Origin of the sequence: Fluctibacter halophilus, from assembly GCF_020687825.1 — a bacterium.
Classification (GTDB): Bacteria; Pseudomonadota; Gammaproteobacteria; order Enterobacterales; family Alteromonadaceae; genus Fluctibacter; species Fluctibacter halophilus.
Genome location: NZ_JAJEWP010000003.1, coordinates 1 through 57,538, shown reverse-complemented (window position 1 = coordinate 57,538; position 57,538 = coordinate 1). Strand labels below are relative to the sequence as shown.

Genomic DNA, 57,538 nt, shown 5'->3' with positions numbered 1-57,538 from the left:
CGATACCAACACCGATCATCGCGATGGCGTCGATCAGACCGGCTACGATGAACATTTTAACTTGCAGTTGAGGTGCCAGTTCAGGTTGACGAGCAGCTGATTCCAGGAACTTACCACCCAGCAGACCAAAACCGATAGCAGTACCCAGGGCACCCAGACCGATCAACAGAGCTGCAGCAATATAAATGTATTCCATTTAAGTCTCCAAATTTACGTTAAGTTTAAAAGTTAAAAGTTAAAAGTAATGTTTAAAAAACTCGGTTCATTTCCGGCCACACCGCATTGGCATGGCCCGGTAAATTAGTGATCTTCGCTAGCCAGACTCAGATAAACGATGGTCAGCATCATGAAGATGAACGCCTGCAACGGCAGTACCAGAATGTGGAACACTGCCCACGGGAAGTGCAACGGCAACTGCCAGATTCCCAAGGTGGCGATAAGGATAAAGATCAATTCACTGGCATACAGGTTACCGAACAAACGCAGCGCCAACGACAATGGGCGAGCCAACAAGGTAACGGTTTCCAGGATGAAGTTGACCGGAATAAACAGGGGGTGACCGAAAGGCTGCATGGTCAGCTCTTTCATAAAGCCGCCAATGCCTTTCATCTTAATCGAGTAATAGATGATCAGACCGAACACGCCAATCGCCAGCGCGAAGGTCAGGTTCAGGTCAGTAGTGGGTACAGCCTTCATGTAAACGTCATGAGGATCCATACCAAAACCGTGTTGTCCGATCAGACCAGCAATGGATGGCAGTACATCGACCGGTACCAAATCCATCAGGTTCATCACCAGTACCCAGACAAAGATGGTCAGGGCCAACGGCGCAATCAATTTGCTGCGACCGTGGTAAGTGCTGACAACGTTATCGTTAACGAAGTCGACCACCAGCTCAACAAAGGCTTGCGTTTTGGTCGGTATGCCCGAGTTGGCTTTCTTTGCCACTGAGCGGAAAAACCACATTACCAATAAACCCAGTCCGATTGACCACGCCAGTGTGTCAATGTGCCATGTCCAGAAACCGGCATCAGCACAGGCTTTATTGAACGCGATGCCATTGTCCGTGGAGCACATGGAGGCATTGGTCAAATGGTGCTTGATGTATTCTGAGGTTGTATATTCAGATGCCATTAGTTAACCCAAATTGTTTAAAGTGAAAAAAACCGTTCCTGGCATCGCCCCTAGTCAGGCGTTGAACTGTTTGCCAGCATCGCTCCCCATTGGGCGATGAGCGTTGCGGCATAACCGGCCAATACGGGCAACGGTTGAGCGTTCAAAACGGCAAATGCCACAACGAATAAAATCATACTTGTCAGTAGTTTGAGCTTGGCGCCTTGGCTGAAACTGCGCACAACTTTCTGGTTGCTGCGACCGCCGGCGTATCGAAACGCGAATCGCGCAAAAAGGACAAACGGGAGGATGCCAATAAGCCCCCCATAAAAAACCGATAACCCAGTCGTCGCTTCCATCATCAGCGTCGTAACCAGTGCGCAGGCAACGACAACGCCGCTCTGAACCCACACCACTTTCCTGACCAGCTTTCGACCATTTTCGGTCAAGCTTGTTATCACTTGTGTCCTTTGTATGTTTAAACCCAAACAAAAAGCGCCAAAAGTATACTGATTTACCGCAAATTTTCAACCACTAACCGCGTTTTGTACGGTGTTTTGAAAAATTTCAGATTTGGCTTCAAAGTACTGATAAATCAAGGCACTTAATTGCCCAAAGTATCATCAAATTGGCGTAGAAGTGTACTTTTAACGCAATAAATTCTGTTTAGCTGACATAAATCTGACATTTGACTTTCCAACAGCTACCCTTAGTTCTACGTACTCTTACCTTGGTCGTGATCACCTTGCTATCGCGTTTTTCAAGATTGCATGGATGCTGTTTACTGTTGTTGATGTTGCTGTCCTACCCCAGCTGGGCAGCGTCTGATGGTTCCCCAGTACGGATAGTGACTGAGCACCTTCCCCCCTATCAAATAGCGCATCAAGGGCGTCTGGTCGACGGTCTTTCTTATCAAATGATGTACGACGTCTTACTTGAAGCCGGTATTGAAGCCACTTTTGAAGTGATGCCCTGGGCACGCGCATTCGAAGAAGCGCAGCACGCACCGAACGTGTTAATTTTTTCCATTATCCGCAGCCCCGAAAGGGAGCCGCTGTTTGAATGGATCGATGTGCTTTTTACTGAGCGCTATCACATCTATGCCAACCAGCCACCAGACGCTCTAGCACTGAATTCGCTGGATCAGGCGAAGGGTTTGATCGCAGCGGCTACCCGTGGGAGCTACGAAGAAGAAGCGCTGTTAAAACTTGGATTTAGGCCCGGAAAAAATCTGATACTGGCAGTGGATCATGATGATGTTTGGGGATTATTGCAGCGCAATCGTGCGCAATTGGCCTATGCGTCGGAACAGATATTTAACCGCTATAGCAAGCGCCACCCGACAATGGCAAATAAACTCTATCCGCTGGGTGTCATTCAGGACGTCAAACAGCTGTGGTTAGCAGCCAGTCTGGACACGAGACCTGAAACCATTGCCTTGATCCGGACTGTCCTGAAGTCGGTCAAACAACGACCGCAATATGCTCACCTGACGTTGCCCGACCCTTTCTAGGATTATTTGATACGAGCAAGAATGCCGTCGAGCTGCTCCAGACTGGAAAAATTAATCACCATTTTACCTTTGCCTTTTGCATTGTGGGCAATCGACACCGGCGCACCGAGATTTTCTGACAATCGAGACTCGAGGCGCTCTACGTCAGGGTCTGGCTTGTTGGGAGCTTTTTCTTTGGGCGGCTCAAGTAACCTGCGCACCAGGTTTTCAGTGTCGCGCACCGTCATCCCCTTGCCGGATACGATTTGTGCCGCTTCCGTTTGCTGATCGCCGGTCAAGGCCAGTAATGCTCGGGCATGGCCCATCTCAATATCGCCATGCTCGAGCAGCAGCTTCACATCGTCATTGAGGTGGTTCAAACGCAACAGGTTCGTCACGGTAGTGCGGGATTTACCGACCGCTTCAGCCACTTCCTGATGGGTTAATTCAAATTCGACCATCAGGCGATCCAGAGCCTGGGCCTCTTCCATCGCATTGAGATCTTCACGTTGAATGTTTTCGATCAGCGCGATAGCAACGGCGGCTTCATCCGGCACATCCTTGATCAGACAAGGTACTACATCAAGCTGTGCTAACTGGGAAGCGCGCCAGCGCCGCTCTCCGGCGATGATTTCAAACCGTTGCTCGTCGAGTTTACGCACTACAATCGGCTGGATAATGCCCTGGGATCGAATCGATGACGCCAGTTCTTCCAGCGCTTCGGGAGACATGTCTTTGCGAGGCTGATACTTGCCAGGCTGTAAAAATTCGATCGGAATTTTCTGCAGTTCGCCTTTGGTGGCTGCGTTGGATTCACGTTCTTCGTTGGCATGACTGGTGGCCAACAGGGCATCCAGTCCTCGGCCCAATCCTCGTTTTTTCGCCGACATGGAGTCTCTTTTTACCTCTCTGCCCTTGAAGTCCAAGCGCTAGCTGGCTTGTTTCAGGTGTTTGTCTCGACGGCGCAAAATTTCTCCGGCCAGGGCCAGATATGCTTTTGCACCGGTGGAAGATTTATCATAGTACATTGCCGGCGCACCAAAACTTGGGGCTTCGGCTAACCGCACATTGCGCGGGATCACAGTGCGATATACCTGCTCACCGAAGTGACGCTTCAATTGCTCTGAAACATCATTGGCAAGACGATTGCGGGGATCATACATGGTGCGCAGCACACCCTCAATTTTTAAATCGGGATTCACCACTGAAGCGAGCTTTTTGATGGTATCCATCAAAGCGGTCAGGCCTTCCAGCGCATAGTACTCACATTGCATCGGCACCAGCACAGAATCTGCAGCAGCCATCGCATTGACTGTCAATTGACTGAGCGATGGCGGACAATCTATGAACACATAATCGTAATAGTCACGCACCGGGTCCAGCGCTTTACGCAAACGCACTTCCCGGGCAAACAATTCCATCAGCTTGATTTCAGCAGCGGTTACGTCGCTGTTGCCAGGGATCAGATGGTACTTACCGGTGGTTTCCGTAACGATCACTTCATTGATCGGCTTGTCTTCAATCAGCAATTCGTAGCTGGTCGCGTCAACGTCATATTTGTCGATACCGCTGCCCATTGTTGCGTTACCCTGTGGATCGAGGTCAATCAACAACACTTTGCGCTTGGTCGCCGCCATGGACGCCGCCACGTTGACAGCAGTCGTGGTTTTACCCACACCACCTTTCTGATTTGCAATTGCAATGACTTTGGCCAAAATTCCCATCCACACAGTGATTGAACAGGGCGCTGCGCTGCTCCCCGGTACGAAACTTAACGATGACTGGTTTTGCCCAATACTAGCAGATGCCGTTGCCCTTCGAGACGCGGTACCTGCAATTCGATGGTATCGTGCAGAACAAACGGTTCAGGCAAGGTCTCAACTTCCTGCGTCGGAAACTGACCTTTCAACGCCATGAACGTTCCCTGAGAATCTACCAGATGCGCACACCAGTGCAACATATCTTTTAGCGACGCAAACGCACGACTGAGTACAGCGTCGAATGGAATTTCCGGATGATAGTCCTCGACACGGCTTTGCACCGGGGTAATGTTATGCAACCCCAATTCAAACCCAACTTGCTTCATAAAACGTACCCGTTTACCCAGACTGTCGAGCAAAACGAAGTGTTTGTCCGGGTTGAGAATTGCCAGTGGGATCCCCGGTAAGCCGGGGCCCGTTCCAACATCGATGAAACGGCTGCCGTGTAAATGGGGCGACACCACAATGGAATCCAAAATGTGCTTGATCAGCATGTCCTGTGGATCGCGCACCGATGTCAGGTTATACGCCTTATTCCATTTGTGCATAAGCAGAATGTAGTCCACCAGCAAGTGCTGTTGTTGCTCACTGACATCCAGTGCCATCATGCCTTGCAACGCTTCACACAACTGTGCGCGCAGGCTGGCCTTGAGTGCTTCCATCAGGCAGATACCTTGTCAGCTTTGCGCAGCAAACCCTGTTTTTTGAGGTGTACCAACAACAATGAAATGGCTGCAGGTGTAATGCCGGAGATACGCGAGGCTTTGCCGATTGTCTCAGGTCGTGCATCTGTCAGCTTGGCAATCACTTCATTGGACAGTCCGGAAATGCTGCTGTAATCGAAATCCATCGGCAACAACGTGTTTTCATGCCGCTGTGTTTTGGCAATTTCGTCTTTTTGCCGTTCGATGTAACCGGCATATTTGATTTGGATCTCTACCTGTTCAGCGGCGCGAGGATCGTCAATACCGGGGCCAAAGGCCTCAAGGGCCATCAACTGCGCATAGGTCATCTCAGGTCGACGGATCAGATCTTCGAGACTGTGTTCCCGGGTTACCGGATTTTTCAAAACATTGTTAAGGGTTTCCACCGCTTCATGTCGTGGATGGATCCAGGTGCTCTGCAGCCGCTGTTTTTCCAGTTCAATGGCGTCCATTTTTGCATTGAACGCCGCCCAGCGCTGATCGTCGACCAAACCGATCTCACGTCCTTTCGGGGTCAGGCGAACATCCGCGTTATCTTCGCGCAATAACAACCGGTATTCAGCACGGCTGGTGAACATACGATACGGTTCTTTGGTTCCCATGGTGGACAGATCATCAACCAATACGCCGGCATACGCTTCATCACGACGCAAAATAAATGGCTCTTTTTCAGCGACCTGCAATGCGGCATTGGCACCGGCCAGAAGTCCCTGAGCGCCAGCTTCTTCATAACCCGTTGTGCCATTGATCTGGCCGGCAAAAAACAGTCCGTCGATAAACTTGGTTTCCAGAGTTTGTTTCAGATCCCGCGGATCAAAAAAGTCATATTCAATGGCGTAGCCAGGACGAATGATGTGGGCTTGTTCAAACCCTTTGATCGAACGGATCATCGCCAATTGAACGTCAAACGGCAAACTGGTGGAAATACCGTTTGGATACACTTCAATGCTGTTAAGCCCTTCGGGTTCAACAAAGATCTGATGGGTATCTTTGTCAGCAAAACGCATGATTTTGTCTTCAATCGAAGGACAATAGCGTGGACCAATGCCTTCAATCACCCCGGTGTACATGGGTGAGCGATCTAATCCAGACCGAATGATGTCATGGGTATTACTGTTGGTATGGGTGATGTAACAAGGGATCTGGCGAGGGTGCTGCTCAACGCTGCCCATGAAGGAGAATACGGGTGTTGGTGTATCGCCGGGTTGTTCCTGCATGACACTGTAATCCAGTGTTCTGGCATCCAATCTTGCCGGCGTACCGGTTTTTAATCGGTCGACCCTGAATGGCAGCGCTCGTAAACGTTCAGCTAAGGCTATTGACGGAGGATCGCCTGCACGGCCACCACGGAAGTTTTCCAACCCAATGTGGATGGTTCCCCCTAGAAACGTACCTACAGTCAGTACAACGGCGTTAGCGGCGAATTTAAGCCCCATTTGTGTAACAACCCCGACAACGCGATCGTTTTCGACGATCAGATCGTCACAAGACTGTTGAAACAATGTCAGGTTAGGTTGATTTTCCAGGGTTGCCCGAATCGCATTTTTATACAGGGTTCTGTCAGCTTGCGCCCGGGTAGCACGCACAGCCGGGCCTTTACTCGAATTCAATGTGCGAAATTGAATACCACCTTTATCGATGGCAGTCGCCATTGCACCACCCAGGGCATCGATCTCTTTTACCAAATGACCTTTACCAATACCACCGATGGCTGGGTTACATGACATTTGGCCCAGGGTTTCAATGTTGTGTGTCAGCAGCAATGTAGACGCACCCATACGCGCAGCGGCAAGAGCAGCTTCTGTACCGGCATGCCCTCCACCCACAACGATTACGTCAAATTTTTCAGAATAAAACATTGCCGTACCTCACGAATCAACCATTAAGACCCTTGTTCGATCTGAACAGGGATCGCTGATCAGATCGTTACATCGCTTGATCTCTCGATCGGCGAAAAAAAGGGCGCATATTCTAGCCGTATTTTAGTACAAAGGAAATCCTTAAAACACTCGCTGGTATGGGACATTAACGGTAATGATGAATGGAGGGAAGAACTAGGATCGTCAAGAAGATCCCGATCCTAATCTTTATGATCTTTTTAGATCTTTTGTTTATTAGATCTATTATTAAGGCCGACAAGATCTGTGTGTATCTGCTTTTTATTAATATAAATCAATTAGTTAAAGAAGGATCTAGGGTGTGGATAACGAGTGATCGTTCGGGTATAAGCTGGGATCAGATCGCTGTTTTATCCACAGTCGTTTTTTGACGTGATCTTATTAAGTGAATAAACAGAGCCTTTTAAAGGCTTATACATAGTTTTATGCACAAATGTGCGGATCAGGTGATCTACCTGTGGAAAAGTTGTGATCCCCGATCCGCCGGATCTGATCGTCGGATCAGTGTTCTTTCAGCGATACGCTGCCACCGCTGGTGTGCAATTTAAGGCGAGGTCCACCGCCATTGATAGTGCCGCGGATGGCTTGCTTCTTCACCCGACCATCAACATCAAAATCACTGCGTACGCGACCACCACTGGTAGTGGCATTAACATCCAGTTGCACATCGCTAGGTAAGTACGCTGTGATCGAGCCGCCGGAGGTATGCAATTCGGCATCTTGTGTTGGTTGGCTGGCGAAGGTTACCGTGATGCTGCCTCCGGACGTGTGTGCATCAATTTGCCCATCCACTTTGTCAGTGCGTATGGAGCCACCTGAGGTGTGCACATTGACGTTCCCCTGGACACTGCCTATCGAGATACTGCCACCGGATGTGTGAGCCTGGATATTGCCGCGTAAATCAGCAATATCGATGCCGCCACCTGCGGTTTTCAGATCAAGGTCGTAATGGTGTGGTACGCGCAACGTATAGCGTACTTTTAGCTGTTGACGCCAACGGTGACCATGGGTGACTTCGCCTCGAATCCAAACATCGTTGCCTTGTTGTTTGGCATCAACGGCAAAATCATCAGCATCTTTGCCCTCTATCAGAACCTCTATCTCGACGCTGTCATCCCCATGGGTGTCGACATCCAATGCACCAACATCTGTTTTTAAGTGCAATGTGCCCCCCTGGGCGACATCGAAGGTATATTGCTGATCGGCATGAGCAACCAGGCAGGTGGAGCTGAAGAGCAGTGCGGCTGCACAAAGCAGCGGTTTTTTTACCGATTGTGTGTTCATTGGATCGTATTCCTTTCAGGTGTAATTACCGTTAAGTCGCATTCGATCCAACGAAGGTTTAAATGACTTACCTCAGGGGCGATTGCGACCATAGTGGTCGTGACTCGATACCCATTCATCTGCCACGATCGCGGCAGCCAGCGACAATTCTCCGCACAACACCGTTGCTGCGACGATTTCGGCAAACTTGAGTGCCTTGCCCTGACCGTAGCAATCAAGCGCGCCCAGGCATTCTCGTGCGGTAGCCAGACCTGTTCCTCCGCCGTAGGTAGCAACGATTAACGAAGGAATGGTGACAGAGAAGTAGTAGTCACCATTGGGTTTTATTTCACTGTAGGTGAAGCCGGAGGCCGATTCTGCGACATTGGCAACGTCCTGACCGCAGGCGATAAACAATGCGGTAATACCGTTGGCAAAGTGCGCACCATTGCTGACCGCACCGGAAACGATTGCACCCATGTTGGAATACTGGCGTTGTTCAAACAACGCCTGTGGACTGATATGCAGGGTATGTTTGAGCATCTCGGCCGGAATTGTTGCTTCCGCCACCACCCGTTTGCCACGGCTGTGCAGCGTGTTCAGATGTGAATGTTTTTTGTCCGTGTCCAGGTTGGCAGCCAGGGCAAAATGTTCCAGACCATCAATATTGTTAGACAGTATCCATTGACAGGCTTCCCGGGTGGCTTTGGTGACCATGTTCTGACCAGCAGCATCGCCAGTGCTAAAATTAAACCGTAACCAACGCAGTTTGGCGACCGCGTATTGCTCGATATTGCGCAGTTTTCCCACTGAGGTTGTTGATTCTGCGGCCCGTTTGATGTCCTCAAAGTGTGTTTCAACCCAGCGCCCAAACGCCTGGGCTTTGCGCGCATCGGCAAAGCGAAACACCGGTGCCCGTTGCATTGCATCATCCAGCACTGTCGTGGTAATGCCCCCTGCTTCGCGGGTCAGTCGCATACCGCGACTGTAGCTGGCCACCAACGTGCCCTCAGAGGTGGCCATAGGGACATAGAACTGACCACTGGCGTGTTCACCATGGAGGGTTAATGGGCCTGCAAAGCCAATCGGAATTTGCGCAACGCCAGTAAAGTTTTCGACATTGCCGGGCAATTCTTCTATGGGTTGTGAGTAGTGCCCGACATGCTGAAGAGACTGACCGGTTTGTTGCTGGATAAAAAGACGTCTGCGCTGGGCTGACGCTTCGGTGTAGTCATTTGCGGGGTCTCTTGGAATAGACGACATGCAAGGCTCCAGTAGTGAATGCTGTGACTAATAGTAGAAACAGCATTCCCGAAGTTACAATTGAACCTTTCAATAGATTGCATCATCGTCATGAATGCACGGTGATAGGGATTAGCGCACCTGATTGGGTTTGTAGCCGGCTACCCGGGTTGGTTCCGGCGCACTGGGTACAACGGCTTTGCGTCGACTGGGTCCACTGAACCGCACCTTATAGGTGTCATATTCTTTGATCGATTCAAAGCAATAGGCGCCCAATGCTTGTTCCAATTCAGCCAGATTGTGGTTGGTGATCAGAATACAATTCTTATTGTTAACCAATCGTTGTCGCAGCAAATTGCCCAACCAGCTTTGGGCATTCTTTTTCAGTATGGTTTCGTTGACGCACACTTCGTCGAGGATGAGCAAATCGACGTCTTGCAGCTCCTGCTGCATTTCACGGAATTTTTCGCCAATGTTGTCCTGTGCACTGTAGTCATACGAGAAGAAACGCATTTCCAGCAATGTTGATAACTGGCGGTACAGGACAGTAATTTCATACTGATCGATCAACTGGTGGGCAATCGCGCCGGCAATGTGTGATTTACCGCGCCCGTAATCGCCGTAAAAAATCATCATGTGTGAACCGGATTGTCGCCAGGAAGGATCATCATGGGCTGCGATAAAGGAATGGGCGATACTAACGGCCTCAACCACATCCTCGCTGTCTTCGACCAGATTGGCAAAGGTCCACTTCGGATTCAGCTCTGAGCGTCCGTGCAGTTGTTCAATACGTTGGCGTTTGGATTCCTGTTGTAGCTTTGCCACGTCTTGATTGGCTTGTGTTTCGTAATCTTTGCGCAATGTGTGGTAGTCAGTGTAACTATCACTGATCACTTTTTTGCCCAGTGATTTGGCCAATGCGTCTATTCGTGCCTTGATACTGTCCACGGCTTAGTTCTCTTTTTTACGGTACTTTTCCATTAACTGTCGGGCATTGTCATCCACTTCAATGCCAGCTTGGGTGGTGACGGTTTGCAACCCGACTTGTTGTCTCGGTGCGCCATACGCGAGGCGCTTCTGGCGCAATTGAAAGACAAATTTCTGGGTCCATTGGAACGGACTGAACTGCATTTGTGGGCGACCCAGCCAGTAGGCAATAAACTCACCCAATTCATGCTCACTGTACGCCTTATCGATGAGTCCAACAAGAGTGGCAAGGTCCTCAAATACGCTGTCTTCAGGTTGCCACTCCCGGTGCATCGCATGCCAGTTGCCGTGGGTTTGCTGGAATGCATCCTTTGGTGATTGCGCCAATGGCAGCATGACCTGTTGACCGTTAAGGCTTTGTTCCAGCGACTGACTTTCATTCAGAGCAACCAGTCCTGCAGTGATCAATTCACCCAACAATTCATTAATGTCACGGCCCAACTTAACCTGAAAATGGGCATCATTGACCAGAGTAAGCAGCGTTTTATAGTGGATCGGAGCCGAGTATCCACTGCTGGGATCGTGGTCCGGACGTAACCCCAACAGATACAAGGTTCTTGCAGCGTTTGAAATAGGCTGTTGCAATGCCTCGCGTTCGTCACCGGTCATCACTCACCCCAGTTTGTCCAGCTGGTGGCTGAGCCATTTCACAGCTACGTCTTCAGGAATGGGGTGGTTCAGTACATCAATGTGCAAGGGAGCATGGAGCATTTCTGCACCTGCGTCCCGTAACGCCTGTTCAATTTTTATCGCCCCATGACAGTAGGTGTCGTAACTGCTGTCACCCAAGCCGATAAGCATGACCGGTTGAGCGGTCAAATCGGTTGATTTGAGTTGCTCGAACCAAGGTTGTATGTTGTCCGGCAAATCACCTGCACCATGGGTAGAGCTGCAAACCAGCCAGATTGCATCTCTGCGTAGCGTTGGCATATCCGGTGTCAGGTGAATGTTGCAGTGATGTCCGTGCTGCTGCAAAACCTCACTCAGAGCATCTGCAACATATTCACTCGCGCCCAATACACTGCCGACAATGATTTCGATATGTGCCACATTGGCTCCTATTTGCCGATACAAAATGAGGAAAAAATACGCCCAAGCAGATCATCGGAACTGAATTCACCGGTGATTTCATTCAGGTGTTGTTGGCAAAGCCGCAATTCTTCCGCCAATAACTCGCCAGCCTGATGATCCAACAATTGCCGCTGACCATTGTCAAGGTGTTCGGCTGCCCGTTGAATGGCATCGAGGTGACGACGTCGGGCGATAAACTGTCCCTCTCCACCAGCACGAAAGCCCATGCAGTCTTTCAGGTGTTGTTTCAGGTTGTCCAGACCTTCCCCGGTGCTGGCTGAGACCGTATAAATCGGGTACTGGCCTTGATTGTCAACGCCAATACTTTCTCCGGACAGGTCAGCTTTATTGCGTATGACTGTCATACCCATTCCGACCGGCAGTCGGTCGACAAATTCTGGCCAGATGTGTTGTGGGTCATTGGCATCCGAGGCGCTGGAATCTACCATCAGCAATACTCGGTCGGCGCTGTTAATTTCTTTCCAGGCGCGGTCAATTCCGATTTGCTCCACTGGATCATCGCTGTCTCTCAGGCCTGCTGTATCAATAACATGCAGGGGCATGCCATCCAGGTGAATATGTTCTTTTAGGACATCCCGGGTCGTGCCCGCGATGTCAGTCACGATTGCAGCTTCCCGTCCGGCCAGAGCATTGAGTAAACTGGATTTGCCGGCGTTGGGTTTGCCGGCAATCACCACTTGCATGCCTTCTCGCAACAGACTGCCTTGCTGTGCCTGCGTCTGGACCTCACTGACTTGCGTAATGATATGCTGTAGGTCGTTAAGGACTTTGCCATCGCTGAGAAAGTCGATTTCTTCGTCAGGAAAATCGATAGCCGCTTCAACGTACATACGCAGATGGATCACTTGTTCGACCAGGCTGGACACGTGGTTTGAAAACTCACCTTGCAGAGAGCGCAATGCGCTACGAGCCGCCTGTTCTGAGCTGGCATCAATCAAATCGGCGATCGCTTCCGCCTGGGCAAGGTCGAGTTTGTCGTTCAGAAAAGCCTGTTCGCTGAATTCGCCGGGGCGTGCCAGACGGACACCTTTCACCTGGGTGACTGTGCTCAACAGCATGTCCATCACAACGGGGCCACCGTGACCCTGTAGCTCAAGGACATCCTCGCCCGTAAAAGAATGGGGGCCTGCAAAATACAATGCGATGCCTTGATCGATCTGTTGCCCGTTGGCATCTAAAAAATCACCGTAATAGGCGCGCCGTGGTTCAGGGCAATTGCCAAGTACTGACTTGGCCACCCTGGCGGCTAACGGACCGGATACACGCACAATGCCAACGCCCCCCCGGCCTGCCGGAGTGGCTTGAGCAGCAATGGTTTCATGCGTGCTGATGGACATTGTTAATCCCGGAAATTATTGAATTGAAAGGGTTGGCCAAGATCTGCCTGTTTGACCTGTGCCATGACTTGTTGAAGGTCATCGCGCTTTTTACCCGTCACCCGCAGTTGTTCACCCTGTATCGCGGTCTGAACTTTGATTTTGCTGTCTTTAATCAGCTTTACCAGCTTTTTGGCGGTGGCTTGATCGATGCCCTGCTGGAATTTGACCACTTTGCGATGATTTTTGCCGCTGATCTGATTGTCCTGGGGATCCATCACGTTGGTATCAACATTCCGCTTAGCCAGCGCATTGCGCAACATATCCATCATTTGTTTGATCTGAAAATCACCCTCAGCCGCCAGGGTTACGGCATCATCCTGTAGGGTAAAAGTGGCTTCTACACCGCGAAAATCAAAGCGTGTACTCAATTCTCGGTTGGCGTTATCTACGGCATTTTTTACTTCAACCATGTCTACTTCAGACACAATATCAAACGAAGGCATAGCGGTTCCTTTTTGATCGTTGAGCGTTCATTAGGGTGAAAAGCCCGCTGTTGCGGGCTTTTATGCGTTTAGCGTTATGCTTAGCTGGTTTTCAGTCCGCGTTTTTCCATCGAGCTGTATATTATTTTAGCCTGTACCAGCGTAATGACGTTGCTGATCAACCAGTACAACACCAGACCGGCTGGGAATATGAAGAAGAACAGACTCATGGCAACGGGCATCCATTGCATGATTTTCTGTTGCATCGGATCCTGAATGGTCATTGGTTGTAGCTTTTGCAGCAACCACATGCTGACACCGGTCAGAATTGGCAATACAAAATACGGGTCTTTAACCGACAGATCGGTAATCCACAATGCAAAGTCTGCGTGACGCAATTCAACACTTTCCAGCAGTACCCAGTACAACGCCAGGAAAATCGGCATTTGCAGCAACAACGGGAAGCAGCCACCCATTGGGTTAACCTTTTCCTTACGGTACATTTCCATCATCGCCTGAGACATTTTCTGTCGATCGTCGCCATAGCGCTCTTTGAGCTGCTGCATTTTCGGCGCCAGGTTACGCATTTTAGCCATCGACTCATACTGTTTCTTGGTCAATGGGTACATGGCACCTTTCACGATGATGGTAATGATAATGATTGCCACACCCCAGTTGTTGACCAGTTCGTGGATCCATTGCAGCAATTTGAATAACGGTTGTGAAATGAACCACAGGAATCCGTAGTCAACGGTCAGGTCAAGACCGCGGGCAAGTTGTGCCAGCTTGTCTTGATCTTTGGGACCCATGTACAAGGTGCTCTTCAGCGTGCCTTGCTGACCGGGGGCAATGGTTTTGCTTGTGGTGGTGTAGCCAATCACCGCAAATTGATCAGACAGTATGCGACTGTTCAGTTTATTGGTTTCTTCCTGCGGGGGGATCCAGGCAGACACAAAGTAGTGTTCCAGCATTCCGACCCATCCACCGACAGTGGATTTGTTCAGACGCTCGTCCTCAATGTCATCAAATGAATACTTTTCGTAGCGCTCATCCGCGGTTGAATAAGCAGCACCCCGGTAAGTCGGCATGAACATACTGCCTTCGGGCAGGTTGATGGTCTGCTTGAGTTGGGCAAATTGTTGAACCTGTTTGTTGCTGTCACTGGTATTGGTGATTTCATAGGTCACATCAACATAATGCTCACCACGATAGAAGGTGAATACCTTTTGCACCGTCATGTCTTGTGATTGCCAGGTGAGTGGCACACGCAACGTATCGCCTTGCATCGAATAACTGTCCTGGGCTGCCTGATAGTTAGCGCGACCGCTGGCAGTATCAATGCCGTCAGGTCCAATCAGACCACTCTGGGCAACGTACAGCGTTGCATTGTCCGGACGCAGCAGGCTGTAAGCATCGTCAGCGCCCTGGGTAACCGGAAAGTCGACCAGGTTAGCGGCAATAACGTCACCACCACGGGTATCAATAGACACATCCAGTGTATCTGTCTTCACAGTAACAACGCGACTGCTGTTGGCCACCGCAGTGGAAGGAAGATCGTGTGAGCCTAAATCGGTGGTTGCGGGAATGTCTGCTGAATCAGAACCTTCGACGGACAAATTCTGTGAATTCGGGGCGGTTGTTACCGGCGCTACGGGTTTAGGGCCGTAATCCAGTTGCCATTGTTGCCATAACAGGAAACTGACCATCAACAGGCCAATCACCACGAGTGTGCGTTGGGATTCCATAGAGTTCTCTTTATTGTACCGCTGTATCACGACCAACTGACTGGGCTACAGGCATGTGTCGGTCTAGTTTTTGTCGTGTTCCTGGTGTGCGGTATGGTCAGACGAAGGAGCGTGACAACAGGTTGTTGATGACGCTTTGTCTGGAACCGGATCGACACCGCCAGGATGTAAAGGGTGGCATTTTAATATGCGTTTAACGGTTAACCAACCACCAATTGCGAATCCGTGCCGATTTATTGCCTCAACAGCATAATGTGAGCATGTAGGATGGAACCGGCAATGGGGTCCGAGCAGTGGTGATATCCAACGCTGATAGACGTGGATCAGGCCGATGCTCAGGCGTCGCAGCGCTTGGCTAATTTTTTCCATAACTTGCTTAGCTGATGTCGGATTTCGTCGTTGCTCAGTGTATCAAGGTTGGACTTTCCGATCACAATGATGTCAATGCTGGGTAGTTGGTGCTGTTGATGACGGAAACTTTCGCGAATGAGGCGTTTGATGCGGTTGCGTTGACAGGCTTTGCGTACGCGTTTTTTGGACAGCGTTATGCCCAGTCTGGGATGTTCCAGTTGGTTAGCTGTACCGAGTAAAGTGAGGGTAGGAGATACCGCCGGGGTGGCGTTTGTAAAAACAGATTCAAAGTGGGAGGGAGTTAAGAGCCTCAACTCCCGGGAAAACGAATTTTCGCCCACTTTGGATATTAAGCTGACAAGCGCGCACGGCCTTTAGCACGACGACTAGCTAGAACCTTGCGGCCATTCTTTGTCGCCATACGGGCACGGAAACCGTGTGAACGCTTACGCTTTAAGTTACTGGGTTGAAATGTTCTTTTCATGACCAAGTCCCGCTACATAAGGTTAAAAGGTTAATGAACACCGGGGTGCTCAAAAAGGACGCTGAATTCTAGAGATCAATTGCACAGTTGTCAATCAAAGATCGCAACGATCTGTAAATATTTGATGGCCTTTTTAGCCGCAGGTGTTAGTAAGTAAAATAAAAGTGCACAACATATCCACAGGAACTTAAAGGGGTGGCCCTAATTGGTTATTTTGTCGGCACGTTTTTATCCAACGACAACAACGGTTACTAACAAATAAATTTCAATAATAAAAAATAATAAGAATAATAAAATTTATTATAAACAATGGTTTATGTGTCTTTTTTGTCCAAAGCATAAATAAGCGAAAGATCAACGTTGAACTTTACCGTGGGATGCTGCGATAATTCACAGCCCGCTTCAGAGGTGGGTACAATAACGCAAAAAAACCAGGTTCCCCTTTACCGTTCGGGGCACACCGATTATCGCCGCTTTTTCGCAAAAATTGCCCTTATTACGCGGCGCGGAGCTAGTTTTCTTCATGTCTTTATGGAATAAGTGCCTAGATAGGCTACAACAAGAATTGCCAACACAACAGTTCAGTATGTGGATAAGACCGTTGCAGGCGTTGGAAGACCCGCAATCTCTGACGCTGTTTGCGCCCAACCGTTTTGTCCTCGACTGGGTGCGAGACAAGTACCATGCAAAGATCACTGAGTTGTTTTCCGAATTTTGCGGCGCTGATGCGCCCACATTGCGGCTGGATGTAGGGCAGGGAGACAAAGTACCTGCACAACATTCGCCAGTGCAAACGGTGAATGGTAGTGCCAACGTTGATCCTGCCACGCCGGCGACACCATCGACAGTAGTGCCACAACCGATTGTTGCTGCCAGCAGCGGGACTTCCGGTCTGGTTGAGGTGGAGCACAAAAGTAACATCAATACCAATTACAAATTCGATAACTTCGTCGAGGGTAAATCGAATCAGCTCGCTCGGGCTGCTGCGTCGCAGGTAGCGGATAATCCTGGCGGCGCCTATAATCCGCTGTTCATCTACGGCGGTACCGGTTTGGGTAAAACACACCTGTTGCATGCCGTAGGAAATGGCATCATGGCACGTAAGAAAAATGCCACGGTTGTGTACATGCATTCTGAGCGTTTTGTGCAAGACATGGTGAAAGCATTGCAAAACAATGCGATCGAAGAATTTAAGCGTTATTATCGGTCTGTTGATGCGCTTTTGATCGATGACATTCAGTTTTTTGCCAATAAAGAACGCTCTCAAGAAGAATTCTTCCATACTTTCAACGCCCTGTTGGAAGGTAATCAACAAATTATCCTCACTTCCGACCGCTACCCCAAAGAAATTGATGGTGTTGAAGATCGCCTGAAGTCTCGTTTTGGCTGGGGTCTGACAATTGCCATCGAACCACCCGAGTTAGAAACGCGGGTGGCGATTTTGATGCGTAAAGCGATGGAGAACAAAATTCATCTACCTGATGAAGTGGCTTTTTTCATCGCCAAGCGACTGCGCTCAAACGTGCGTGAGTTGGAAGGTGCATTGAACCGTGTCATTGCCAACGCTAATTTTACCGGACGCCCCATTACCATTGACTTTGTTCGCGAGGCATTGCGTGATCTGTTAGCGTTGCAGGAAAAACTTGTCACCATTGATAATATTCAGAAAACGGTGGCCGAGTATTACAAAATTAAAATTGCAGATATTCTGTCCAAACGACGCAGTCGCAGTGTAGCAAGGCCTCGCCAGATGGCGATGGCGTTGGCCAAAGAACTGACCAACCACAGTTTGCCGGAAATCGGCGATGCGTTTGGCGGTAGAGACCACACCACGGTACTGCACGCGTGTCGAAAAATAGTGCAGCTTAGGGAAGAAAGTCATGATATAAAAGAAGACTATCAGAACCTTATTCGCACACTATCCTCATAAGTATCAAAACACGAGCGAAACGATGAAATTTACGATTAGCAGGGAAAACTTTCTTCAGCCACTCCAATTGGTCTCCGGTGCAGTTGAGCGTCGTCATACATTACCAATTCTTTCCAATGTGCTGATAAAAGTGAGCGACAGCGCATTGTGGTTGACCGGCACGGATCTGGAAGTAGAGCTGATCGCGAATGTTACCCTGACAGGGGATTGTGAAGACGGTGAAATCACCGTCCCGGCTAAGAAATTGTTTGATATCGTCAGAGGATTGGCAGATCAGAGCGAGGTGAGCTTTCACCTTGACGGCAACAAAGCCGTACTGCGTTCTGGGCGCAGTAAGTACACGCTATCTACCTTGTCTGCTAACGATTATCCCAATTTGGAAGATTGGGAGGGCGAGGTTGAGTTTGAGATTTCTCAAGCGGATCTTAAGCACCTTATCGACAGCACTCACTTTTCAATGGCGCAGCAAGATGTGCGTTATTATTTAAATGGCATGTCACTGGAGACGGAAGAGAATCTTATCCGCACCGTGGCAACAGATGGTCATCGCCTGGCACTGTGCCGTATGCCTTACGAAGCCGCAACGCTACCGACCCGCCAGGTTATTATTCCTCGCAAGGGTGTGCTCGAGATTTCCCGCCTCATCGAGGCGGATGACAAGTTGATTAAAGTGCAGATTGGTGCCAACCATATCCGGATGTTTTCTAACGACTTTATTTTTACCAGCAAGCTGGTCGACGGCCGTTTCCCTGACTATCGCAGGGTACTGCCCAAAGATGGTGACAAAATCATCGAAGCCAGTAAGGACCTCCTGAAACACGCGTTTGCTCGCGCTGCTATCCTTTCCAATGAAAAGTTTCGTGGCGTCAGGCTCAATTTGTCCAATGGTGAGTTGAAGATCACGGCGAACAACCCAGAACAGGAAGAAGCCGAAGAGATCGTTGATATTGATTATCAAGGCGGCGAACTGGAAATCGGCTTCAATGTGGCTTACTTGCTCGATGTGTTTAATGCATTGAATTCAGAGAATGTGAAGGTCTCGTTGTCTGACTCAAACAGTAGCGCACTGATTGAAGATGCCAGTGATGATTCAGCACTGTACGTCATAATGCCAATGAGGCTGTAGAATCACAGCCGTGGGCAGGTTTTTTCCATTATGAAACTGGATTTGGTCCGGCTTCAGGATTTTCGCAATTTAACGTCGGTCAGCCTTACTCCATCGCCCAGTGTCAATTTGGTGGTTGGACAGAACGGTAGCGGCAAATCGTCATTGTTGGAAGGATTACATTTTCTCGGCTTTGGCCGGTCTTTTCGCACCAATAAGCATCGAAATGTTATTCAACACGATAAGAAGGCCTTCCACGTTTTTGGGCAAGGGCTTGACGGTCAAGGCCGCCTCAGGAAATTGGGGGTAAGCCGAGGGAATGATGACAGTATTACCGTTAACATCGATGGAGAACACTCTCACCGAGTAGCGGCCCTGGTAAGTCAAATCCCGATGCAGATTTTTACGCCGCAAAGTTCCGACATTATCATCGGTTCTCCCTCGTTAAGAAGAAAGCACCTTGATTGGGGAGTGTTCCACGTGGAACATGGTTTCGCGATGGCAAGTGGTCACTATCGTCGTTGCTTGAGTCATAAAAACGCATTGTTGAAATCGGGAAGTAAAGGTTCAGGTTGGCAGCAACAAGACAACTACTGGACCGAACAACTGATATCTTCAGGCAAAACAATAACTGACTATAGAATCCAGTTTCTTAACGCCATTCAGCCCTATCTATCGCAAAATCTATCGCAATTTCTACCTGAGTTTTGCGTCGAAATTTCGTATCATAGGGGCTGGGATAAAGAAGCTTCGCTGGAAGAATCAATACAACAAAAAGCTGAGAAGGATCAGCGTTTTGGTTTTCTTAGCGTTGGTCCGCACAAAGCTGACCTTAAAATTAAAGCGGATGGGCATGATGCTGCTGAGCGTTTATCGCGAGGTCAAATGCGTATGCTCATCGCAGCGTTGCAACTGGCACAAGCCCAGTACCTGAACAGTAAACATCAAAAGGATTGTGTCTTTTTGCTGGATGATGTTGGGGCGGAGTTAGATGCTGGTAAGCGCGAAGTGTTTGTAGATGAGTTACTCGCCTGTTCTGCGCAAGTGTTCGTCACTGCGATTGAGCAACAGCAAGTGCCATTCATAAAGAAGTATAACGATTATAAGTTGTTTCACGTGGAACATGGTCACGTGGAAGAGGAGAATGACCCCAATGGCTGATGAACAAAATTACGACTCGTCCAGTATTAAGGTACTAAAAGGCCTCGATGCAGTACGTAAGCGTCCAGGGATGTATATTGGCGATACCGATGATGGCACCGGCTTGCATCACATGGTATTCGAGGTTGTCGATAACTCAATTGATGAGGCGCTAGCAGGTCATTGTTCTGAGATAAATGTTCAAATTCATAACGACGGCTCGGTTTCGGTTACTGATGATGGACGAGGTATTCCTACTTCTATTCACGAAGAAGAGGGTGTTTCAGCCGCGGAAGTTATTATGACGGTCCTCCACGCAGGTGGTAAATTTGATGATAACTCCTATAAGGTTTCCGGCGGCTTGCACGGTGTTGGTGTGTCGGTTGTTAATGCGTTGTCGAAGAAGTTACGCTTGCGTATTCGCCGAGATGGAAAAGTTCATGAGCAAGAATATGTGCATGGTGTCCCTTCTGCGCCACTAGAAGCCGTGGGCGAATCCGAAACAACGGGTACCAGCATCCGATTCTGGCCCAGTGAAGACACCTTTTCAAACGTGGAATTTCACTACGACATTCTGGCCAAACGCTTACGGGAATTGAGCTTCTTGAACTCTGGCGTCTCCATCGTATTGACCGACGAACGTGACGGTAAAAAAGACCACTTCAAATACGAAGGTGGTATCCAAGCGTTTGTTGAATACCTTAATCAAAATAAAACGCCGATCCACCAGAAAGTCTTTCATTTCCAAACAGAGCGTGAAGACGGTATCTCTGTTGAAGTTTCAATGCAGTGGAATGACTCATTCCAGGAAAACATTTTCTGTTTTACCAACAACATTCCTCAACGAGATGGTGGTACACACCTTGCCGGGTTCCGTGGTGCGTTAACCCGTACACTGAACAACTACATGGAAGCGGAAGGCCTTAACAAGAAAGCCAAGACCAATGCTAGCGGTGATGATGCCCGAGAAGGGTTAACAGCGGTTATTTCGGTAAAGGTCCCTGATCCTAAATTCTCTTCCCAGACCAAAGACAAGCTGGTTTCTTCAGAAGTGAAACCTGCGGTTGAAACAACAATGGGTGAAAAGCTGCAGGAGTTCCTGCTAGAGAATCCTACTGAAAGCAAAATCATTGCAGGTAAGATCATTGATGCAGCTCGCGCCCGTGAAGCTGCCCGTAAGGCCCGTGAGATGACACGCAGAAAGGGTGCATTGGATTTGGCTGGATTGCCAGGCAAGTTGGCTGACTGTCAGGAAAAAGATCCTTCACTATCAGAACTGTATATTGTGGAGGGTGACTCAGCCGGCGGATCGGCTAAGCAGGGACGTAATCGTAAGAACCAGGCTATTTTGCCCTTGAAGGGTAAAATTCTGAACGTAGAAAAAGCGCGATTTGACAAAATGCTGTCTTCACAGGAAGTTGCAACGCTGATCACTGCATTGGGATGTGGTATCGGCCGTGATGAATATGATCCTGAAAAGTTGCGTTATCACAGCATCATTATCATGACCGATGCGGACGTTGATGGTTCCCACATTCGTACCTTGTTGCTGACATTCTTCTATCGTCAGATGCCTGAAATCATCGAAAAAGGCTATATCTATATTGCCCAACCACCTTTGTACAAGGTCAAGAAAGGTAAGCAGGAGCAGTACCTGAAAGACGATGATGCGTTGACAAAATACTTAACCAGTATCGCGTTGGATGGTGCGTCTCTGCACGTTAATGACAATGCTCCCGGGATTTCCGGTAGCGGCCTTGAGACGTTGGTTAACCAGTATCAAAGCACGGTCAAAATGATTGATCGTATCAGTCGCTTAATGCCTAAGGTTCTACTTAATCATCTGATTTACAGCCCGACACTGACAGTGGATGCTCTGAACGACAAGTCAGCGTTGGAATCATTTGCCAACACGTTCGTGGATGCGTTGACCGAAGCAGAGTCAGATGGCAAGACGTATCGCTTTGAGATCAGAGAAGATAAAGAACGTAACTCTTGGTACATCGCCATTATTTTGCGTCAACATGGCATTGATAACGAGTATCGTCTGGATCATGACTTCATTGATTCTACCGAATATGGCCGCCTCTCAGCCCTGGGTGAGTCAATCAGAGACATGATGGAAGAAGGTGCCTACATCAAACGTGGTGAAAAGGTGAAGCCAGTAGAGAGCTTCGTAGAGGCTCTGGAGTGGCTGATGGCAGAATCCAAACGTGGTCAATACATTCAGCGCTACAAAGGGCTGGGTGAAATGAACCCCGAGCAATTGTGGGAAACCACCATGGATCCAAATTCACGCCGTATGCTACAGGTCACGGTCGAAGATGCCATCGCTGCCGATCAGTTATTCACTACGTTGATGGGTGACCAGGTAGAGCCTCGTCGGGCCTTCATTGAAGACAACGCACTGCAGGTGGTTAACCTAGACGTTTAACCTATCAACGGATGCCGGACTGTTTCGGTTCATCTGTAATCTGCAAACGTTCATTGTCAAAGGCTGTTCCGATTGGAATGGCCTTTTGTCTTTGTGACAGTCAAAAGCCATCACTTGATTTTGACTAGTGCTGTGGTGCGGTCAGGGGAAGGGCTGTGGTATCCTTTATCTTCGATAACGCCATCGTACTCTTCACCTCTGCAACACCTTCTATTTGAGAAATGCGCTGGAAAAACAGCTGCTCGTAATCGTAGACATCCTTAACCGCAACCTTCATAAAGAAGTCCTGGTCACCCATCAGGCAATAGCACTCGAGTACTTGTTCGATGTCGCGGATACTGTCTGCAAATTTATCAAGATTGGCACGTCCATGGGCTGAAAGCTTTACATGGGCGAGCACTATCGTGCCCAATCCTACTTTTTGCGGATCCAGTAGTGCTACGGTTTTACGAATGTAGCCTTCTTTTTCGAGTCGTTGAATACGGCGCCAACAAGGTGCTTGAGACAAGCCAACACTGTTTGCGATATCGCTACTGCTCTGTCGCGCGTCTTGTTGCAGAAGACGAAGAATTTCTCGGTCTGTCTTATCTAGCATATATATTTCTCTATTCTTGTGTTTGGCGAATTAATATTAATTAATTCAGGCTTAAAGGTGATTAAATGGTCGAGTTAATGCGTCAAATTGCTGGTATTTTATTCATATACAATAACCAGGGTTATGTCAATGAATGGCCAAATGGATACAAATTACTATTCCGTCGACTTCAGCACAGTTTCTGACCTCAATGTGGTTCAGCGATTGTTGGACTTGTTAGCAGCGATCAATCAGCAACCATTGAGTTGTCATTGGCGTTCAATTGAAAGTGAACAGAATCATTTAGTGGGAAATTTACTCATATGCTTGCCTGAAGATTGTCTGACGCGCTTCGTTGACCAGGCAGGCGCGACTGTTGGCGTGTTGGGGTGTGCCGCCAGCAGACTCGCAGATACCCAATTGGAGAGGCTTAAGGAGGCTTCCTGACGATGTGCGTAGATGATTCATTGTCTGAACGCCCTGTAACGGGTGCTGACGAGTTGCTACGGGTATTGGCATCACTTGGTGTGGATACCGTGTTTGGCTATCCAGGCGGCGCGGTACTGCCGCTCTACGACGCGATATTCCGACAAAGTGCCATTCAACACGTGTTGGTGCGACACGAACAGGCTGCGGTACATGCGGCACAGGGATACGCGAGAGCTACGGGGAAAACCGGCGTTTGCATCGTCACGTCGGGGCCTGGTGCAACCAACACGTTAACGGGGATGGTTGATGCGCTCATGGATTCAACGCCGGTCTTGTGTATCAGCGGGCAGGTGAACAGTGCGCTATTAGGTACTCAGGCTTTCCAGGAAGCCAACATGGTGTCACTGTACAGAGCAGCAACAAAATACAATGGCTTGGTTACCCAGCTCGATACGCTGCCTGAACGCCTGGCACAGAGTCTTGCACTTACCCGGGAAGGGCGACCTGGTCCAGTGAGTCTGGATATCAGCAAAGATGTACAAGGCGCCGAATACCGGCAGACCACTTCCTATGACACGTTGAACGCCTGGTTCGTGCGTAGACCTTATGAGACACAGTTGACGCCGGTTTACGACAAAATCATTGCCCTTTGCGAAAAAGCGCAGCGTCCCATGGTATTGGTCGGCGGCGGTGTGACTGCTGCGGGACCAGTGGCCGTCGATGCATTGCGTCAATGGTTGGCTTGCAGTGGTATTCCATGCACTTCCACATTGATGGGCCTAGGTGTAGTAGCGCCGGAAATGCCAGGTTATATGGGCATGGCTGGAATGCATGGAACGTTGGAAGCCAACCTTGCGTTGCACGGATGTGATCTGTTGATCAATTTGGGTGCGCGCTTCGATGACAGGCTGACAGGAAACCTGGCCGGATTCGCGCCACAAGCTACGGTAGTGCATGTCGATGTCGACCCGGCTTGTCTCAATAAGTTGGTTCGCACTGATGTGCCTGTGTGCGCTGATCTTACAGACGTGTTGCCCGGATTGTTATCGTTGTGGCGAGAACGGGCGGTGGGCATGCTGACACTGGATTCCTGGTTTAAACAATTACGTGAGTGGCAGGATGAAGAATGTCTGGCCTATCAATCCAGTGGTGGACTACTATCCCCTCAGGAAGCCATCGACAGGCTTTGGCAGCGAGTAGGGGACCTGAATCCCATCGTGTGCACGGAAGTTGGTCAGCATCAGATGTGGGCTGCACAGTATTGCCGCTTCAGGTATCCAAGACGGTGGGTGACGTCTGGCGGTTTGGGCACCATGGGATTTGGTTTACCTGCAGCGATTGGTGCCCAATGGGCCAACCCTGATGATTTGGTCATTGATATTGCTGGTGACGCTTCTATCCAAATGAACATTCAGGAATTGGCAACGGCGGTTCAGTATAAGTTACCGGTGAAAATATTCATCCTTAATAATGAGCGTATGGGAATGGTCCGCCAGTGGCAGGACCGACACTATCAGGGTCGGAGATCCTTTTCCTATGCTGAGTCACTGCCAGATTTTGTTGCGCTGGCAGCGTCCTACGGTGCGACAGGAATACGCATATCAAATGCGGATGAGTTTGATGGTGCGATTGAGCGAATGTTAGCCTGCGATGGACCCGTGATTGTGGATTGTTGCGTCACAAAAGACCAAAACTGCTATCCGATGATACCGGCGGGAGCCAACCATAACGAAGTGGTGCTGGCAGAGTAGCGTAAAAAAAGCCAGCTAAACGCTGGCTTTTTTACCGTTTGAAATTCACTTCTCTCTGAGATACTGGACAAACACCTGTGGGTTGTCGTGATCAGAGAAATCGATACTGAATTGATAGACACCGGAGCGGTCAGGGGTGAACTGAAAGTTACCCTGAGGGTTGTCACAGCGTGCACTGAGGGTCTGATGCAATTGAATGGTGACGCTATCATCGCCACGATAGCTGCCGCAGCTTAAGCCTGGCGTCCAATGACTGTCGGCAAATTTGAAGTCGTAAGGCTGCCCATCGGCAATCAGCTTAACTTCCGCACCGTACAGATCGGTACCCAATTCCTGCACACGATATTGGTCGTCAGCTTCCCACCAATTAAATACCCCGCGAAGGTATAATTCACTGTAGTCAGGGGTTGCGGAGGGCAATTCAAAACCCGTGCGGCTGGCACAACCCGTCAGGGCCAGCAGTGCCAACAACGATAAAAAAGAAACTATTCTTACCACGTTTCTACCTCTTGATTTGGAATTACACCGACGCCTGATTTAACAATGAAATATCAGCAGTGTGTAAGAACAAGCTGCGCAATTTAGCCAACAGGGCCAATCGATTATTGCGCACGGCCACATCCTCTGCCATAACCATCACATTGTCGAAGAAGCCGTCGACAGGTGCTCGCAAAGACGCCAGTTGGGTTAACACCTGACCGTACTGGCCGTTGGCCAGGGCGGTGGTGATGGCCGCCTCCACTTGTTGCAGTGCATCGGCCAGTCGCCGCTCTTCGTCACTTTCGAACAGGCTGTTATCTACATTTTGGGTGGTGGTGACGTCATTCTTGGCCAGAATGTTGGCAACCCGCTTATTGGCTGCAGCCAACGCTTCCGCTTCAGGGTGGGCCTTAAACTGGGTAACCCCGGCGATACGTGCTGCATAGTCAGCAGGTTTGGTTGGACGTCTTGCTGCCACCGCTTGTATGACATCGATTTCGACACCTTGTTCCTGATACCAGGCACGGAATCGTCCCAGGATAAAGTCTACGACCTGTTCTGATGTGTCAGGGTTGGTCAGCTTGTCAGCAAACAATGCCTGGCTATCAGCAATCAGGTTGACCAGGTCCAAATCCAGATTACATTCAACGATAATGCGCAGTACACCAATGGCTGCTCGGCGCAAGGCAAACGGGTCCTTGTCACCTTTGGGTAGTTGGCCAATGCCGAAGATGCCCACCAGTGTATCGAGCTTGTCAGCCAATGCCAGCGCCTGACTGACACCTTGTCGAGGCAGTTCATCACCCGCGAAGCGAGGCATGTACTGCTCATTCAACGCAACAGCGACGGCTTCGTTTTCGCCATCAATGCGGGCGTAATGCATGCCCATTACCCCTTGTACATCGGGGAATTCCATTACCATGTTGGTCATCAGATCGGTCTTGCACAGTTCACCGGCCCGCTTAGCATCTTCGGCATTGGCGTTGATTGACGTGGCAATCTTGCCAGCCAACGCGGCAATACGAGCAGATTTGTCGGCCAGCGTGCCGAGTTGCTTCTGGAACAAAACGGTTTGCAGTGACGCCACACGGGATGCGAGGGTGGTCTTCTTATCGGTGTCGAAAAAGAACTTCGCATCGGCAAGCCGGGGGCGAATAACCTTCTCATTGCCGTGGATCACTTGTTGTGGGTCCTGGCTTTCGATGTTGCTAACAAACAGGAAACGCGGCAGCAGATTGCCGTTCTGATCGAGCAACGGGAAATACTTCTGATCATCCTTCATCGTGTAGATCAGCGCTTCTTTGGGAACTGACAGAAACGCTTCATCGAAAGACGCCTTCAGGATCACAGGCCATTCGACCAGCGCAGTGACTTCTTCAAGCAAGCTCTCGTCGATGTCCGCTGTTGCGCCTTCCTGCTGTGCTGCGTTAAGCAATCCTTGGCGGATTTTTTCTTTCCGCGCGCCGAAATCAGCCAATACGTACTGGCTTTCCAATGCCTTCAGATAGCTGTCAGCATGGTCGAGCTCAAATTGCTTGTCACCGTGAAAACGGTGACCGAATACGGTTCTTGCCGACGTCAGACCAAGTACGCTGCCAGGGACAACGCGATCGCCATACAACATGGTCAGGCTGTGAACCGGACGAATAAATTGCGTACTCTTACTGCCCCAGCGCATCGGCTTAGGGATCGGAAGTTTTTTCAGCGCGCCCTCAACCAAATCGGCCAGCAATACATCCAGTGATTGACCTTTGATGTCAGCTTTGTGCAGTAACCACTCACCTTTGTCTGTTTTCAATCGCTCGGCCTGCTCAACACTAATGCCGTTTGAACGGGCCCAGCCTTCTGCAGCCTTGGTTGGCTTTCCATCAGCGTCATATGCAGCGGTGACTGCAGGGCCGCGCTTTTCGACCACGCTGTCCGGTTGTTGCTCAGCCAGTTGCGCTACAGCCACTGCAAGACGGCGTGGGGCTGCATACCAGGTGACATCGCCATGAGACAGGTTTGCCGCGTCCAGTGCGCTGGTGAGCTGTTGTGCAAAGGCGCTACCCAGTTGTGTCAGCGCTTTCGGGGGTAACTCTTCTGTACCGAGTTCAACAATCAGGTTATCCGTCTGCATCGTTACTGCTCCTTCTGACACATGGGGAAGCCAAGCGCTTCTCGGGCTTGGTAGTACTTTTCGGCACAGGCTTTGGCCAGGGTGCGCACGCGCAAAATGTAGCGTTGGCGCTCTGTCACGGAGATAGCATGGCGGGCATCCAGCATATTGAATGCATGGGAGGCCTTCATCACCTGCTCGTAGGCTGGTAGCGCCAGCTCTGCGTCGAGTAAACGCTGACAGTCGGCTTCACACTGATCAAACTGTTTAAACAACGCATCTACATCGGCGTGTTCGAAGTTATAAGTCGATTGCTCAACTTCATTCTGATGAAACACATCGCCATACGTGACTCGACCCATCGGACCGTCAGTCCAGATCAGATCGTAAATGCTGTCTACACCCTGGATGTACATGGCCAATCGTTCCAGGCCATATGTAATTTCACCGGTTACCGGTGAACATTCCAGACCGCCGACCTGTTGGAAATAGGTAAATTGGGTCACTTCCATGCCGTTCAGCCATACTTCCCAACCCAGTCCCCAGGCACCGAGAGTCGGTGATTCCCAGTTGTCTTCGACGAAGCGAATGTCATGGACAAGGGGATCAAAACCCAGTTCCTTCAGTGAACCAAGGTATAGCTCCTGAATATTGTCGGGCGAAGGCTTTAACATAACCTGGAACTGGTAGTAGTGCAGCAAGCGGTTGGGGTTTTCACCATAGCGCCCGTCAGTCGGGCGGCGGCATGGCTGTACATAGGCGCTGCTGATAGGCTCAGGTCCCAAAGAACGTAAAAACGTCATTGGATGAAAGGTACCTGCACCCACTTCCATGTCCAATGGCTGGATAATCACACACCCTTGGCGTGCCCAGTAATCCTGTAAGGCCAGAATCAAGCCCTGAAAGGTTTTTATGTCAAACTTCTGCATGTCACGCTGCTAAACTGATGGTTTCAAAAAAATGCTCGCCAGTATACCTTTTGTCGGGAGCTGAATGTAGGTTAAATCATCAATTTGTTGGTGATTAGGGGGGAAAAGTGGATAAAAAACGCTGTGGCTGGGTGACTCAGGATCCGATTTACCTGGACTACCATGACAAGGTCTGGGGACGGCCGGTCACTGACAGTAAAGAATTGTTTGCCAAGCTTTGTCTTGATGGGCAGCAGGCCGGTCTCAGTTGGTTAACGATCCTGAAGAAACAACAGGGCTATGAAGCGGCGTTTGCCAACTTCGACCCCCACCAGCTTGTGTCATTGGATGAGGCTTTTGTCGAACGGCAAATGCAAAACCCGGCGATTGTCAGAAACCGTCTCAAGATCCAATCAGTGATAAAAAATGCCCGCGCATACGTTGCGCTTGAAGCACAGGGTACAGGTTTCAATGACTATTTGTGGTCATTTGTCGATGGCTGCACAGTGGTGAACCAATGGTCCAGGCTGGACCAGGTTCCAGTGTCTACACCTGCGTCCGATGCAATGGCAAAAGCATTGAAAAAACAGGGGTTTTCGTTTGTTGGCACGACCATTTGTTATGCCTTTATGCAAGCAGTAGGTATGGTAAATGACCATACCACCGACTGTCATTGCTATGAACACGTGTGCGCTTTGGCGCGCAGTTAATGTTGTGATTCAGCGTTGAGTGCGAGTTGCTGTATGGCTTGTTGCAACCGTTTAATATTTCCCGGCGGCATGTGCTGATTGGCCGCCAGATAGCCGGTGATTTTCAGTGCCGGGATGGGCGCTACAATCTTGGCTGTCTCATGAGTGCCCAGCGCGTCCAACACTGGCTTTATCAGCGCAGGGTCATCGATGATCATATCCACATTTCGATTGAGTAATAGCTGCCAGGAGCATTGAATATCTGCACAGCTAAGAAAATGTTTGTCTTCGTTAAGTCCCTGCTGTTCAAGCCACTGCTGAGCAATATCGTCACGTTGTGTGGCAAATCGGTAGCGGTGCAGCGAAGCCAGAGCGTCAGCAGTTAGATCGCGTCGATCGGATAAGCTGACCAGCGCCAGTTCGTAATCGACCACAGGTGCGATCCAGTGAAACAAAGGTGCTCTGGCTGGCGTTTTGGCGATGGCGTAAATCAACGCATTTGGGGTCTCTAAGGCATTGCGATAGGCGCGTGCCCAGGGGTACATTTCAATCCGGTAACTAAGACCAGCGGTCGCCAGAATGCGTTCAACGTGCTCTGTTGCCTGACCAACCACGACACCATCCTGGGTGTATTGGTAGGGGGGGGAAGGTTCGGTATAGACAATCACGTCCTGCGCCAGAATGTCACAGCTTGCCGACAGTAGCAGTAGTATGGCTGCTTTGATGAACCTCATGCTTGAACAACGTCCGCGCAGGTAGTGTGTAACTCTATACTAGCAACAGGGCTGGTTGTCACACAATATGTGCTACTACCATTGCCGTTGTGTCAGCGGCTGAATTTCCGTCAGTATTGCGGATTCCAGCCGGGCTTCGTGTTCTTCTCTTACCCGGTCCTGCGCTTGTCGCTCATTGCGAGGCAATGCTTTTCTCGCGTCATGGGTGGGTAGGTCCCTGACTTCCAGGTAAAGTGCATACAGGGCAGGGTAGTCTGATTGACAATTCGGCGGTGTTGCCAGAGGAAGTGCTTCGAGCAGGTTTACCAACCGAATCGCGCCTTCTGACAGATTGCACTGTTGCTGTTGCATGGCCAATGCGATGGTTTGGATACTCTCGGTTAAGTTCGCCAGACGGGCTGTTCTAACGGCATTCTGGCGGACTGTTTGTGCACGCAACTGGTGTAGCAGTTTACCGGCATAAAACGCCAATGGCAGGACAATGCAAAGGGCAATACCAGCGGCGAAAACGGCGGTTGTGTCAGAAATCATTGCGGTCCTCTATTGGTCTTTCCATTTGTTCAGATCGGCATTGTCAAACCGGTCGAATACATCGTCTTCCGATGGTGCATCTTCGGTTTGAGGTTCGTCCTGAATACCGAGCAGGTCACACAGCGTACGGTGACGCGCCATCTTTTGATCGACCCATGCCTGTTGCTCTGCTGACAACGATTTACCTTGCTCCAGCTTGTCGAGCAAACGATTCAGTTGCTTGTCGTTTTCAAGCGCTTCAAGTTCCTGAGCAGGAGAAAAATACTTCGGTTTTGGTACTTCCTTTTTGTCTTCTACGATCAGCGGTACCGGCTTTTTACTGCCAATACGTGGATCTTTTTTGTCAGCGTTGGCGCGATTTTCATTGCGGGCCTGGGCCACACTATGACGACTACCTGCTGGTTTTCCCGTGTGCTTTTTCGGTTTACTGCCACTTTCAGGCTTGATAGGACGCGGCTGGGATGACTTTGGTACTCCGATCCGACCGACTTTGCGGGATTTTTTGCGACTTGCCATGCTTACCTCCAATTGGGTGCGCATTTTAGCTTAATTCTCGCTCTTGTTCTGCATTAACACCACATCCGGGCCAAAAAATTCACAGTGCATATGATGGTTAAGTGCCAGCCAGCGAAACGTTTGTTCACTGAAAAAGCTGACATGGGTGGGGTCATTCTTGTAATGCCAGGTCGCGAAGCGTTGCGGGTCAATGACGCGCTTGGTCATGATCGCCAGCCACCCTCCGGGGTTGAGCAACGCTGTGAACATTTGCCATTCTTTGGCCGGTTGATGAAAGTGTTCAATGGCTTCGGTACAGGTTATCAAATCATAGGTTTGAGACAGTGGGGTTCGGTCTGGAAAATAAAAGGGATCGTAGATGGTCATCTCATAGCCACGCTGTCGAAGCTGTGTAGCCAGGACAGGTCCTGGCCCACACCCGAAATCAATACCGCTTGCAGGGGACGGGCATCGCGCCTCGATAGGGTGAATAACGCGCTCAAGAAAACGGATATACCCGGGATCATCAGCATGATTTTGATGCAGGTTATATTCCTGTCGCTCCTGATCTGACGAAGGGCGTTGCTGGGGATCGACAAATACCAATGCACAGGTCTGACACTGAAAATACCGACGGCGGGCGTCCTGATGATAAGGGGTACAGTGCGCAGCGAGGCACAAAGGGCAAGACAACATGGATATTCCTGAATTTCAGACAAGAAAAAAGGCGATAGCATAGCTATCACCTTTCATTTAACCAAGTGCCGATTGACACTTCTCCCGTTGTGGTTCGTCCTGAACAATCAGGGCTCTCCATTTCGCGGTGCTTCACTTATTATTTTTGTTCACGAAGCTCTTTTTTGTTTTCGGTCATCCTGACACTTTATTTTTCATCCATGTATCTTTCCCAAGATGCTTGAATGAGGCAACTATTGTTATTTTTTGAGGTCGCCTTTTTCTTCCGTGGCAAGCGAAAGCTTGCGCTTCCTTGTTGTTTTTATTTGACGCAAAAGAATACACGATAAAATATATTTTACAACTTTTTTACAATCACTTTTTGGCAAAAAAATGTAAGTCCTTTGGAGGCTTTCAGTTTTAGGCACAAAAAAAGCGGTGATAACACCGCTTTTCAAATATTGCGCTGAGTTGCTTAGTGCAAGCCACCCAAGTATTTGGACAGGATTTCAATGTCTTCATCAGACAGCTTCATGGCAATATCCCGCATCATGCCATTGAGGTCATTTGCCCGTTGTCCGGAACGAAATGCTTCCAGCTGTGCTTTCAGGTAAGTCGGATGTTGACCGCTAATGTCAGGAAAGTCTGCTAGTGCCATGCCGTTTCCGCGCGGGCCATGGCATGCGATACATGCAGTAATCCCGCGATCTGCGTCACCACCGCGATAGAGTGCTTCACCCTTAGCAATGACGTCTTCAGGAGTTGATCCCTGACTCATGTCCTGACTGGCAAAATACGCTGCCAAGTCAAGCATGTCCTGCTCAGACAGAGGCGCGGCCATACCGTTCATCACCGCATTATTACGGCCTTCAGCACCGCCGGTTTCCGCTGCCAGTTTGAATTCTTTCAGCTGCTTGACCAGATAACCGGCATGTTGGCCAGCTATTTTCGGATTCATGTCAATCATGCTGTTGCCATCGTTACCGTGGCAGGCTGCACAGGTTGCAGACTTTTCTTTACCGGCTTGTGCATCACCTTGCGCTAAGGCTTGGCCGGCGACACCCAGAGTCAAACAAAAAATCAGGCCCAATGTTTTCATATATGTTCTCGCCAAACGTCGTGTGTACTGGTCATTCTTGAGTGGGATATTGTACACATTTCTTCGGTTGTTAAAATCTTTTCCAGAAGAATAGTAGGGTTAAATCAAGACAATAGCGTAAAAACCGTGTTCACGATGGTATAATTGCCCTCAATCCACCGAGTCATTTACAGGAAGATAATTCCCGTGTCCTACTTTACACAGGCAAAATTTCAAACCAGCGCACCCGATATTCGTCATCTGGACGGAGATGAGGGGACGGAAGTTGCATTTGCTGGTCGCTCCAATGCTGGAAAATCAAGTGCGTTAAATCGCATCACCCGGCAAAAAAACCTCGCGCGCACGAGTAAAACGCCTGGCCGAACCCAATTGATCAATGTGTTTGAGCTTGAACCTGGTCGTCGTTTGATCGATTTGCCCGGTTACGGTTACGCCAAAGTGCCGCTGGCGATGAAAGAAAAGTGGCAACGAGCCTTGGGCGAATATTTGCAGGCGAGGAAAAGTCTCAAAGGCTTGGTCGTGCTGATGGACATCCGCCATCCGTTTAAAGATCTCGATCAACAGCTTATCCAATGGGCTGTTGACGCTAAAATTCCCGTGTTGGCACTGCTAACCAAAGCCGACAAACTCAAGTCAGGTAAACGTAAGGCGCAAGTCATGATGGCGCAGGAAGCAGCATTGGCATTTTGTGGAGATGTCACCGTTCTACCCTTTTCATCACTCAACGGCGTGGGACAGCCTCAGGTAGAAGCTCACCTGTTGAACTGGTTTGGCGTGGACAGTAAGGAACAGCCGCAAACCGCAGCGCAGTAGGTTTATCTATAACGTCATCGTACGGCGTTAAACCGCACGTAAAAAAAAGCCTCTCCAAAAGGAGAGGCTTACAGGACTGAGAGAAAACACACAATAACTGTATTGGTAGACGCCCCTTCCCAGCATTAGTTCCCAACGACCCGCTTTTTTTTATTTTTTTGTGCCGTAAGAGCCAATCATAGGCTTGTAAACTTTTTTCAGGCATAAAAAAACCCCGGCAAGTGCCGGGGTTAAAGCAAAGGTTATAAAGATTTAACATCTTACCTCTGTACCCTACAGAGCGAATAATAGCCAATTTCTTGCAAAAGGCAAGGTTTTTTGAAATTTAATTACATATCTGTACTAAGGTTACCGCTCTATTGGTACTGATTTGTCCTTCTTTTAATGCGCTTCATCCCAGTTATCTCCGACACCAGCTTCGACTAGCAGCGGTACAGATAAGGATACTGCGTTTTCCATCAAGGACGTTATTTTCGAACAATACTCATCAATAAACTGTTCTTTTATTTCAAAAACAAGTTCATCGTGAACTTGCATGATCAGACTGATGTTGTCAGCTGAAACTGTTTGCATCCAGCCGTGTACCGCAATCATGGCCTTTTTAATGATGTCAGCAGCCGTCCCTTGCATCGGCGCATTGATAGCAGCCCGTTCCGCCCCTTTGCGTCTTGCACCGTTACTGGCTTTGATGTCCGGTAAGTACAAGCGACGCCCAAATACGGTAGAAACGTATCCGGTTTGTTTGGCTTGTTCCCGCGTATCTTCCATGTATTGCAGAACGCCTGGATAACGCTCGAAATACGTATCCATGTAGTGTTGAGCATCATGTCTGGGAATATTCAGTTGGCGGGCAAGACCAAACGCTGACATGCCATAGATCAAGCCAAAGTTAATGGCCTTTGCACTGCGCCGCTGTTCTGTGGTGATCTCATCCACAGCGGTGCCGAATACTTCACTGGCGGTGGCTTTGTGAATATCTTCACCTTGGGCAAATGCCTTCAGCAGACCTTCGTCTTTCGATAAATGCGCCATGATGCGTAGCTCAATTTGAGAGTAATCGGCCGCGACAATCCGATAGCCTGGGCGTGGAACGAATGCCTGGCGTACTTTTCGCCCTTCAGGGGTGCGGATTGGGATGTTCTGCAGGTTAGGATCGGTGGATGACAAACGACCGGTTGCTGCAACGGCTTGGTGATAAGAGGTATGCACTCTGCCGGTACGCGGATTGATCATTTTGGGCAGCTTATCCGTGTAAGTATTTTTCAGCTTGGTTAAGCCTCTGTATTCCATCAGCATGTTGGGCAACTCATACTCAAGAGCGAGCTCCTGCAACACTTCTTCTGACGTAGAGGGGGCGCCTTTGGGGGTTTTCTTGATCACCGGTAACCCCATCTTATTGAACAGTATTTCCTGCAACTGTTTGGTTGAACCGAGATTGAAAGGCTCACCGGCCAAATCATGCACCTGTTTCTCAAGGTTGATGATGCGGTTGGCCAGATCCTGGCTTTGCTGTGCCAGGCGCTGGCTGTCGATCAGAACGCCGGTCTGTTCCATGTTGGCCAACACAGGGATCAGAGGCACTTCGATGTCGGTTAATACCTGGCAGAGATCGTCAGCGGCCTGCAATTTCGGCCATAAATGTTGATGCAGACGTAGCGTAATGTCGGCATCCTCAGCCGCATACGGGGCTGCCTGTTGCAATGGTATCTGGTTAAAGGTCAGTTGTTTAGCGCCTTTGCCGGCAATGTCTTCGAATTTGATGCTGGCATGCCCAAGGTATGTCAGCGACAGGCTGTCCATGTCATGGCGCGTGGCGACACTGTTAAAAACATAGGACTCCAGCATGGTGTCAAAGGCGATACCTTGTAAATCAATGCCGTAGTTGGCCAGCACATTTTTGTCGTACTTGATGTGCTGACCCACCTTTTTAGCTTGCGGATTTTCCAGCCATGGTTTGAGTTGCTCAAGTACCCATTCACGTTCCAGTTGTTCCGGCGCATCTGGGTAGTCATGGGCGACCGGTACATAAGCTGCTTCTCCAGCTTCTGTCGCAAAAGACAGTCCTACCAGTTCCGCCTGCATATAATCCAGTGATGTGGTTTCTGTATCCAGCGCCGTCAGGACAGCGTTATTGAGTTTTTGCAGCCAAGTCTGGAACGTTTGTTTGTCCAGGATGGTGACATAGTTGTCACTCAGCACCGGCGGGGCAGTGACGGTCTTAGAAGCTGGCTCATCATCATCAGTTTGTTGCGCTTTCGCACCTTTTGGGGCGGTTAATGAGTTACCGTTGGAGACCTCTGTCAGCCAGCGCTTGAATTCGTATTCGGCAAACAGCGATTTGAGTGCTTCATTGTCAGGCGCTGTGGGTGTCAGGCTGTCAGGAGAATAATCCAGCGCTACATCGAGCTTGATGGTCGCAAGCTGGTACGACAGACGAGCTTGCTCCTCGTATTCACGCATCTTGTCCGCCATTTTCTTGGCACCACGAAAATCAAGACCGGCGATATCGTCGAGGTGTTGATATATCGCATTAATGCCACCAATCCCTTGCAGCATGCCAAGCGCGCTTTTGTCACCTACCCCAGGGACGCCGGGTATGTTATCTACTTTGTCACCTTTCAGGGCCAGAAAATCGATCACCAATGACGGGGGGATGCCAAACTTTTCGACCACGCCTTCAGGGTCGAGTACTTGATTCGTCATGGTGTTGATGAGGGTGACATGTTCATTGACCAACTGCGCCATGTCCTTATCCCCTGTACTGATTAGCGTGGGGATCCCCTGTTCTGAGGCCTGACGGGCAAGTGTGCCAATAACGTCATCCGCTTCTACACCGGTTTCTACAATGATCGGCAGACCCATGGCGCGTATGATGGCGTGCAGAGGCTCAATCTGGCTGCGCAACTCATCAGGCATGGGAGGACGATGAGCCTTGTATTCAGGATAAATGTCGTCGCGAAACGTTTTGCCCTTAGCGTCGAATACCACCGCCATATGAGTGGGGTGGAATTGGTTGATGAGGCTGCGCAACATGTTGATTACGCCATAGATCGCCCCAGTATCCTGGCCTTTGGAGTTAGTAAGTGCAGGCATTCCATGAAATGCTCTGAACAGATATGAAGAACCATCAACCAGGATCAATGGGTTGTCGGGCAATTTACTCATAATTGACATAAAAGCGTGTTGGTGAAGTGGCGTAAAGCATGCCACATTACAGCCAAGGCATCTACGCTAAGCGTATGAACACTCTGTGGATAACTCTGTTGAAGAACTTTGGCCACAGCATAACGCCACCTTGCGAAGGATTTACGCAAAGTGTCTGAAAGCCTTATAAATTCTAGGTTTGAAAAATAAAGGGGAAACCGGACCCTGTTATTTTTATTATTATTTCCTTGTGGATATTGCCCGAGCAGAAATTTTGTATTTCATGTCGCGGGTCGATAACTCTACCACAACAGGTGGCGAAGAAAAGAACAAAGTCACAATTTTTTAGATGTAAACTGCATGAAAAGTGGTCAGTTTATGCATAAGCCAATGACAGCAATGGATGTGGAGGTGTTATGAAATCAGTCGCAATTTTACTCAGTGGATGTGGCGTATTTGATGGTGCGGAAATACATGAGTCAGTACTTACTATGCTAAATGTCGAAAAGATGGGGGCCAAATACCAGTGTTTTGCACCTGATCTTGAGCAAATGCATGTGATAAACCATCTGACGGGGGAGGTCGATGCCGGTGCGACACGCAATGTGCTGGTCGAAGCAGCGCGCATTGCCAGGGGAGCTATACAGCCACTGGCGGCCTTTGACCCGGCTGAATTTGACGCGCTGCTGGTTCCGGGCGGATTTGGGATGGCGAAGAATTTATGTGATTTTGCCGTTGCGGGGCAAGACTGCCGGGTGCCTGACAGTGTTGTTAATCCTTTGAAAGCCTTTGCTGCCACTGGCAAGCCAGCAGGGTATGCGTGTATTGCTCCCGCGCTATTGAGTCAAGTGTATGGCGAGGGCATCCAGCTAACCATCGGTAATGATCCAGAAACCGCCTCAGCTCTGCAAGCAATGGGGGCAGTGCATATGGATTGTGCGGTTGACGACATTGTCGTTGATGAGCAGCATAACGTAGTAACGACACCTGCTTACATGCTGGCGGGGTCAATTTCAGAGGCTGCAGCTGGTATTGAGCGATGGGTAGAGGCTGTATTGACACGTTAGCGGCGTGTTGCCCGGCATTCGCATCGTGAAATAAATCACTTGCGCTAATTGACTACATGTGTAATCTTTAATTGACTACAAGTGTAATCAATGAGGGCAAAATGGAAATCAGTGATGCTGAATATGACGTTATGTGTGCCATTTGGGCGGGCCACCCGGTTGATGCCAAGACCATCATTGCCCGTTTGTCCGCACACAAAGACTGGCATGACAAGACCGTAAAAACCTTACTGGGGCGGTTGGTTAAAAAGGGCGCCTTGACGTTTCAGAAAGACGCCCGCGCTTACCTTTATTCGCCAAGCCTCGCCAAAGAAGCCTATCAGCGCCAGCAAAGCCAACACATCATTGAACGCTTTTTCGGTGGGCGCTTATCGCCATTCGTTACTGCCTTCGCAAAGCAAAAGTCCTTACAAGCTCAGGATGTAGAAGCCCTTAAAACGCTCATCGAAAACTGGGAGCGGGACAATGATTGAGGTGCTGGTGAACGCGGGTATAGCGGCTTCGCTGACAATCCTGGTATTGCTTGCCAGTCAGCGCTATTGGTTAAGCGTGTTGGGCGCATCCGGGGCTTATCGGTTGTGGCTATTGGTGCCCGTGTCGATGCTGTCCAGTGCCCTGCCTCTGTGGCAGGTTGAGGTGCCCGCGTCGTTTACCGTTCTGGCTGGCATGTCTCAACCAACAATCACGGCATTTGTCCATCAGGACAGTGCGCTGTTCTATGTTGCAATCTGGGCAATTGGTTCGCTGGCAATGGTGTGTGCCGCAGCGGTAATGGTCTATCGCCATCATCGCCACATGCGCCCGGTCAGTGAGGCACTGCTGCGCAAATTGCGCCGACATCGTGCGATCCTATCGGTGCTGCCAGGCATAACTCACAGCGATGAAAAGAGCCCCTGCCTGATTGGCTGGCTGCACCCGCGATTATCATTGCCCGACGATTTCTGTCAGCGTTACTCCGTTGAGCAGCAGCGCATGATGTTGTTGCACGAATGGGTACATTGGCAACGTCGAGATCCGCTGTGGAACGGTTTGGCGTGCGTTTTGTGTTGCCTGTATTGGTTTAACCCTTTGATGTGGCTGGGGTATCGGGCGTTTCGTAGTGCCCAGGAGATGGCCTGTGACCAGGCCGTTTTACGCAACGCGACAACGGCACAACGGGCGCGCTATGGGTACGCTATGTTGTCTGCTGCCGACACGAACCCTCAATCTCCTCTACTAACAACCTACACCGGAGCTTATCAACAAATGAAACAGCGACTGACATTACTCCCTGCCCATCAACGACGTGATGGCCGACCATCGGTGGCTATCGCCAGTGTGTTTACCATGCTGATGCTGGTGTTGGGCTCAATATCACTTTCTCATGCGGGCAACGACAAGGTGTATCCCCGTTTTCGGGCGGAACCTGTTTATCCCGAGCAGGCAGCTGCACAGGGGCTTGAAGGTCATGTTGTGGTGCAATTTGACCTCGACAGTGCAGGGCGGGTTCAAAACCTGTCTGTGCTGGACAGTCATCCCGCCCAGACCTTTGATAATGCGGCATTGACAGCGGTTTCACAATGGCAATATGACGTCGATGGTATGGCCCGCAACGGGGTGCTGGTGCAACTTGATTTTGTACTCAGCGAAGACGGTAAAAAAGCGGCGCTAGACAACCATTCGGACGAGAGTGAATTGATCCTGGTGCAATAAACGGGAGCCTTTCCCCACGGCTTGATCATTCGAGGGCGGCAGCGTAGCAACTGCTTCGCCCCTTCATCTCACGCAAATGATTAGAAAAGGACTCCCAATGTGGCGTATGTCAATCCTGTGTCTGGCTCTGCTGATGGGCGGCTGCAGTTCCTCAACTGTGGTGCTGAACGCCCGTTATCTGAGTCCGGAAATGACACAACAAGTTACTCAGTTATTGCAAGACAACGGCTTCGACGTTGACGTCAACACCCATGCATTCCCCCAGCGCATCAGCGATTCCACCCTGGTGTACTCTTTGATGCTGGAGCAGCAGGGGGATGTGGACAAATTGCTGAATCTTATCGCTGCATTGGGCTGGTCGGTGCCCTCGGTTCAGCCGTTGATGAACGGTAATCACTGGTACAAGAAAAACACCCTCGGTGTCTACCTGGTACCTGAAGGAAGGCGTATTCATCGTTTTGAGACACAGGCAGAGTTGGCGCAAACCTACCAAAGCAAAGACTGTCCGTCGGCTTTTCAGCTCGTGTTGGGCAACAATGGGGCATTTGAATTGTTCCGCGAAAACACCGTTGTGGCGGGGGGACGTTGGTCATTTAGAGCCTTTCCGTACATAGAGCTTACGCCGCAAGGGGATGAATGGCCGGACTACCTGCACATTCAGCGGCAAACCATCAGGGATAAGATCAGTGATGTCCTGGTGGTGACATTGGCGCCTGTAGAGGCATATCCATGGTTGCCGGCCTGCGATTTTGAATACGGTGAGCGGTTATAACGACTCAGGTGACCTACAAAAAAAGCCACCGAATGGTGGCTTTGTTGTTCGTCAATACACGGTTAAAGTGCCAGAGGCTCTCGTATTTCCGCCAGTGTCACTTCGCCATATTCCGCCACAATGTCTTTGATTGCGCTTGATTGACCGATCACCACAAACTGCAGGTTTTCACGGGGGAAATGTCGCTCGATGACGGCAGCCACGGTTTCGCTGTCCAACGCATTGACCCGTTGGTTGAAACGGTTGATAAAATCTTCATTAACGCCGTAAACAAACATGTCTGCCAGCAATCCTGCCAAATCTGCCGCCGTTTCATAATCCGGTGGAAACTGTCCTTTCACGTACGCCTTTGCGGATGCCAGCAATGCGTCATCAATGCCTTGTTCCCATAAACGCTGATAGGTTTTCAGCATCAAATCCATGGCCGCTTTTGTGGTTGCCTGTTGGGTAAAGGATGACATGGCAAAACTACCGCCCTGGCCCATACGGTCAAAACTGCTTCGCGCACCATAGGTTAATCCGGAATTCACCCGAAGCTCGTCATTTAGCCAACTGGTGAACCGGCCACCTAAGACGGTGTTTACCACCAGCACAGGCACATAATCCGGGTCGTTGATGGCAATTCCCGGACCACCGATCATAAAGGTGCTTTCGCGGGCGTCGCCTTTATTGACCAGCAATACCCGGGATTTATCTGCTTTGGGAAGGGCTGGCAGAGCGGGCTTTTGTGCGTGTTTGCCCTGCCACTGAGCAAAGGCTTTTTTGACCGCTTTGAGCATGGCTTTACTGTCGAAATCCCCGGTCACAATGACCGCACTGTTATCTGGCGTATACCACTGCTGGTGGAACGTGCGCACGTCTTCCAGCGACAATACTTCCAAACTCTGTGGTGTCCCACCCTGAACGTTGCTATAGGGGTGGCCCTGAAAGACCAGTGCATTGAAGTAATCCCTGATCATTGCCCGTGGGCTTTCTTGTTTTTGCACAAGGCCTGCGACGTATCGGGTTTTATGATCAGCAAAGGCTTTTTGGTCAAATGCGGGTTGTAGGACGGCCTCTGCTATCAGGGGCAGAACGGTGTCAACATCCTTGCTGGCAAAGGTTGACGCCAGTTGGCTGGCCTCTAAGTTGGCGCTGGCAGAATAGCTGGCGCCAACAAAGTCGAGTTGCTGCTCAAAGGCTGCTTTGTCCAGTGATTGAGTACCCAGCAACAGACTATCCGCGGTCAGTGCCGATTGGCCTGCTTTGTCATCCAGCACGGCGCCCGCTTTCACTACCACTGCGACGTTGATTAACGGTACTTCGTGTTGCTCTAACAACATCACGGTCAGGCCGTTGTCGAGAACAACTTTTTGGTGTTCTGGTAAGGTAAACGCGGCGTTAGCAAGCCCACAAAGGGAGCTAAGCAAGGCCACCAGGCCCACTGATTTAAAGATCCGTTTCATGGCTATCCTCCTGTGAACCCAGAATGCCGACCGTACGATTCGCTTTTCGCAGGTAGGTACGTGCTACCCGTTGGATGTCCTCCACGGTCACATTCTCATACTGTTTGGGGGCATCGAACAATGCGGCGTAGTCGCCAAAATAAAAGGCATAGTTACCCAGGGTGTTGGCTTTGCCATTGATGGTCGACATGTCGTTGTAGAAACTCACCAACCGGGCGTTTTTAACCTTTTCCAGCTCCTGTGCGCTGACCCCGTTTTTGGCAATGTTGTTCAGCTCACTGATCATGGCTTTTTCCAGGGTGTTGACGTCAACGCCATTCGCAGCCACGGCATACAGGTAAAACAGGTTAGGGTCGATTGACATCGGGAAATAGGTGAAAACCTGGGTCGCCACCTGCTGCTCAAACACCAGCGCACGCATCAGCCGGGAACTGTTGCCGGTAGCCAGAATGTCACTCAGCATCGCCAGTGCATAGTAGTCCTGATGTTGGGTTTGTGGCACGTGAAAAGCCATCATCAGATTGGGCGTAGAAACGGATGGTTTGTGCGCATACACACGGCGCTCACCAATTTGTTGAGGTTCAACGGTGTGCACTTCCCGCGGCGGCGCCTGTGCTGGGATCGGTCCGAAATGCTTTTTCGCCAACGCCTTCACATTGTCCAGTTTGACGTCACCGGCGATGACAACCAGTGCATTGTTGGGTGCATAGTATGTCTTGTGATATTGCTTCAAGTCCTCCAGCGACCAATTGGCAATATCAGACGCGTGTCCGATGACCGGCCAACTGTAAGGGTGGGCGCGAAACGCGGCCCCTTTAACTTCTTGCCACAAGAAGCGGAAATTACTGTTCTCCAAGCCGGTGGAACGCTCAGAGGTGACCACGCCACGCTCGCTTTCTACCACCTGAGGGTCGATATCAAGGTATTGAATGCGATCCGCTTCCAGTTTGAAAATGGTCTCCAGTGCTTCGGTCGGAAACCAGTCCGTATAGACCGTAGAGTTCTCTGTCGTGTAGGCGTTGTTGCTGCCGCCGGCAGCTTCCATTGTACGGTCGAACATTTTCGGACCGTAATTTTTTGATCCGTTGAACATCATGTGTTCAAAAAAGTGCGACAGTCCGGTAATGCCCGGGTATTCATTACGAGAGCCTACACGCCAGAACAGGTACATATTGGCATTGGGGATGGAATGATCTTCCAACACCATAATTTGCATGCCGTTATCCAGGGTGAAGGTGTGAATGTCTTTTGCCGTAATCGCCCACGCAGAAGGGATTGCGGCTGCCATTACGCAAAGTGCATAAAATAGTCGTTTCATAGGATGAGTGCTCCGTGCCAAGCCGGGCATCATACCGCAGCAATTGGTCACTCAGCCAGCAATAGAATTGTAAACAGATCTTTCAGGCGGGACACTTTGTGCTGAATTCGGTCAACGGGTGTTCTGTGGCTGACCCGAGGTAAGCGCAGGAAGCAGTACTTGCGGCCACAATGTGTCTTCGAATTGTGCCCTGAACAAGCCCAGATGACCGATCCTGTCCAGACCAAAGTCGTCGGGATGAACAACGTGCAGTGACTTGTCTTTACTGCCAAACAAGGCAAATAGCGCGCTGATGTTCTTGTCTGACAGCATTTCATCATCTTCCAGGGCCAGGGCACAAATCGGTACGTTGACCGTGTCAAAGGACTGTCTTACTGCAGCGTCTTCGGTACCCACGCAGTATTCTGGGTGCATGCACCAGCGTTTCCATTGTTGTATCACCGGCGCTGGCAGATCACCGACCATACCCAGCTTTTTACCCGGGAAGTAGCCGTAGATGCGCACCAATACAGGCACGAGCACAAACCAGAACCACCACACTTTGCGTCGCAAGGGCGGCGCATTGTGGCGCCAGTAGCCGGTCCCCGAAGCCACAGTAACGACCCGCTGAACCTGTTGGATATCGTTGACCAACGGGAAAACCTGTCCACCAAGGCTGTGGCCGAGCCACAGAATATCGCCCGCGATCTGTTGTCTGATGTGCGCCAGTGCTGCACTGGCGTCTTGTCTGGCCCAGTCGAGAATGGAGCTGCGGTGATGCTTGAGCGGGCCCTGTTGGGATGCACCCATACCGTGATAATCGAAGGTCAGTACCTCAAAACCTTGTTCAGCAAGCCAGCGCGCGACAGGAAAATAATAGCTTTGTTCTACGCCCATGGCCGGCGCTATCACAATGGCTTGTTGGGAGGCCGATACACTGAATTGTCTGGCAGACAAGGTATGTCCCGCTTGTGTGGTTAACGTGAGCGGTGTCTCTTTGACAGTCATGAATGGTCTCCTGTCGGGTGCGCGAGCACACAGACTAAGAACTAATGTTGACAGTGTCAAGTTTGCTGCGGCAGTGATCCCATGCGTCCCTTTCAGGAGGTTGTTGTGCAAAGAACTAAATATCGAGTTTTATTGCTGTTTTTCCCGATGTAGACTGTTATCAGACTGAAGTGTGTCAAAATATTCCGTAAAACATCGGTGTACAGGGCGTAGGGTGAAAAAAACAATCAGAACAGCGGTCGCCAATCAGTGCGGACATGACCTTGTCGTGCAGAAGGAACGTCTATCATGATGGAGTACCGCACCATCATCCGGATCCTGGGGTTGCTGGTGGCCCTTTTCAGCGTGACCATGATCCCACCTGCGGTGGTTTCATTGATCTATCAGGATGGCAGTGGCTTACCCTTTTTGCTGGCATTTTTCCTGTGTTTGTTTACCGGCCTCGCTTTCTGGTATCCCAATCGCCGCTATCGCCGCGACCTGCGCGCCAAAGAAGGCTTCCTGATTGTGGTATTGTTCTGGACCGTACTGGCCAGCTTTGCCGCCCTGCCTTTTCTGTTGTTAAAGCAGCCAGAGATGGCGGTAACCGATGCGTTTTTCGAATCCTTTTCCGGCCTGACCACAACCGGTGCAACGGTGATTGAAGGGATTGAGTATCTGCCCAAGTCGGTACAGTTCTATCGTCAGCAACTGCAGTGGTTGGGAGGAATGGGGATCATTGTGTTGGCGGTTGCCATACTGCCCATTCTTGGCGTGGGTGGCATGCAGTTGTACAGGGCGGAAACCCCCGGTCCAGTCAAAGACTCTAAAATGACTCCGCGGATCGCCGATACTGCCAAACACCTCTGGTATATCTATTTGTCGCTGACCATTGCCTGTACCTTGGCTTACTGGGCCGCCGGGATGAACCTGTTTGATGCCATTTGTCATGCGTTTTCGACCATAGCAATTGGTGGGTTCAGTACTTATGACGCCAGTATGGGCCACTTTAACAGCCCGTTGATCAACACCATCTGTATTGTGTTTTTGTGGATTGCCGCGCTGAACTTCGCATTGCACTATGCCGCCGCAACAGGGCGTACTCTGAGGGGCTATCTGCACGACCCGGAGTTTAAAGCGTTCATTTTTATCCAGTTATCACTGATCCTGGTGTGTTTTCTGGTGCTGGTGCAATTTGGTACGTATGGCACCGCAGAAGAGGCCCTGGATCAGGCTGCGTTTCAGGCCGTTTCTATCAGTACCACCGCTGGATTTGCTACTGCGGATTTCGCCCACTGGCCGGCGTTTTTGCCGATCCTGCTGATTTTTGCGAGCTTTATTGGCGGTTGTGCAGGCAGTACTGGCGGCGGATTGAAGGTGATCCGTGTGTTCCTGTTGTACCTGCAGGGCAAACGGGAAGTCGAGCGACTGATACACCCCAAAGCCGTTTATTCGGTAAAGCTGGGTGACAGGGCCATGCCTGAACGTGTCGTGGAAGCGGTATGGGGCTTTTTCTCTGCTTACGCCATCGTGTTTGTTGTCATCATGATCGGCCTGATCGCCAGTGGCATGGATAACATTACTGCGTTTTCGTCAACGGCTGCCACACTGAACAACCTGGGACCGGGTCTGGGTGATGTGGCGGGAACCTTTGCCGATGTCAACGACAACGGAAAATGGTTGTTGATCCTGGCGATGCTGTTCGGCCGGCTGGAGATCTTCTCGCTGCTGGTACTGTTTTCGCCGACCTTCTGGCGCAGTTAAACGGGATTAGTCCTCTAGCCGAAGAAAAAGGCGCTGGGCTGAAACAGTTTCTCCACGTCACCAATGAACTTTTTGTCGACCAGAAACAGGATCACGTGGTCATTGGCTTCGATGCGTGTGTCACTGTGAGCAATGATGACTTCGTCGGCACGCACAATGGCGCCGATGGTGGTGCCCGGGGGCAGCTTGATATCGCGGATTTGCTGACCGACCACTTTCGAGGTCGATTCGTCACCGTGGGCAATGGCTTCTATGGCTTCTGCGGCCCCGCGCCGAAGTGAGTACACATTAACAATGTCGCCTCTGCGGACATGCGTCAACAACGCTGAAATGGTTGCTTGCTGGGGAGAGAAGGCAATGTCAATTTCACCCCCTTGAACCAGATCCACATAGGCACTGCGCTGGATCAGCACCATGGCTTTTTGGGCGCCAAGGCGTTTGGCCAGCATCGCTGACATAATGTTGGCTTCGTCGTCATTGGTCACGGCGATAAACGCGTCAACCTGCGAGACGTTTTCTTCAGTCAGTAATTCGTGATCAGAGGCATCGCCGCAAAACACGATGGTCTTGTCCAGTTTGGCCGACAGGTATTTGGCCCGTTCACCGGAGTATTCAATCAGTTTAACGTTGTGGTTATGCTCCAGGCGCTTGGCCAGGCCTTCACCAATCAAACCGCCGCCGGCAATCATGATCCGCTTATAACTTGATTCGAGCTTTTGCAATTCACTCATGACCGCACGAATGTGCTTGGTTGCGGCGATGAAAAACACTTCATCGTCGGCTTCAATCACGGTCGTGCCCAGCGGACGGATGGGTTTGCCGCGACGATAGATAGCTGCAACCCGGGTTTCAACGTTGGGCATGTGCTCTTTCAGCGCCGACAGGGCGTGACCGACCAACAGGCCGCCATAGTAGGCTTTAACCGCCACAAGGCTGGCTTTGCCATCGGCAAACTCGACCACCTGCAGTGCACCGGGGTAATCGATCAGGCGTTTGATTGCTTTGGTGACCAATTGCTCTGGGGCAATCAGGTGATCAACGGGGATGTCCTGATGCTTGAACAACTTTTCCTGGTAGATGATGTATTGTTCGGAGCGTACCCGGGCGATCTTGGTTGGGGTGTGAAACAGACTGTGGGCAACCTGACAGGCCATCATGTTGCTTTCGTCACTGTTGGTTACGGCAATCAGCATGTCCGCGTCTTCTGCGCCAGCTTTGGCCAGTACATCCGGGTGAGAACCGACGCCACAAACCACCTGCAGATCGAGTCGGTCTTGCAAATGACGTAAGGTGTCGGGATCAGAATCGATGACGGTGATTTCGTTTCTTTCACCAACCAGGTTTTCGGCCAATGTTCCGCCGACCTGGCCGGCTCCGAGGATTATTATTTTCATCGCGCCTTGGGCTTAAACTACCGGATTATCGCGTTTTGTTATCTATGGTAGGAGACTTTAACAGTCTCGCATAGTAGAAACCATCCATTTGTTGCTCAGCAGGCAGGATTTGTCGTCCAGGCTGCTGTGCGGCCTCGCCGTCAGACAGTGGCTGCCATTCGGCGTCTGCTGTGCGGCTAAGGAAGGACAGGATTTGCTGACTGTTTTCCTGAGGCAATAACGAACAGGTGGCATATAACAACGTACCGCCGGGCTTCAGCATCGGCCAAAGGGTATCCAGTATTTTGGCCTGCAATGTGACCAGTTGTTCGATGTCGCTGGCTTTGCGCAGCCAGCGGATATCCGGATGACGTCGGATAACACCGGTGGCAGAGCAGGGCGCATCCAGCAAAATGCGATCAAACAAAACCCCGTCCCACCAGGTAGATTGGGTTGCGTCCGCGCACACCATTGTTGCCTGATGCCCTAATCGCGACAGATTTTCTTCAATGCGGGCAATGCGAGCCCCATCGACGTCCAGTGCGATACAGGCCGCCAGTTGCGGCTGTCGCTCGAGAATGTGGCCGGTTTTACCGCCCGGCGCTGCACAGCAGTCAAGAATACGTTCACCGGGTGCGGGGGCAAGGTACTGGGCTGCTAACTGCGCCGCGCCGTCCTGAACGCTGAACCAGCCGTCTTCGAATCCGGGCAGCTGCGTAACATCACCGCTGCGGCTGAGGATCAGTGCGTCGGGATGCTGCGCACTGGTCTGATAGTCAACCTTGTGTTTGTCAAACGCCTTGCACAGGTTGTCCAGGCTGCAACGTTGGCGGTTAACACGTAGCCATACCGGGGCTCGTTGTGTCATTGCTGCCAGTATTGCATCAAGCTGTTCGGGGTAGGCAGTATCCAGCGTTTTGTACAGCCATTTTGGCAAGCCGGCCAGAATGTGTGCATCCTGAGGCAGTTGCGATGCCATTTCGGTGCGAATAAAGGTGCGCAGCACGGCATTAACCAATCCTTTCAGGCCAGGTGCTTGTAGGTGTTTGGTTGCATTGACCGTTTCTGACACCGCAGCGTGGGTGGATACCCGGCTAAAGGCCAGTTGGTACAGGCCTATCAGGATCAGGTGTTCAACCACTTTGGCTTTTTGCTTCAGCGGTTTGTCGAGCAACTGTCGCAGCCAGTGCTGCAACAAGGGGACTTGTCGTAGTGCACCGTAGACCATTTCCTGGATCCACGCCTTGTCTTTGTCAGCGTAGGGCTTTTGCAGATTGGGTAACACGTCCCGTGCGGAACGGCCTTGCTCGAGTATGGCAAACAGAGCCCTGGCTGCGTCTGCCCGCAGGCGCGAAGGAGGGAGATTTTGATGACTCACGACAAGGTTTTGCCCACAGAAAACCAATCAGCCCGGGCATTCAGAATGTCTGCCACGGGCATGGCTTTTTTGCCCGGTACTTGCAACATCGTCAGTTTTAATGCGTGCTGTCCACAGGCAACGACGATACCGTCGCGATTGGCCTCGAGTATTTGACCTGGCTGACCTTGTTGATCCACGCAGTGCGCCTGCCAGATTTTTACCGGCCCGGCGGGGAGCTCGAAAAATGCCATCGGCCAGGGATTGAAGGCGCGTACGTTGCGCTCCAGTTGCTCGGCATCAAGGGTCCAGTCAACCAGCGCTTCCGCTTTACTCAGCTTTTTGGCGTAATTTGCCAATTCATCATCCTGCGGTTCTGGCGTAATGCTGTTCAGATTGTCCAGGCAACGGATCAGGGCATCAGGGCCCAAAACTGCAAGCTTTTCGTAAAGGCTGGCACTGGTATCCGTGTCTTCAATCGGTAACGCTGCTTTTAGCAACATATCACCGGTGTCGAGACCTTTATCCATTTGCATGATGGTGACACCGGTTTCCTGATCACCGGCCCAGATGGCCCGCTGGATGGGGGCGGCGCCTCGCCAGCGGGGAAGCAGCGAACCGTGTACATTGAGACAGCCAAGTCTGGGGGTGGTCAGCACGGCTTCGGGCAACAACAGGCCATAGGCAACCACTACCATCACGTCGGCATTCCAACTGGCGAGTTCGGCTTGTGCTTCGGCGGTCTTCAGGGATTCGGGTTGCAACACCGGTAGCTGGTTGTCGATGGCAAGTTGCTTGACCGGACTGGCTTGCAGTTTTTTGCCCCGACCCGCAGGCCTATCTGGTTGGGTGTAGACCGCAACAACGTGATGCTCTGTACCCAGCAACGCGGCCAGGTGTTGCGCAGCAAAATCCGGTGTACCGGCAAATACAATGCGTAGTGGATGGGTCACAATGGCTCCTACAGTCGGGTAGCCAACCGGGCTTCTTTTTCAAGCTTGGTTCGAATCCGCTGACGTTTCAGCGGTGACAGATAATCGACAAACAATTTGCCTTTCAGGTGATCCAGTTCGTGTTGGATACAGATCGCCAACAGGCCTTCGGCCTCGAGCGTGTAGGCTTTGCCTGTCTCGTCCAGCGCTTCAACGGTGATACGTTCTGCCCGCTCGACTTTCGCCCAGTTGTTGGGAACCGACAAACAGCCTTCTTCACTAATGGTCTTCCCATCCATGTGCGTGATGGTAGGATTGATGAAGACGCGTGGCTCATTTTGATCTTCTGATACGTCCATAACAACGACGCGCTGGTGAACATTAACCTGCGTAGCGGCCAGGCCAATGCCATTTTCTTCGCGCATGGTTTCAAACATGTCAGCGACCAATTGACGAATGCTGTCGTCAATTTTTTCTACCGGCTTGGCAACGGTGCGCAAGCGTTCATCAGGAAAACGGAGTACTTCTAATAATGCCATCAGTCAATTCAGCTACACTTGTTGATACACTCAGGAACAGAGCGCCCGATCCGATTGGACGGTATTGATTCTTATACGATCCAATGCGTTAGGCTATTTATTCCTTGATACTTGCCGATATTCTAGCGTAAATGCGATGAATACCAAAGAACAGAGTTGTGGCCGCACTGCGAGAGGAAAGCATGGGGACAAATATGAAAAAGTGGTTGGTGATAGCGTTATTGCTACCGATGATGGCGTTTGCCGACACCTTGACCATTAAAGACACGGCACCAGAAACATACGTGGTGCAGAAAGGCGATACACTGTGGGATATCTCCAGCATGTATCTGGATAAACCCTGGTTGTGGCCAGAATTGTGGCGCAACAACGTGCATATCACCAATCCACACCTTATTTATCCCGGCGATGAATTGCGTTTGACCTACAACGAGCAAGGTGAGCCGGAACTGGCCATTGTGACACCTGCGCCGAGCAGAACCAAAGTGCAACTCACGTTGTCTCCTCAAGGCAACAGACAGGTCAAGTCTGCTACGCCAATCAATGCGTTGCCCTGGTCTGTGATTGCGCCGTACCTGGAGCGTGCGAGCATTATGGATGAGAGCGAGTATGCCCGTCTGCCACATTTACTGGGTAATCAGGAAGGGGCGGTCAGTTTTGCCACTGGCGACCTGGTGTTGACCCGTGCAGACCGCCGCCAAAGCGGTCGATTGGTGATCACCCGTAAACAGAATGAATTGTACGATAACGAGGAAAATTTTCTTGGTTATCAAATCCGCCACGTCGCAGACGCCACTCCATTGGACGTTGAGCTTGAAGGTCAGTGGCTGGTGGAAGTGCAGGATTCTAATTTCGAGGCCCGTCGTGGTGACAAACTGATGGCTGTCGAAGACACCGACCCTGGCACCCTGATGCTCGAAGCCGCGACGGATCAACGGGGCAATATTGTCAGCAGTCTTGAGCAGCACACCTTGCTGGGCAAATACGACGTTGTCATTGTCGACCTCGGTGCAGATGAAGTGAAACCGGGTACGGTTTTGGGCGTGTACCAGCAAGGACCGACTATTCTGGATAGTGAGCAACCATTGTATGAACATGAAAACAATGTCATGCGCAGCGCATTCAGTGAAGGGCAGGAAGTGGTTCAGCCCGCAATTAAAATCGGTGATGTGGTGATTTTCAAGACCTTTGAAAAGGCCAGCTATGGATTGATCACCCGGTCGACAAAAACCATCCGTATGGGCTCCATTGTTGGAAAACCTTAGTCAGGAATAGCCCTACCTATCGCTGAATGCCCGAGGCACAAGGAGGCGCCCGTGGATTCAGCAAGCCATGCAACTTTTCTCAAATGGTACACCCTTGCCACCTTGCCGGGGCGAGGCGCGACCAGACTGCAGCAGCCGATAGACTCAGTCGCTGCATTGCAGGGATTGTGGCAAGCCAGCGACAAACAGCTCAGCCAGCTGGGCTGGAGTGGTGAACAGGTGGAATATTTGCGCCACTGCGCTCCGCCGGCGGCAGACGCTGCCTGGCATTGGCTTAACGCCGATCCCTTACACCACTATATAGCTCGGGCTGACCCTCACTATCCTCCGCTTCTAGCGCTACTCAGTGATGCGCCGACATTGATATTCTGCCGAGGTGACCCCATGTTGTTACTCAGGCCGCAAATTGCCGTGGTCGGCAGTCGGCAGCCTACGCGATACGGACAAGAGGTCACAGGACATCTTTGTGCGGCGTTGGTGAGACAGCACTGGGTTATTACCAGTGGGCTGGCGAGTGGTATTGACGGTTGCGCACACCGTGGTGCCCTGCAGGGACAGGGCAAGACCATTGCAGTATTGGGAAATGGTATCGATCATACCTATCCCAAAGCCCACGCCCCCCTTGCGCAACACATTGTCGAACAAGGTGGCGTGGTTGTATCGGAGCATGGGCCCGGCGCGAAGACTTATCCCGCCAACTTTCTGAAACGCAACCGGTTGATCAGCGGTCTTAGTTTAGGGACGGTCGTTGTTGAAGCGGCTGCGCGCAGCGGTTCACTGAGTACGGCGCGCCTTGCCTGTGAGCAGAACCGTGAGGTGTTTGCTGTGCCGGGGGCGATTTATAACCCGCTGACGGCAGGTTGCCACCGGCTGATACAGCAAGGCGCCAAGCTGGTGACAGGGGTAGATGATATTACTGAGGAATATCATCATCTTAATCAAAATGTGTGGCAACAAGAGGTGAAAAACTTGCAAAAAAAGCCGTGCCAAAGCTTGGCATGTATGGATTTGTTAGATAGTGTTGGTTATGAAGTAACTGCACCAGATGTGGTTGCGAAACGCAGTAATCTGCCGATATCAGAAGTAACGGTACAATTATTAGAATATGAGCTGCGTGGTTTAGTGGCTGCCGTACCGGGTGGCTACGTCAGATTGGGGGGCAATTAATATGTTCGATATCCTCATGTATCTCTTCGAGAACTTTATCCACAGTGAAACCGAAATTCGTGTCGATCAGGATGAACTGACCGAGGAACTCGTGCGCGCCGGATTCCACCATGACGAGATTTACAAAGCCTTGTCCTGGCTGGAAAAACTCGCCGCCCTGCAGGAAACCGACATTAATCCGTACCTCGTAAAAGTGGGTGATACGCCAGTTACGCGTATTTACATCCATGAAGAGGAAATGCGACTGGATGTTGAATGTCGCGGCTTTCTGATGTTTCTGGAACAAATTAATGTGCTGGACGCGTCAACCCGAGAGATGGTCATTGACCGTGTCATGGAGATTGATTCCAACGAATTCTGTCTGGAAGATCTCAAGTGGGTTGTGTTGATGGTGCTGTTCAATGTGCCAGGCAAGGAAAATGCCTATGCACAGATGGAAGATTTGTTGTTCGAAGAACCTGACGGCCCGTTGCACTGAGCAACGGCCTCATACACCCCCCATGTGGGGGAACTAGGTAGCCTGATAGTCTATGTCGAAGATCGATCATTCTCTTTTTCAGGCCAATGCCCATGCACTGCAGCAAGCTTACGGTGATTGCCCTGAGTGTGGAGCGCCCCTCCACGTAAGACACGGCAAAAGTGGTAACTTCCTGGGGTGTTCTACGTATCCCCAGTGCCATTTCAGCAAACCTCTACACGAAACAGAAACCACCGAGATAAAACGCATTGAAGGCGCAGTCTGTCCCGAATGTGGGGGTGACATGGCGATCAAAAAAGGCCGGTTTGGTTTGTTTATTGGTTGCTGCAACTTTCCCCAGTGTCACCATATCGCGTCGTTACAGGAAAAAACCGATACCCATGTGACCTGTCCGTTGTGTCATGAAGGGCACTTGCTAAAACGTACCAATAAATTCGGCAAGGCGTTTTATGCGTGTAACGCCTATCCAAAATGCAAATATGTGGTCAACCATCCGCCGGTGAACAAAGCCTGTCCTCAGTGTGGCTGGGCAATCATGTGTGAAAAAAACCAAGCATCGGAGTCACTGTGGGTTTGTCCTCAGCGTGATTGCCAGTATAAAATGCCCGCCGAAACTGAAACCTGAAGGCTGGCCTCACGCGCCCCTTGCATACTAACCTGAAATGACCATGACCGAACTATCCAGTGACGATCCTTTTGTAACGGCGTTTAACAATGGCGCACTGTTTTTGTACCCGACCGAAGCCGTCTATGGTATTGGTTGTGATCCCGACAACGAAACTGCTGTTCAAGCATTATTGGCGCGTAAGCAGCGGCCGGTCGAGAAAGGCTTGATCCTGATTGCCAAAACCTATTCTCAATTGCTGCCTTATGTCAACGACGATGCAATTCCCATGGATCGTCGTACGCAGATATTTTCCAGTTGGCCGGGGCCGAATACCTGGTTACTACCCAAATCGGCATCAGCACCAGACTGGATAACCGGCGGCTCAGATCTGATTGCGGTGCGGGTTACTGCACACCCTGTGGTGCAATCCTTGTGTGAGCGGGTCAACAAGCCGTTAGTCTCAACCAGTGCCAATGTCACCGGGCTGGAAGCTGCTCGAACCCTGACTCAGGCTCAGCAACAATTGGGTGAAGACCTGTTGTGCATCGAGGGTGCGCTGGGTAACGCTGCAAACCCGTCCTCCATACGCCATGGCCTGACCGGCCAACTGATCAGAGCAAGTTAATATGCAAACACAGTCTCAGCCTGACCTTCAGGCCGTTAAAACGTTCCTGCTTAAACTCCAGGATGATATTTGCCAGACCCTCGAACTTGCTGATGGAAAAGGCAGCTTCCAGCAGGATGAATGGCAGCGCGAAGAAGGTGGTGGAGGCAGAACCCGTGTGTTGACCAAGGGTAATGTCATTGAGCAGGGGGGGGTTAACTTCTCCCATGTGAGTGGCGCCCAGTTACCTGCATCAGCCACTGCAGCAAGGCCTGAATTGGCGGGGCGCAGCTTTGAAGCCATGGGGGTTTCGCTGGTGATCCATCCCAATAACCCCTACATCCCTACCTCCCATGCCAATGTGCGTTTCTTTCTGGCAACCAAGCCCGATGCGGCGCCAGTCTGGTGGTTTGGCGGTGGCTTTGACCTCACGCCATTTTATCCGTTTCAGGAGGACGTTGAACATTGGCACCGGGTAGCCCGTGATCTGTGCCAGCCCTTTGGTGATGATGTGTACCCCCGTTACAAAAAGTGGTGTGACGAGTATTTTTACCTCAAACACCGTGATGAAACCCGGGGCGTTGGTGGCTTGTTCTTCGATGATTTAAACGAGTGGGGATTTGAAAAGAGTTTTGAATTCATGCGCGCGGTGGGTAACGGTTACCTGGATGCTTATGTTCCTATCATTGAGCGTCGCAAGGGGCTGTCATTCGGCGAACGAGAACGCCAGTTTCAGCTATACCGGCGCGGCCGTTACGTGGAGTTTAATCTGGTCTACGACCGGGGGACCTTGTTTGGGTTGCAAACCGGTGGGCGCACCGAGTCGATTTTAATGTCGATGCCGCCACTGGCCCGTTGGGAGTATGACTACCAGCCTGCGCCGAATTCGCCCGAAGCGAATTTGTACCAGCACTTCCTTCAGCCACGGGACTGGCTGGGCGTTGACGGCTGATTGATCATATGGGTGGCCAATTGCCAGAAGGATTGGCGCAGACCATCTTTTAGCGCTGGGTTATCGACGGTATCTTCCAGCGCCATGTGCATGCAATACATCCATTGATCCCTCAGAGTTTCATTGATCGCGTAGGGTAAATGTCGGGCCCGAAGGCGGGGGTGCCCATACTGTTGTTCGAACAGGGGCGGGCCGCCCATCCAGCCACTTAAATACTCAAAAAAGCGTTGCCGAATGGTATCCAGGGGCTGTGGGTGGATGGCTAGCAGATCCCGCGCCTGCGGATCTGTGGACATGATATCGTAAAACCGTTCGGCCAAGGCTCTGACACCTTGTTCACCGCCGATGAGTTTATAGGGGGTGTTTTCCACCGTCGGGTGGTTTTGTTGCGCGGCGTTTTGCGTTACGTTTCGTTTACTGAATAACAAAGAAGACAACCACTTCATGGATCATTATGCCGTTATTGGTCACCCTATTGGTCACAGCAAGTCGCCACTGATACACCGTTTGTTTGCTGAGCAAACCGGGCAGACGTTAGAATATGAGGCCATTTTATCACCCTTGGATGGATTTGCAGAAACCCTGCAAACGTTTTTCAGTGTTTCCGCGGCCAAAGGCGTGAATGTGACCGTGCCTTTTAAGGAGCAGGCGTTTGAATGGGTTGATTCACTATCACCTGCCGCCAGGCAAGCGGGTGCGGTGAATACCATTGTTCGGCGCAGTAACGGTGAGTATTTGGGTGATAACACTGACGGCATGGGGTTGGTGTTGGATCTGCGCAATAAAAATGCCCCTCTGACGGATGCTCATGTCATGGTTGTGGGCGCCGGCGGTGCTGCCCGTGGTGTATTGCTGCCTTTATATGAAGCTGGGGTGCGTCGCTTCTCTGTCGTAAACCGTACGCTGACTAAAGCAAAAGCCCTGGCACAGGTTATCCCTGACGCGCAATTTAACGGGTTTGACTATTCTGCTGGTGAGCTCGAAGTCCTCAGACCCGATATCATTATCAATGCAACGAGTCTGAGTTTGTCTGCACAAGTTCCACCCTTGCCGCTTTCCGTTTATCAAAACGCTGCCATTGCTTATGACATGGTTTACCAGTCCGATCCAACCGTATTTATGAATACAGCATTGGCAAACGGAACGGGCGCTGCATATGACGGGCTGGGGATGCTGGTGGGGCAGGCGGCGTACAGCTTTTTCCTGTGGCGTGGGGTGCATCCTGACATCACGCCGGTTCTGTCTCAACTGAGATCGATGTTGTGAACCAAGGGGTTATCGTTCAGGATGGTTTTGCGTCAGTCAGGGATGGACAGTATCTGCGTGTGACAGTACTTGTGGCAGGTGCCAGTATCCCTTGTGATATTGGCCCATTGTCCGGGACTGACGCCGAGCACTTTTATCACCAACACCAGTTTGAAATTGAAGAGGCGCTCGAACAGTGGTTTGCTGACAATGAACCACCCAATGACGGTCCATTAACCCTATCGCCGCAAAGCATACTGGGCTAGTCCGCCAGATAGTCTTCCTTTAGTTGCACGTAATTTTCTGCGGATTGTTTTAAGAACGCTCTCTCACCTTCATTTATCGGCCTGGCCTGTTTGGCAGGACTTCCCACATAGAGGTAACCGCTTTTCAGGGTCTTTCCTGGTGGAACCAGACAACCTGCACCAATGAACACATCGTCTTCAACCACTGCTCCGTCCATGATAATGGCACCCATGCCAACCAGAATACGACTCCCCAGTGTACAGCCATGCAACATGCACTTATGACCTATGGTGACATCATCGCCAATGATCAACGGGTAACCTTTGGGATGCTGTGCACTTTTACGTGTGACATGTAATACCGTGCCGTCCTGGACATTGGTTCGCTCGCCAATGCGCATATGGTTTACATCGCCTCGCGCTGCCACAAGCGGCCAGATACTGACATCATCACCGGTTTGTATATCACCTACGATGACCGCGGATTCATCGATATAGCAGCGTTGTCCGAATTGGGGGTGTTTGTCTTTATAGGGTCGTATTGCCATTGTTTTCTACATTTACTTTTAAGGGCTTTAGGTCGATTTTAGCAGAAAAGGACTGTTTTTAAGTCGAATATTGAACGATCAGGCTTAAAAACAGCCACTTAACTACTTTTTTCGAAAAAACGGTTGATCTGAATCTTAAGGCCTGTAGAATGCGCGCTCGCTTCGGGGCAAACCTTGAAGCGGCGCAACCCGGACTGAGTTTCAGTCGATAGCTGTAAGGCTTACGGGAAGCGGGATGCAG

At 50.6% G+C, this 57,538-nt stretch carries 59 protein-coding genes (1 of these 59 cut by a window edge); 21 read left to right on the top strand and 38 right to left on the bottom strand.

Annotated elements, in window-relative coordinates:
- From atpE to LJ739_RS11845, 3 genes are all read right to left on the bottom strand, one after another.
- A protein-coding gene (gene atpE / locus LJ739_RS11855; protein ID WP_229160783.1) for a F0F1 ATP synthase subunit C crosses the window boundary here: on the bottom strand, positions 1-196 show its 5' portion. Its footprint begins 32 nt before the window's first position; 196 of the gene's 228 nt are visible here — the first part of the coding sequence; its start codon is at positions 194-196; its stop codon lies off the left edge, out of view.
- Positions 197-300: 104 nt separating this feature from the next.
- The gene (gene atpB / locus LJ739_RS11850) at positions 301-1,134 is read right to left on the bottom strand and encodes a F0F1 ATP synthase subunit A (RefSeq protein WP_229160781.1); all 834 of its coding nucleotides are present in this window, start codon (positions 1,132-1,134) and stop codon (positions 301-303) included.
- Between the two features lie 50 nt (positions 1,135-1,184).
- On the bottom strand, positions 1,185-1,562 hold the full coding sequence (locus LJ739_RS11845) for an ATP synthase subunit I (RefSeq protein ID WP_229160779.1): 378 nt from the start codon (positions 1,560-1,562) through the stop codon (positions 1,185-1,187).
- A 398-nt stretch (positions 1,563-1,960) separates the two neighbouring features.
- Here LJ739_RS11845 and LJ739_RS11840 point away from each other — a divergent pair, with 398 nt between their 5' ends.
- Complete coding sequence (locus tag LJ739_RS11840) at positions 1,961-2,626, top strand: substrate-binding periplasmic protein (protein ID WP_229160777.1); 666 nt, start codon at positions 1,961-1,963, stop codon at positions 2,624-2,626.
- 2 nt (positions 2,627-2,628) lie between these two features.
- On the opposite strand, the gene LJ739_RS11835 is transcribed toward LJ739_RS11840, so the two are convergent.
- The 15 genes from LJ739_RS11835 to rpmH all read right to left on the bottom strand — a co-directional run bounded on the left by LJ739_RS11835 (position 2,629) and on the right by rpmH (position 15,932).
- On the bottom strand, positions 2,629-3,495 hold the full coding sequence (locus LJ739_RS11835) for a ParB/RepB/Spo0J family partition protein (protein ID WP_229160775.1): 867 nt from the start codon (positions 3,493-3,495) through the stop codon (positions 2,629-2,631).
- 39 nt (positions 3,496-3,534) lie between these two features.
- Positions 3,535-4,320: a ParA family protein gene (locus LJ739_RS11830; RefSeq protein WP_229160773.1), complete on the bottom strand. Its 786-nt coding sequence runs from the start codon at positions 4,318-4,320 to the stop codon at positions 3,535-3,537.
- A 56-nt stretch (positions 4,321-4,376) separates the two neighbouring features.
- On the bottom strand, positions 4,377-5,027 hold the full coding sequence (rsmG, locus tag LJ739_RS11825) for a 16S rRNA (guanine(527)-N(7))-methyltransferase RsmG (RefSeq protein WP_407646780.1): 651 nt from the start codon (positions 5,025-5,027) through the stop codon (positions 4,377-4,379).
- A complete protein-coding gene (mnmG, locus tag LJ739_RS11820; protein ID WP_229160771.1) occupies positions 5,027-6,928 on the bottom strand; it encodes a tRNA uridine-5-carboxymethylaminomethyl(34) synthesis enzyme MnmG in 1,902 nt (633 codons plus the stop codon). The genes rsmG and mnmG overlap by 1 nt, the downstream gene beginning before the upstream one ends.
- Positions 6,929-7,468: 540 nt before the next feature.
- A complete protein-coding gene (locus LJ739_RS11815; protein WP_229160769.1) occupies positions 7,469-8,251 on the bottom strand; it encodes a DUF4097 family beta strand repeat-containing protein in 783 nt (260 codons plus the stop codon).
- Between the two features lie 72 nt (positions 8,252-8,323).
- A complete protein-coding gene (locus tag LJ739_RS11810; RefSeq protein WP_229160767.1) occupies positions 8,324-9,493 on the bottom strand; it encodes a hydroxymethylglutaryl-CoA reductase in 1,170 nt (389 codons plus the stop codon).
- A gap of 111 nt (positions 9,494-9,604) precedes the next feature.
- On the bottom strand, positions 9,605-10,420 hold the full coding sequence (locus LJ739_RS11805; protein WP_229160765.1) for an ATP-binding protein: 816 nt from the start codon (positions 10,418-10,420) through the stop codon (positions 9,605-9,607).
- A gap of 3 nt (positions 10,421-10,423) precedes the next feature.
- Complete coding sequence (locus tag LJ739_RS11800; protein ID WP_229160762.1) at positions 10,424-11,068, bottom strand: DnaT-like ssDNA-binding domain-containing protein; 645 nt, start codon at positions 11,066-11,068, stop codon at positions 10,424-10,426.
- A 3-nt stretch (positions 11,069-11,071) separates the two neighbouring features.
- Entirely contained in the window at positions 11,072-11,509 is a 438-nt protein-coding gene (gene mioC, locus LJ739_RS11795) for an FMN-binding protein MioC (protein ID WP_229160760.1), read from the bottom strand.
- Between the two features lie 8 nt (positions 11,510-11,517).
- Positions 11,518-12,888 carry a tRNA uridine-5-carboxymethylaminomethyl(34) synthesis GTPase MnmE gene (gene mnmE / locus LJ739_RS11790; RefSeq protein ID WP_229160758.1) on the bottom strand — a complete coding sequence of 457 codons (1,371 nt, stop codon included), beginning with the start codon at positions 12,886-12,888 and terminating at the stop codon, positions 11,518-11,520.
- Between the two features lie 2 nt (positions 12,889-12,890).
- On the bottom strand, positions 12,891-13,373 hold the full coding sequence (locus LJ739_RS11785; protein ID WP_229160756.1) for a YajQ family cyclic di-GMP-binding protein: 483 nt from the start codon (positions 13,371-13,373) through the stop codon (positions 12,891-12,893).
- 80 nt (positions 13,374-13,453) lie between these two features.
- Positions 13,454-15,097, bottom strand: coding sequence for a membrane protein insertase YidC (yidC, locus tag LJ739_RS11780; protein ID WP_229160754.1), 1,644 nt, complete (start codon positions 15,095-15,097; stop codon positions 13,454-13,456).
- Between the two features lie 63 nt (positions 15,098-15,160).
- Positions 15,161-15,466: a membrane protein insertion efficiency factor YidD gene (gene yidD / locus LJ739_RS11775; protein WP_229160752.1), complete on the bottom strand. Its 306-nt coding sequence runs from the start codon at positions 15,464-15,466 to the stop codon at positions 15,161-15,163.
- On the bottom strand, positions 15,433-15,789 hold the full coding sequence (gene rnpA, locus LJ739_RS11770) for a ribonuclease P protein component (protein WP_229160750.1): 357 nt from the start codon (positions 15,787-15,789) through the stop codon (positions 15,433-15,435). The genes yidD and rnpA overlap by 34 nt, the downstream gene beginning before the upstream one ends.
- Before the next feature lie 8 nt (positions 15,790-15,797).
- Positions 15,798-15,932 carry a 50S ribosomal protein L34 gene (gene rpmH / locus LJ739_RS11765; protein WP_082633349.1) on the bottom strand — a complete coding sequence of 45 codons (135 nt, stop codon included), beginning with the start codon at positions 15,930-15,932 and terminating at the stop codon, positions 15,798-15,800.
- A 523-nt stretch (positions 15,933-16,455) separates the two neighbouring features.
- On the opposite strand from rpmH, the gene dnaA reads away from it, so the two are divergent.
- Genes dnaA through gyrB form a run of 4 tightly spaced genes read left to right on the top strand, consistent with a single transcriptional unit; the run spans position 16,456 to position 22,541 of the window.
- A complete protein-coding gene (dnaA, locus tag LJ739_RS11760; protein ID WP_229160748.1) occupies positions 16,456-17,862 on the top strand; it encodes a chromosomal replication initiator protein DnaA in 1,407 nt (468 codons plus the stop codon).
- Between the two features lie 22 nt (positions 17,863-17,884).
- Entirely contained in the window at positions 17,885-18,988 is a 1,104-nt protein-coding gene (dnaN, locus tag LJ739_RS11755; RefSeq protein ID WP_229160747.1) for a DNA polymerase III subunit beta, read from the top strand.
- 30 nt (positions 18,989-19,018) lie between these two features.
- Entirely contained in the window at positions 19,019-20,128 is a 1,110-nt protein-coding gene (gene recF, locus LJ739_RS11750) for a DNA replication/repair protein RecF (RefSeq protein ID WP_229160746.1), read from the top strand.
- Positions 20,121-22,541, top strand: a complete 2,421-nt coding sequence (gene gyrB / locus LJ739_RS11745) for a DNA topoisomerase (ATP-hydrolyzing) subunit B (protein ID WP_229160745.1) — start codon at positions 20,121-20,123, stop codon at positions 22,539-22,541. The genes recF and gyrB overlap by 8 nt, the downstream gene beginning before the upstream one ends.
- A 124-nt stretch (positions 22,542-22,665) precedes the next feature.
- Here gyrB and LJ739_RS11740 read toward each other — a convergent pair whose 3' ends face one another.
- A complete protein-coding gene (locus LJ739_RS11740) occupies positions 22,666-23,136 on the bottom strand; it encodes an Lrp/AsnC family transcriptional regulator (RefSeq protein WP_229160744.1) in 471 nt (156 codons plus the stop codon).
- A 428-nt stretch (positions 23,137-23,564) separates the two neighbouring features.
- Here LJ739_RS11740 and ilvB point away from each other — a divergent pair, with 428 nt between their 5' ends.
- On the top strand, positions 23,565-25,295 hold the full coding sequence (gene ilvB / locus LJ739_RS11735) for a biosynthetic-type acetolactate synthase large subunit (protein ID WP_229160743.1): 1,731 nt from the start codon (positions 23,565-23,567) through the stop codon (positions 25,293-25,295).
- 45 nt (positions 25,296-25,340) lie between these two features.
- Here the strand turns inward: ilvB and LJ739_RS11730 are convergent, their stop codons facing one another.
- The 3 genes from LJ739_RS11730 to glyQ are packed head-to-tail and all read right to left on the bottom strand — an operon-like array spanning position 25,341 to position 28,802.
- A complete protein-coding gene (locus tag LJ739_RS11730) occupies positions 25,341-25,793 on the bottom strand; it encodes a hypothetical protein (RefSeq protein WP_229160742.1) in 453 nt (150 codons plus the stop codon).
- 22 nt (positions 25,794-25,815) lie between these two features.
- Positions 25,816-27,894, bottom strand: a complete 2,079-nt coding sequence (gene glyS / locus LJ739_RS11725; protein ID WP_229160741.1) for a glycine--tRNA ligase subunit beta — start codon at positions 27,892-27,894, stop codon at positions 25,816-25,818.
- 2 nt (positions 27,895-27,896) lie between these two features.
- Complete coding sequence (gene glyQ / locus LJ739_RS11720; protein ID WP_229160740.1) at positions 27,897-28,802, bottom strand: glycine--tRNA ligase subunit alpha; 906 nt, start codon at positions 28,800-28,802, stop codon at positions 27,897-27,899.
- A 107-nt stretch (positions 28,803-28,909) separates the two neighbouring features.
- Between glyQ and LJ739_RS11715 the strand changes: the two genes are divergently transcribed.
- Positions 28,910-29,491 carry a DNA-3-methyladenine glycosylase I gene (locus LJ739_RS11715; protein ID WP_229160738.1) on the top strand — a complete coding sequence of 194 codons (582 nt, stop codon included), beginning with the start codon at positions 28,910-28,912 and terminating at the stop codon, positions 29,489-29,491.
- Here the strand turns inward: LJ739_RS11715 and LJ739_RS11710 are convergent.
- The 5 genes from LJ739_RS11710 to LJ739_RS11690 form a co-directional block, all read right to left on the bottom strand.
- Positions 29,488-30,204 (bottom strand): substrate-binding periplasmic protein, encoded by a 717-nt coding sequence (locus LJ739_RS11710; RefSeq protein ID WP_229160736.1) that lies wholly within the window; start codon positions 30,202-30,204, stop codon positions 29,488-29,490. The two genes, LJ739_RS11715 and LJ739_RS11710, sit on opposite strands and share 4 nt — an antisense overlap.
- Before the next feature lie 75 nt (positions 30,205-30,279).
- Positions 30,280-30,735: a DUF2489 domain-containing protein gene (locus LJ739_RS11705; protein WP_229160734.1), complete on the bottom strand. Its 456-nt coding sequence runs from the start codon at positions 30,733-30,735 to the stop codon at positions 30,280-30,282.
- A gap of 9 nt (positions 30,736-30,744) precedes the next feature.
- Positions 30,745-31,251 carry a Der GTPase-activating protein YihI gene (yihI, locus tag LJ739_RS11700; protein ID WP_229160732.1) on the bottom strand — a complete coding sequence of 169 codons (507 nt, stop codon included), beginning with the start codon at positions 31,249-31,251 and terminating at the stop codon, positions 30,745-30,747.
- Between the two features lie 30 nt (positions 31,252-31,281).
- Positions 31,282-31,926 carry a class I SAM-dependent methyltransferase gene (locus LJ739_RS11695; RefSeq protein WP_229160730.1) on the bottom strand — a complete coding sequence of 215 codons (645 nt, stop codon included), beginning with the start codon at positions 31,924-31,926 and terminating at the stop codon, positions 31,282-31,284.
- A gap of 454 nt (positions 31,927-32,380) precedes the next feature.
- Positions 32,381-33,004 (bottom strand): c-type cytochrome, encoded by a 624-nt coding sequence (locus LJ739_RS11690; protein WP_229160728.1) that lies wholly within the window; start codon positions 33,002-33,004, stop codon positions 32,381-32,383.
- A gap of 186 nt (positions 33,005-33,190) precedes the next feature.
- On the opposite strand from LJ739_RS11690, the gene yihA reads away from it, so the two are divergent.
- The gene (gene yihA / locus LJ739_RS11685; protein ID WP_229160727.1) at positions 33,191-33,817 is read left to right on the top strand and encodes a ribosome biogenesis GTP-binding protein YihA/YsxC; all 627 of its coding nucleotides are present in this window, start codon (positions 33,191-33,193) and stop codon (positions 33,815-33,817) included.
- A gap of 381 nt (positions 33,818-34,198) precedes the next feature.
- On the opposite strand, the gene polA is transcribed toward yihA, so the two are convergent.
- Complete coding sequence (gene polA, locus LJ739_RS11680) at positions 34,199-36,982, bottom strand: DNA polymerase I (RefSeq protein ID WP_229160726.1); 2,784 nt, start codon at positions 36,980-36,982, stop codon at positions 34,199-34,201.
- Between the two features lie 395 nt (positions 36,983-37,377).
- Here polA and elbB point away from each other — a divergent pair, with 395 nt between their 5' ends.
- From elbB to LJ739_RS11660, 4 genes are all read left to right on the top strand, one after another.
- Positions 37,378-38,028 (top strand): isoprenoid biosynthesis glyoxalase ElbB, encoded by a 651-nt coding sequence (gene elbB, locus LJ739_RS11675; RefSeq protein ID WP_229160725.1) that lies wholly within the window; start codon positions 37,378-37,380, stop codon positions 38,026-38,028.
- Between the two features lie 101 nt (positions 38,029-38,129).
- Positions 38,130-38,501 carry a BlaI/MecI/CopY family transcriptional regulator gene (locus LJ739_RS11670; protein ID WP_229160724.1) on the top strand — a complete coding sequence of 124 codons (372 nt, stop codon included), beginning with the start codon at positions 38,130-38,132 and terminating at the stop codon, positions 38,499-38,501.
- Complete coding sequence (locus LJ739_RS11665) at positions 38,494-39,720, top strand: TonB family protein (RefSeq protein WP_229160723.1); 1,227 nt, start codon at positions 38,494-38,496, stop codon at positions 39,718-39,720. The genes LJ739_RS11670 and LJ739_RS11665 overlap by 8 nt, the downstream gene beginning before the upstream one ends.
- Positions 39,721-39,817: 97 nt before the next feature.
- Entirely contained in the window at positions 39,818-40,492 is a 675-nt protein-coding gene (locus LJ739_RS11660; RefSeq protein ID WP_229160722.1) for a hypothetical protein, read from the top strand.
- A 62-nt stretch (positions 40,493-40,554) separates the two neighbouring features.
- Here the strand turns inward: LJ739_RS11660 and LJ739_RS11655 are convergent, their stop codons facing one another.
- From LJ739_RS11655 to LJ739_RS11645, 3 genes are all read right to left on the bottom strand, one after another.
- Entirely contained in the window at positions 40,555-41,937 is a 1,383-nt protein-coding gene (locus LJ739_RS11655; RefSeq protein WP_229160721.1) for a M16 family metallopeptidase, read from the bottom strand.
- On the bottom strand, positions 41,921-43,255 hold the full coding sequence (locus tag LJ739_RS11650) for a M16 family metallopeptidase (protein WP_407646779.1): 1,335 nt from the start codon (positions 43,253-43,255) through the stop codon (positions 41,921-41,923). The genes LJ739_RS11655 and LJ739_RS11650 overlap by 17 nt, the downstream gene beginning before the upstream one ends.
- 111 nt (positions 43,256-43,366) lie before the next feature.
- Positions 43,367-44,242 (bottom strand): alpha/beta hydrolase family protein, encoded by an 876-nt coding sequence (locus LJ739_RS11645; protein ID WP_229160720.1) that lies wholly within the window; start codon positions 44,240-44,242, stop codon positions 43,367-43,369.
- A gap of 291 nt (positions 44,243-44,533) precedes the next feature.
- On the opposite strand from LJ739_RS11645, the gene LJ739_RS11640 reads away from it, so the two are divergent.
- Entirely contained in the window at positions 44,534-45,985 is a 1,452-nt protein-coding gene (locus tag LJ739_RS11640; protein WP_229161194.1) for a TrkH family potassium uptake protein, read from the top strand.
- 14 nt (positions 45,986-45,999) lie between these two features.
- On the opposite strand, the gene trkA is transcribed toward LJ739_RS11640, so the two are convergent.
- Genes trkA through def form a run of 4 tightly spaced genes read right to left on the bottom strand, consistent with a single transcriptional unit; the run spans position 46,000 to position 50,186 of the window.
- Positions 46,000-47,379 carry a Trk system potassium transporter TrkA gene (gene trkA, locus LJ739_RS11635; protein WP_229160718.1) on the bottom strand — a complete coding sequence of 460 codons (1,380 nt, stop codon included), beginning with the start codon at positions 47,377-47,379 and terminating at the stop codon, positions 46,000-46,002.
- Positions 47,380-47,404: 25 nt separating this feature from the next.
- Entirely contained in the window at positions 47,405-48,736 is a 1,332-nt protein-coding gene (rsmB, locus tag LJ739_RS11630; protein WP_229160716.1) for a 16S rRNA (cytosine(967)-C(5))-methyltransferase RsmB, read from the bottom strand.
- Positions 48,733-49,668 carry a methionyl-tRNA formyltransferase gene (fmt, locus tag LJ739_RS11625; RefSeq protein WP_229160714.1) on the bottom strand — a complete coding sequence of 312 codons (936 nt, stop codon included), beginning with the start codon at positions 49,666-49,668 and terminating at the stop codon, positions 48,733-48,735. Before fmt ends, rsmB begins: the two co-directional genes overlap by 4 nt.
- Positions 49,669-49,676: 8 nt before the next feature.
- On the bottom strand, positions 49,677-50,186 hold the full coding sequence (gene def / locus LJ739_RS11620) for a peptide deformylase (RefSeq protein ID WP_229160713.1): 510 nt from the start codon (positions 50,184-50,186) through the stop codon (positions 49,677-49,679).
- Positions 50,187-50,380: 194 nt separating this feature from the next.
- Here def and LJ739_RS11615 point away from each other — a divergent pair, with 194 nt between their 5' ends.
- Genes LJ739_RS11615 through hemF form a run of 6 tightly spaced genes read left to right on the top strand, consistent with a single transcriptional unit; the run spans position 50,381 to position 55,259 of the window.
- The gene (locus LJ739_RS11615; RefSeq protein WP_229160710.1) at positions 50,381-51,451 is read left to right on the top strand and encodes a LysM peptidoglycan-binding domain-containing protein; all 1,071 of its coding nucleotides are present in this window, start codon (positions 50,381-50,383) and stop codon (positions 51,449-51,451) included.
- Between the two features lie 51 nt (positions 51,452-51,502).
- Positions 51,503-52,618 (top strand): DNA-processing protein DprA, encoded by a 1,116-nt coding sequence (gene dprA, locus LJ739_RS11610; RefSeq protein ID WP_229160709.1) that lies wholly within the window; start codon positions 51,503-51,505, stop codon positions 52,616-52,618.
- 1 nt (position 52,619) lies between these two features.
- The gene (locus LJ739_RS11605) at positions 52,620-53,096 is read left to right on the top strand and encodes a DUF494 family protein (RefSeq protein ID WP_229160708.1); all 477 of its coding nucleotides are present in this window, start codon (positions 52,620-52,622) and stop codon (positions 53,094-53,096) included.
- Positions 53,097-53,148: 52 nt separating this feature from the next.
- Entirely contained in the window at positions 53,149-53,721 is a 573-nt protein-coding gene (locus LJ739_RS11600) for a DNA topoisomerase family protein (RefSeq protein WP_229160707.1), read from the top strand.
- 43 nt (positions 53,722-53,764) lie between these two features.
- Positions 53,765-54,328, top strand: a complete 564-nt coding sequence (locus LJ739_RS11595) for a Sua5/YciO/YrdC/YwlC family protein (RefSeq protein ID WP_229160706.1) — start codon at positions 53,765-53,767, stop codon at positions 54,326-54,328.
- Position 54,329: 1 nt separating this feature from the next.
- Positions 54,330-55,259 (top strand): oxygen-dependent coproporphyrinogen oxidase, encoded by a 930-nt coding sequence (hemF, locus tag LJ739_RS11590; protein WP_229160705.1) that lies wholly within the window; start codon positions 54,330-54,332, stop codon positions 55,257-55,259.
- Here hemF and LJ739_RS11585 read toward each other — a convergent pair.
- Positions 55,226-55,705, bottom strand: coding sequence for a group II truncated hemoglobin (locus tag LJ739_RS11585; protein WP_229160704.1), 480 nt, complete (start codon positions 55,703-55,705; stop codon positions 55,226-55,228). The two genes, hemF and LJ739_RS11585, sit on opposite strands and share 34 nt — an antisense overlap.
- Between LJ739_RS11585 and aroE the strand changes: the two genes are divergently transcribed.
- Together aroE and LJ739_RS11575 are read left to right on the top strand one after the other, a co-directional pair.
- Positions 55,704-56,525: a shikimate dehydrogenase gene (aroE, locus tag LJ739_RS11580; protein ID WP_229160703.1), complete on the top strand. Its 822-nt coding sequence runs from the start codon at positions 55,704-55,706 to the stop codon at positions 56,523-56,525. The genes LJ739_RS11585 and aroE overlap by 2 nt on opposite strands.
- On the top strand, positions 56,522-56,770 hold the full coding sequence (locus LJ739_RS11575) for a hypothetical protein (protein ID WP_229160702.1): 249 nt from the start codon (positions 56,522-56,524) through the stop codon (positions 56,768-56,770). The genes aroE and LJ739_RS11575 overlap by 4 nt, the downstream gene beginning before the upstream one ends.
- Here the strand turns inward: LJ739_RS11575 and LJ739_RS11570 are convergent.
- The gene (locus LJ739_RS11570) at positions 56,767-57,297 is read right to left on the bottom strand and encodes a gamma carbonic anhydrase family protein (RefSeq protein ID WP_229160700.1); all 531 of its coding nucleotides are present in this window, start codon (positions 57,295-57,297) and stop codon (positions 56,767-56,769) included. The two genes, LJ739_RS11575 and LJ739_RS11570, sit on opposite strands and share 4 nt — an antisense overlap.
- A 58-nt stretch (positions 57,298-57,355) precedes the next feature.
- Positions 57,356-57,538, bottom strand: a 183-nt coding sequence (locus LJ739_RS11565; protein ID WP_229160698.1) for a hypothetical protein, incomplete at its 5' end; no start/stop codon positions are given.

Coding starts and splice junctions, on each gene's coding strand:
- dnaN (WP_229160747.1), top strand. CDS start 17,885: ATGAAATTTACGATTAGCAGGGAAAACTTTCTTCAGCCACTCCAATTG.
- LJ739_RS11785 (WP_229160756.1), bottom strand. CDS start 13,373: ATGCCTTCGTTTGATATTGTGTCTGAAGTAGACATGGTTGAAGTAAAA.
- recF (WP_229160746.1), top strand. CDS start 19,019: ATGAAACTGGATTTGGTCCGGCTTCAGGATTTTCGCAATTTAACGTCG.
- LJ739_RS11570 (WP_229160700.1), bottom strand. CDS start 57,297: ATGGCAATACGACCCTATAAAGACAAACACCCCCAATTCGGACAACGC.
- LJ739_RS11650 (WP_407646779.1), bottom strand. CDS start 43,255: ATGAAACGACTATTTTATGCACTTTGCGTAATGGCAGCCGCAATCCCT.
- hemF (WP_229160705.1), top strand. CDS start 54,330: ATGCAAACACAGTCTCAGCCTGACCTTCAGGCCGTTAAAACGTTCCTG.
- atpB (WP_229160781.1), bottom strand. CDS start 1,134: ATGGCATCTGAATATACAACCTCAGAATACATCAAGCACCATTTGACC.
- LJ739_RS11660 (WP_229160722.1), top strand. CDS start 39,818: ATGTGGCGTATGTCAATCCTGTGTCTGGCTCTGCTGATGGGCGGCTGC.
- dnaA (WP_229160748.1), top strand. CDS start 16,456: ATGTCTTTATGGAATAAGTGCCTAGATAGGCTACAACAAGAATTGCCA.
- glyS (WP_229160741.1), bottom strand. CDS start 27,894: ATGCAGACGGATAACCTGATTGTTGAACTCGGTACAGAAGAGTTACCC.
- yidC (WP_229160754.1), bottom strand. CDS start 15,097: ATGGAATCCCAACGCACACTCGTGGTGATTGGCCTGTTGATGGTCAGT.
- LJ739_RS11605 (WP_229160708.1), top strand. CDS start 52,620: ATGTTCGATATCCTCATGTATCTCTTCGAGAACTTTATCCACAGTGAA.
- LJ739_RS11615 (WP_229160710.1), top strand. CDS start 50,381: ATGAAAAAGTGGTTGGTGATAGCGTTATTGCTACCGATGATGGCGTTT.
- LJ739_RS11670 (WP_229160724.1), top strand. CDS start 38,130: ATGGAAATCAGTGATGCTGAATATGACGTTATGTGTGCCATTTGGGCG.
- LJ739_RS11710 (WP_229160736.1), bottom strand. CDS start 30,204: ATGAGGTTCATCAAAGCAGCCATACTACTGCTACTGTCGGCAAGCTGT.
- mnmE (WP_229160758.1), bottom strand. CDS start 12,888: ATGTCCATCAGCACGCATGAAACCATTGCTGCTCAAGCCACTCCGGCA.
- yidD (WP_229160752.1), bottom strand. CDS start 15,466: ATGGAAAAAATTAGCCAAGCGCTGCGACGCCTGAGCATCGGCCTGATC.
- rsmG (WP_407646780.1), bottom strand. CDS start 5,027: ATGGAAGCACTCAAGGCCAGCCTGCGCGCACAGTTGTGTGAAGCGTTG.
- LJ739_RS11595 (WP_229160706.1), top strand. CDS start 53,765: ATGACCGAACTATCCAGTGACGATCCTTTTGTAACGGCGTTTAACAAT.
- LJ739_RS11690 (WP_229160728.1), bottom strand. CDS start 33,004: ATGAAAACATTGGGCCTGATTTTTTGTTTGACTCTGGGTGTCGCCGGC.
- LJ739_RS11835 (WP_229160775.1), bottom strand. CDS start 3,495: ATGTCGGCGAAAAAACGAGGATTGGGCCGAGGACTGGATGCCCTGTTG.
- mnmG (WP_229160771.1), bottom strand. CDS start 6,928: ATGTTTTATTCTGAAAAATTTGACGTAATCGTTGTGGGTGGAGGGCAT.
- LJ739_RS11810 (WP_229160767.1), bottom strand. CDS start 9,493: ATGTCGTCTATTCCAAGAGACCCCGCAAATGACTACACCGAAGCGTCA.
- LJ739_RS11585 (WP_229160704.1), bottom strand. CDS start 55,705: ATGAAGTGGTTGTCTTCTTTGTTATTCAGTAAACGAAACGTAACGCAA.
- LJ739_RS11705 (WP_229160734.1), bottom strand. CDS start 30,735: ATGATTTCTGACACAACCGCCGTTTTCGCCGCTGGTATTGCCCTTTGC.
- glyQ (WP_229160740.1), bottom strand. CDS start 28,802: ATGCAGAAGTTTGACATAAAAACCTTTCAGGGCTTGATTCTGGCCTTA.
- LJ739_RS11665 (WP_229160723.1), top strand. CDS start 38,494: ATGATTGAGGTGCTGGTGAACGCGGGTATAGCGGCTTCGCTGACAATC.
- elbB (WP_229160725.1), top strand. CDS start 37,378: ATGAAATCAGTCGCAATTTTACTCAGTGGATGTGGCGTATTTGATGGT.
- yihI (WP_229160732.1), bottom strand. CDS start 31,251: ATGGCAAGTCGCAAAAAATCCCGCAAAGTCGGTCGGATCGGAGTACCA.
- ilvB (WP_229160743.1), top strand. CDS start 23,565: ATGTGCGTAGATGATTCATTGTCTGAACGCCCTGTAACGGGTGCTGAC.
- gyrB (WP_229160745.1), top strand. CDS start 20,121: ATGGCTGATGAACAAAATTACGACTCGTCCAGTATTAAGGTACTAAAA.
- rpmH (WP_082633349.1), bottom strand. CDS start 15,932: ATGAAAAGAACATTTCAACCCAGTAACTTAAAGCGTAAGCGTTCACAC.
- LJ739_RS11695 (WP_229160730.1), bottom strand. CDS start 31,926: ATGTTGTCTTGCCCTTTGTGCCTCGCTGCGCACTGTACCCCTTATCAT.
- def (WP_229160713.1), bottom strand. CDS start 50,186: ATGGCATTATTAGAAGTACTCCGTTTTCCTGATGAACGCTTGCGCACC.
- LJ739_RS11815 (WP_229160769.1), bottom strand. CDS start 8,251: ATGAACACACAATCGGTAAAAAAACCGCTGCTTTGTGCAGCCGCACTG.
- LJ739_RS11600 (WP_229160707.1), top strand. CDS start 53,149: ATGTCGAAGATCGATCATTCTCTTTTTCAGGCCAATGCCCATGCACTG.
- trkA (WP_229160718.1), bottom strand. CDS start 47,379: ATGAAAATAATAATCCTCGGAGCCGGCCAGGTCGGCGGAACATTGGCC.
- LJ739_RS11640 (WP_229161194.1), top strand. CDS start 44,534: ATGGAGTACCGCACCATCATCCGGATCCTGGGGTTGCTGGTGGCCCTT.
- LJ739_RS11740 (WP_229160744.1), bottom strand. CDS start 23,136: ATGCTAGATAAGACAGACCGAGAAATTCTTCGTCTTCTGCAACAAGAC.
- LJ739_RS11800 (WP_229160762.1), bottom strand. CDS start 11,068: ATGACCGGTGACGAACGCGAGGCATTGCAACAGCCTATTTCAAACGCT.
- LJ739_RS11655 (WP_229160721.1), bottom strand. CDS start 41,937: ATGAAACGGATCTTTAAATCAGTGGGCCTGGTGGCCTTGCTTAGCTCC.
- LJ739_RS11645 (WP_229160720.1), bottom strand. CDS start 44,242: ATGACTGTCAAAGAGACACCGCTCACGTTAACCACACAAGCGGGACAT.
- aroE (WP_229160703.1), top strand. CDS start 55,704: ATGGATCATTATGCCGTTATTGGTCACCCTATTGGTCACAGCAAGTCG.
- polA (WP_229160726.1), bottom strand. CDS start 36,982: ATGAGTAAATTGCCCGACAACCCATTGATCCTGGTTGATGGTTCTTCA.